The sequence below is a fragment of the Streptomyces sp. NPDC048389 genome (assembly GCF_040706335.1).
Lineage (GTDB): Bacteria > Actinomycetota > Actinomycetes > Streptomycetales > Streptomycetaceae > Streptomyces.
Genome location: NZ_JBEZKP010000006.1, coordinates 56020 through 113690, shown reverse-complemented (window position 1 = coordinate 113690; position 57671 = coordinate 56020). Strand labels below are relative to the sequence as shown.

50 protein-coding genes and 3 pseudogenes (2 of these 53 only partly in view) are annotated in these 57671 nt (G+C 71.5%); 29 read left to right on the top strand and 24 right to left on the bottom strand.

Annotated features, from left to right (window positions below):
* From AB0903_RS07010 to AB0903_RS07000, 3 genes are all read right to left on the bottom strand, one after another.
* Nucleotides 1-926 carry the 5' portion of a hypothetical protein gene (locus tag AB0903_RS07010; RefSeq protein ID WP_366699765.1) on the bottom strand. The gene continues 163 nt to the left of window position 1, outside the view, so only the first 926 of its 1089 coding nucleotides appear in the window; the start codon lies at nt 924-926; its stop codon lies off the left edge, out of view.
* 50 nt (nt 927-976) lie between these two features.
* Nucleotides 977-2608, bottom strand: coding sequence for an AbfB domain-containing protein (locus AB0903_RS07005; RefSeq protein WP_366699763.1), 1632 nt, complete (start codon nt 2606-2608; stop codon nt 977-979).
* Between the two features lie 669 nt (nt 2609-3277).
* A complete protein-coding gene (locus AB0903_RS07000; RefSeq protein WP_366699761.1) occupies nt 3278-3625 on the bottom strand; it encodes a hypothetical protein in 348 nt (115 codons plus the stop codon).
* A 164-nt stretch (nt 3626-3789) separates the two neighbouring features.
* On the opposite strand from AB0903_RS07000, the gene AB0903_RS06995 reads away from it, so the two are divergent.
* The 3 genes from AB0903_RS06995 (at nt 3790) to AB0903_RS06985 (ending at nt 5777) form a co-directional block, all read left to right on the top strand.
* On the top strand, nt 3790-4530 hold the full coding sequence (locus AB0903_RS06995) for a hypothetical protein (protein WP_366699759.1): 741 nt from the start codon (nt 3790-3792) through the stop codon (nt 4528-4530).
* A gap of 80 nt (nt 4531-4610) precedes the next feature.
* A complete protein-coding gene (locus AB0903_RS06990; RefSeq protein WP_366699757.1) occupies nt 4611-5207 on the top strand; it encodes an NAD(P)H-dependent oxidoreductase in 597 nt (198 codons plus the stop codon).
* A gap of 309 nt (nt 5208-5516) precedes the next feature.
* Nucleotides 5517-5777 (top strand): hypothetical protein, encoded by a 261-nt coding sequence (locus tag AB0903_RS06985; protein WP_366699755.1) that lies wholly within the window; start codon nt 5517-5519, stop codon nt 5775-5777.
* 20 nt (nt 5778-5797) lie between these two features.
* On the opposite strand, the gene AB0903_RS06980 is transcribed toward AB0903_RS06985, so the two are convergent.
* Nucleotides 5798-7948 (bottom strand): hypothetical protein, encoded by a 2151-nt coding sequence (locus AB0903_RS06980; protein ID WP_366699753.1) that lies wholly within the window; start codon nt 7946-7948, stop codon nt 5798-5800.
* A gap of 445 nt (nt 7949-8393) precedes the next feature.
* On the opposite strand from AB0903_RS06980, the gene AB0903_RS06975 reads away from it, so the two are divergent.
* From AB0903_RS06975 to AB0903_RS06965, 3 genes and pseudogenes are all read left to right on the top strand, one after another.
* Nucleotides 8394-8996, top strand: coding sequence for a TIGR03086 family metal-binding protein (locus AB0903_RS06975; protein ID WP_366699904.1), 603 nt, complete (start codon nt 8394-8396; stop codon nt 8994-8996).
* A gap of 147 nt (nt 8997-9143) precedes the next feature.
* A complete protein-coding gene (locus AB0903_RS06970) occupies nt 9144-9740 on the top strand; it encodes an exonuclease (RefSeq protein WP_366699751.1) in 597 nt (198 codons plus the stop codon).
* Between the two features lie 143 nt (nt 9741-9883).
* Nucleotides 9884-10057 (top strand): annotated as a pseudogene (locus AB0903_RS06965) (lysozyme); the annotation flags it as partial.
* Between the two features lie 77 nt (nt 10058-10134).
* Here the strand turns inward: AB0903_RS06965 and AB0903_RS06960 are convergent.
* The 5 genes from AB0903_RS06960 to uraD all read right to left on the bottom strand — a co-directional run bounded on the left by AB0903_RS06960 (nt 10135) and on the right by uraD (nt 15370).
* On the bottom strand, nt 10135-11550 hold the full coding sequence (locus AB0903_RS06960; protein WP_366699749.1) for a nucleobase:cation symporter-2 family protein: 1416 nt from the start codon (nt 11548-11550) through the stop codon (nt 10135-10137).
* Between the two features lie 258 nt (nt 11551-11808).
* A complete protein-coding gene (locus tag AB0903_RS06955) occupies nt 11809-13209 on the bottom strand; it encodes an 8-oxoguanine deaminase (RefSeq protein WP_366699747.1) in 1401 nt (466 codons plus the stop codon).
* A 306-nt stretch (nt 13210-13515) separates the two neighbouring features.
* Nucleotides 13516-14439 (bottom strand): factor-independent urate hydroxylase, encoded by a 924-nt coding sequence (gene pucL, locus AB0903_RS06950; protein ID WP_366699745.1) that lies wholly within the window; start codon nt 14437-14439, stop codon nt 13516-13518.
* Between the two features lie 5 nt (nt 14440-14444).
* The gene (uraH, locus tag AB0903_RS06945; RefSeq protein ID WP_366699743.1) at nt 14445-14858 is read right to left on the bottom strand and encodes a hydroxyisourate hydrolase; all 414 of its coding nucleotides are present in this window, start codon (nt 14856-14858) and stop codon (nt 14445-14447) included.
* Complete coding sequence (gene uraD / locus AB0903_RS06940) at nt 14855-15370, bottom strand: 2-oxo-4-hydroxy-4-carboxy-5-ureidoimidazoline decarboxylase (RefSeq protein ID WP_366699741.1); 516 nt, start codon at nt 15368-15370, stop codon at nt 14855-14857. Before uraD ends, uraH begins: the two co-directional genes overlap by 4 nt.
* Nucleotides 15371-15667: 297 nt before the next feature.
* On the opposite strand from uraD, the gene AB0903_RS06935 reads away from it, so the two are divergent.
* Nucleotides 15668-16345 (top strand): hypothetical protein, encoded by a 678-nt coding sequence (locus AB0903_RS06935; RefSeq protein ID WP_366699739.1) that lies wholly within the window; start codon nt 15668-15670, stop codon nt 16343-16345.
* Between the two features lie 84 nt (nt 16346-16429).
* On the opposite strand, the gene AB0903_RS06930 is transcribed toward AB0903_RS06935, so the two are convergent.
* Together AB0903_RS06930 and AB0903_RS06925 are read right to left on the bottom strand one after the other, a co-directional pair.
* Entirely contained in the window at nt 16430-16804 is a 375-nt protein-coding gene (locus tag AB0903_RS06930; protein WP_366699737.1) for a helix-turn-helix domain-containing protein, read from the bottom strand.
* Entirely contained in the window at nt 16801-17049 is a 249-nt protein-coding gene (locus AB0903_RS06925) for a hypothetical protein (protein WP_366699903.1), read from the bottom strand. The genes AB0903_RS06930 and AB0903_RS06925 overlap by 4 nt, the downstream gene beginning before the upstream one ends.
* 180 nt (nt 17050-17229) lie before the next feature.
* On the opposite strand from AB0903_RS06925, the gene AB0903_RS06920 reads away from it, so the two are divergent.
* The 16 genes from AB0903_RS06920 (at nt 17230) to AB0903_RS06845 (ending at nt 34726) form a co-directional block, all read left to right on the top strand.
* Entirely contained in the window at nt 17230-18309 is a 1080-nt protein-coding gene (locus AB0903_RS06920) for a lytic murein transglycosylase (protein WP_366699735.1), read from the top strand.
* Between the two features lie 58 nt (nt 18310-18367).
* Entirely contained in the window at nt 18368-19420 is a 1053-nt protein-coding gene (locus AB0903_RS06915; RefSeq protein WP_366699733.1) for a sigma-70 family RNA polymerase sigma factor, read from the top strand.
* 342 nt (nt 19421-19762) lie between these two features.
* Nucleotides 19763-20707, top strand: coding sequence for an ABC transporter ATP-binding protein (locus AB0903_RS06910; RefSeq protein WP_366699731.1), 945 nt, complete (start codon nt 19763-19765; stop codon nt 20705-20707).
* Nucleotides 20704-21474, top strand: coding sequence for an ABC transporter permease (locus tag AB0903_RS06905; protein WP_366699729.1), 771 nt, complete (start codon nt 20704-20706; stop codon nt 21472-21474). The genes AB0903_RS06910 and AB0903_RS06905 overlap by 4 nt, the downstream gene beginning before the upstream one ends.
* Nucleotides 21475-21478: 4 nt before the next feature.
* Nucleotides 21479-22297: an ABC transporter permease gene (locus tag AB0903_RS06900; protein ID WP_366699727.1), complete on the top strand. Its 819-nt coding sequence runs from the start codon at nt 21479-21481 to the stop codon at nt 22295-22297.
* 5 nt (nt 22298-22302) lie between these two features.
* Entirely contained in the window at nt 22303-23571 is a 1269-nt protein-coding gene (locus AB0903_RS06895; RefSeq protein ID WP_366699725.1) for an MCE family protein, read from the top strand.
* The gene (locus AB0903_RS06890) at nt 23568-24605 is read left to right on the top strand and encodes an MlaD family protein (RefSeq protein ID WP_366699723.1); all 1038 of its coding nucleotides are present in this window, start codon (nt 23568-23570) and stop codon (nt 24603-24605) included. Before AB0903_RS06895 ends, AB0903_RS06890 begins: the two co-directional genes overlap by 4 nt.
* A 29-nt stretch (nt 24606-24634) precedes the next feature.
* Complete coding sequence (locus AB0903_RS06885) at nt 24635-25615, top strand: MCE family protein (protein WP_366699902.1); 981 nt, start codon at nt 24635-24637, stop codon at nt 25613-25615.
* Nucleotides 25612-26799 carry an MCE family protein gene (locus AB0903_RS06880; protein ID WP_366699721.1) on the top strand — a complete coding sequence of 396 codons (1188 nt, stop codon included), beginning with the start codon at nt 25612-25614 and terminating at the stop codon, nt 26797-26799. Before AB0903_RS06885 ends, AB0903_RS06880 begins: the two co-directional genes overlap by 4 nt.
* A complete protein-coding gene (locus AB0903_RS06875) occupies nt 26796-28091 on the top strand; it encodes an MCE family protein (protein WP_366699719.1) in 1296 nt (431 codons plus the stop codon). Before AB0903_RS06880 ends, AB0903_RS06875 begins: the two co-directional genes overlap by 4 nt.
* Nucleotides 28088-29362 (top strand): MlaD family protein, encoded by a 1275-nt coding sequence (locus AB0903_RS06870; protein ID WP_366699717.1) that lies wholly within the window; start codon nt 28088-28090, stop codon nt 29360-29362. The genes AB0903_RS06875 and AB0903_RS06870 overlap by 4 nt, the downstream gene beginning before the upstream one ends.
* Before the next feature lie 179 nt (nt 29363-29541).
* On the top strand, nt 29542-30006 hold the full coding sequence (locus AB0903_RS06865) for a hypothetical protein (RefSeq protein WP_366699900.1): 465 nt from the start codon (nt 29542-29544) through the stop codon (nt 30004-30006).
* Nucleotides 30007-30057: 51 nt separating this feature from the next.
* Nucleotides 30058-30828 (top strand): hypothetical protein, encoded by a 771-nt coding sequence (locus tag AB0903_RS06860; RefSeq protein WP_366699715.1) that lies wholly within the window; start codon nt 30058-30060, stop codon nt 30826-30828.
* A 200-nt stretch (nt 30829-31028) separates the two neighbouring features.
* Nucleotides 31029-31868, top strand: coding sequence for a TIM barrel protein (locus tag AB0903_RS06855; protein WP_366699713.1), 840 nt, complete (start codon nt 31029-31031; stop codon nt 31866-31868).
* A gap of 34 nt (nt 31869-31902) precedes the next feature.
* Nucleotides 31903-32820 (top strand): 2-hydroxy-3-oxopropionate reductase, encoded by a 918-nt coding sequence (locus tag AB0903_RS06850; protein WP_366699711.1) that lies wholly within the window; start codon nt 31903-31905, stop codon nt 32818-32820.
* Between the two features lie 439 nt (nt 32821-33259).
* Nucleotides 33260-34726 (top strand): catalase, encoded by a 1467-nt coding sequence (locus AB0903_RS06845; protein ID WP_366699709.1) that lies wholly within the window; start codon nt 33260-33262, stop codon nt 34724-34726.
* 1184 nt (nt 34727-35910) lie between these two features.
* Here AB0903_RS06845 and gcl read toward each other — a convergent pair.
* Nucleotides 35911-37698: a glyoxylate carboligase gene (gene gcl / locus AB0903_RS06840; RefSeq protein WP_366699707.1), complete on the bottom strand. Its 1788-nt coding sequence runs from the start codon at nt 37696-37698 to the stop codon at nt 35911-35913.
* Nucleotides 37699-37938: 240 nt separating this feature from the next.
* On the opposite strand from gcl, the gene AB0903_RS06835 reads away from it, so the two are divergent.
* From AB0903_RS06835 to AB0903_RS06825, 3 genes are all read left to right on the top strand, one after another.
* A complete protein-coding gene (locus tag AB0903_RS06835) occupies nt 37939-38670 on the top strand; it encodes a hypothetical protein (RefSeq protein WP_366699705.1) in 732 nt (243 codons plus the stop codon).
* A gap of 169 nt (nt 38671-38839) precedes the next feature.
* Nucleotides 38840-39616, top strand: a complete 777-nt coding sequence (locus AB0903_RS06830) for a TIGR04222 domain-containing membrane protein (protein ID WP_366699703.1) — start codon at nt 38840-38842, stop codon at nt 39614-39616.
* Between the two features lie 42 nt (nt 39617-39658).
* Nucleotides 39659-40165, top strand: coding sequence for a GNAT family N-acetyltransferase (locus AB0903_RS06825; RefSeq protein WP_366699701.1), 507 nt, complete (start codon nt 39659-39661; stop codon nt 40163-40165).
* Nucleotides 40166-40308: 143 nt separating this feature from the next.
* Here the strand turns inward: AB0903_RS06825 and AB0903_RS06820 are convergent.
* A pseudogene (locus AB0903_RS06820) lies at nt 40309-40554 on the bottom strand (AMP-binding protein); the annotation flags it as partial.
* Nucleotides 40551-42227, bottom strand: coding sequence for an AMP-binding protein (locus tag AB0903_RS06815; protein WP_366699699.1), 1677 nt, complete (start codon nt 42225-42227; stop codon nt 40551-40553). The gene AB0903_RS06815 and the pseudogene AB0903_RS06820, both read right to left, overlap by 4 nt.
* A gap of 86 nt (nt 42228-42313) precedes the next feature.
* On the opposite strand from AB0903_RS06815, the pseudogene AB0903_RS06810 reads away from it, so the two are divergent.
* Nucleotides 42314-42397: pseudogene (locus AB0903_RS06810) on the top strand (helix-turn-helix transcriptional regulator); the annotation flags it as partial.
* A gap of 122 nt (nt 42398-42519) precedes the next feature.
* On the opposite strand, the gene AB0903_RS06805 reads toward AB0903_RS06810, so the two are convergent.
* Nucleotides 42520-43650: a winged helix DNA-binding domain-containing protein gene (locus AB0903_RS06805; protein ID WP_366699697.1), complete on the bottom strand. Its 1131-nt coding sequence runs from the start codon at nt 43648-43650 to the stop codon at nt 42520-42522.
* Nucleotides 43651-43761: 111 nt separating this feature from the next.
* Here AB0903_RS06805 and ppk2 point away from each other — a divergent pair, with 111 nt between their 5' ends.
* Entirely contained in the window at nt 43762-44781 is a 1020-nt protein-coding gene (gene ppk2 / locus AB0903_RS06800) for a polyphosphate kinase 2 (protein WP_366699695.1), read from the top strand.
* Between the two features lie 157 nt (nt 44782-44938).
* Here ppk2 and AB0903_RS06795 read toward each other — a convergent pair whose 3' ends face one another.
* The 9 genes from AB0903_RS06795 to AB0903_RS06755 form a co-directional block, all read right to left on the bottom strand.
* Nucleotides 44939-46462, bottom strand: a complete 1524-nt coding sequence (locus AB0903_RS06795) for an aminotransferase class I/II-fold pyridoxal phosphate-dependent enzyme (RefSeq protein ID WP_366699693.1) — start codon at nt 46460-46462, stop codon at nt 44939-44941.
* 353 nt (nt 46463-46815) lie between these two features.
* Nucleotides 46816-48753: an ABC transporter permease gene (locus AB0903_RS06790; RefSeq protein ID WP_366699898.1), complete on the bottom strand. Its 1938-nt coding sequence runs from the start codon at nt 48751-48753 to the stop codon at nt 46816-46818.
* A gap of 69 nt (nt 48754-48822) precedes the next feature.
* Nucleotides 48823-49611 carry a molybdate ABC transporter substrate-binding protein gene (modA, locus tag AB0903_RS06785; RefSeq protein WP_366699691.1) on the bottom strand — a complete coding sequence of 263 codons (789 nt, stop codon included), beginning with the start codon at nt 49609-49611 and terminating at the stop codon, nt 48823-48825.
* Between the two features lie 13 nt (nt 49612-49624).
* On the bottom strand, nt 49625-50020 hold the full coding sequence (locus AB0903_RS06780) for a helix-turn-helix transcriptional regulator (RefSeq protein ID WP_366699689.1): 396 nt from the start codon (nt 50018-50020) through the stop codon (nt 49625-49627).
* Between the two features lie 237 nt (nt 50021-50257).
* Complete coding sequence (locus AB0903_RS06775) at nt 50258-51412, bottom strand: XdhC/CoxI family protein (protein ID WP_366699687.1); 1155 nt, start codon at nt 51410-51412, stop codon at nt 50258-50260.
* 33 nt (nt 51413-51445) lie between these two features.
* Nucleotides 51446-52924: an NCS2 family permease gene (locus AB0903_RS06770; protein WP_366699685.1), complete on the bottom strand. Its 1479-nt coding sequence runs from the start codon at nt 52922-52924 to the stop codon at nt 51446-51448.
* A gap of 234 nt (nt 52925-53158) precedes the next feature.
* A complete protein-coding gene (locus AB0903_RS06765; RefSeq protein ID WP_366699683.1) occupies nt 53159-55534 on the bottom strand; it encodes a molybdopterin cofactor-binding domain-containing protein in 2376 nt (791 codons plus the stop codon).
* A gap of 1 nt (nt 55535) precedes the next feature.
* Nucleotides 55536-56141 (bottom strand): (2Fe-2S)-binding protein, encoded by a 606-nt coding sequence (locus AB0903_RS06760; protein ID WP_366699896.1) that lies wholly within the window; start codon nt 56139-56141, stop codon nt 55536-55538.
* Between the two features lie 2 nt (nt 56142-56143).
* On the bottom strand, nt 56144-57034 hold the full coding sequence (locus tag AB0903_RS06755; RefSeq protein ID WP_366699681.1) for an FAD binding domain-containing protein: 891 nt from the start codon (nt 57032-57034) through the stop codon (nt 56144-56146).
* A gap of 312 nt (nt 57035-57346) precedes the next feature.
* Between AB0903_RS06755 and AB0903_RS06750 the strand changes: the two genes are divergently transcribed.
* Nucleotides 57347-57671 carry the 5' portion of a PucR family transcriptional regulator ligand-binding domain-containing protein gene (locus tag AB0903_RS06750; protein WP_366699679.1) on the top strand. 1364 nt of this gene lie beyond the right edge of the window, so 325 of the gene's 1689 nt are visible here — the first part of the coding sequence; its start codon is at nt 57347-57349; its stop codon lies off the right edge, out of view.

Below are 57671 nucleotides of genomic sequence, written 5' to 3'. Positions count from 1 at the left end.
AGCCGGGCGATGTTCTGCCAGCTCTCGGTCTGCGCCCTGGCCGACTCCTGCTCGGCCAGCCAGGCTCTGTGGGCGCCGTCCGCCTGCTCGGCCACGGCCTGCCAGGCATGTTCGGCCTCGGCGCGCGCCTTCGCCGCGTCCGCCGACGACGTCAACGCCTCCTCGGCGGCGACCGCCTTCGCGATGAGCTGCGTCAGCACGTGGTGGCGGCGCACCTCCGTGTCCGCCACGCGCAGCCGGTACGCCTCCACGTCCAGTGCCGCGCCGGTGGCCCAGCCGTAGCCGAAGAACTCCGTCACGTCCGCGTCCGTGGAGCCGGGCCGCAGCGCCCACCGGGCGGCCGCCCGCACCTGCTCGCCCGGGTCGCCGTCGGCGAGGGCCCGGACGAAAGCACGATCGCGCTCGGCGACTTCCAGCCTGTGCTGCGTATCGGCCTCCCGCCTCGTGCGGTCACGCTGCTGCGCCTGGGCGTAGCCGGTCCTCACGAACGCGGCCCGGTCGGTGTCGGTGCCCTTCAGCGCCCGCTCGGCCGCCGACCGCACCTCGGGGGAGAACTCCGCCGGATGCGTGCGCACCACCCGCTCGCAGAACGCCCGGTTACGCGACCGCGCGTCGCGCAGGCGCTGCTTCGCCGCGTCATAGCCACCCCCGGGGGCCAGCCAGTCGGCGATCGCGGCGTCGCCCCGCGAGCTGCGCAGCGCGTTCCACGCCGACGTACGGATCTCCGCGGGCAGCCCCGACTTGGCCAGCCGCAGCACGCGCGCACGTGCCTCGGCCGCCGCTGCGGCCGCCACCGGAGATGCCTGATCGGTCGACGGGACAGTCACCGCCGCGTGCGCCCGCGGGGTCGCCGGGTCGGCTGTCGCGCCGCCGACGGCCAGCACGCCGACTGCCAGCCCTGACGCGACCCATCTACGGTGCCGCACGGCGGCACCTGCGAATTCTGCACTCACTCCTGCACTCACCGTCGCTCGTCTCAGGGCGCCAGTGGCGCGGAGATACGCCAGACCGCCGGAAGGACCGGCTTGGCCTCTCCGGGCTTGCCGCCAGGCAGGGGGAAGGTGAAGTCGTCACGGGCGTAGACGGCGGACGTCGTGGGCGCGAGCCAGTTCGTACCGCTTCCGGCGGGCTGCGTGAAGGACGCGGAGACGCCGAACCGGTCCGGGAACTTCAGGGCCTTGCGGTAGCACCACGTGGCGCTGTTGCGGAACTTGGAGCTCCGGTCGTCGGCGGCAACCTCCACGCGCAGGCCGTCCTTCTCGGCCTTGCCGCTCCGGAGGTAGTGGCCGGGCTTGCGCACCGACTCGAAGGAGTAGCAGCCGGGCCGGCCGGCCAGGGACGGCACGACGACCCAGGTTGCTTCCTCGCGGTCGCTGAGGGCGCTCTTGGAGTTGATCGACGTGCTGAGGAGTACCTTCCCGCGGTCCGCGCTCGACTGGTGGGCGATGCCGCTCTTGCCCCACACCTGCAGGGTCTGGCGCTTGAGCCGGTGCTGGGTGTCGGCCTTCAGGAAGTGGGCGACGGCCTCGTCAGTGCCGGCCAGCGCCTTCTTGGCGGCGGCGACGAGGTGGGGGTTGACCCCGCCGTTCTCCGCTGCGGCCTGGATCTGCAGGGCGAGCTTGCGGTTCGCCTCCGCCAGCTTCTTGCGCCGGTTCTCGTCGTCGCGCTTGTACGCGGCGTCGGCACCGGTGTGGATGTACACCTTCCATACGGCCGGGTCGGAGCTGAGGGTGGCGCGCTGCGCCTCGGCGTAGAGCTCGGAGCCCCGCAGGTCGGCGGGGGCCTGACGCAGGAGCTCGCGGATGAAGTTGTCGTCGCTCAGGGCAAGCATGGCCGGAGAGGGCGTGATACGGAACAGGGCGGCGGCGCTCTTGCGGGCCGCCTCCTCATTCCGGCGCTCGGCCTCCTTCCGGTTCTTCTCCTCCAGTTCCTTCAGCTCGTTGGCGACGTCCCGCTTGTGGGCCTCGCGGGCGCCGTTGACGATGAACTCGCGCCAGTCCTCCGGCTCGCCGAGCAGCGCGTTCAGCGCGGCCGACCGCACTTCGGGGCCGGACGCCTCGTGCTTGGCGACGGTCCGGATGAAGTTGTCGTCGCTCAGGGCGAGAAGCTCGGGGCTGCTGGGGATGCCGATGACGAGCAGGACCTGGGACCTGGCCAGCCGGTTCGCCCGCTCCTCCTCGGCCTTCTCCCGTTCGCGCTGCTGGTCGAGCCTGTACGCCTCGTGGATACCGGACGCGATGAACCGCACATGGTCGTCCTCGACCGTGCTGGCCATCGCCTGCTCGGCGGCCGTACGGACGGCGTCGAGCTTCTCGCCCGCGTCGCTGGCCTTCTGCCACAGGGCGTGGATGAAGTCGTAGTCGCTGAGCAGGAGAACGTCGGCGGTCGGGTCGAGCCGGACCACGGCGGCGGCCTCGACGCGCTGGTCGTCGGTCGTGCCGATACCGCCCGCCGCCCGGGCGGCGATGTCTGCCGCCACGGGGGCGCCGCCGTCGGCGACGGCCGACGGCACGACGGCACCGGTTACGGCGGCGAGAGCGGTGGCGGTGACGATGCCGCGCGTCACGATCCGTCGTCTGCGCGCGGAGGCAGTGTGGTTGGTCTGCATGATGGTGTGAAATCCCCCTTCGCCGCCGGCGAACCGACGGCTTGGCATGAGCAGGGTGGCGGCGGACGGCAGCCACGTGAAGCAGGTGTCGGACGGGTGGGCACCACGTTGGTCGTCGCGGTGCACGGCACGTCCGCATGCCGACCGCCGCGGCCGGACACCGGTGGGCTGGACACCCGTGGGCACCGGGACGCGCAGTCGGCGGTCGCTCACGGCATGGTGAGCGAGGAAACTGCAGAGAGATGGCAGAAAGACGAACGGGTAGAACGCCCGAGGTTCAGCGGAGAGAGGCGGGAAGGGCAGGAAAGACGCCTACGGCTCTCGCACAGCCGGGAGATCCGTTCGACAGCTCGGCAGCAGCACAGACGCCGGCCTCCGGCAAGACTGCATGCAGAAAACAACGCCCCACAATTCCCCCTGCAATACGCAGCAAACACCTGGGCGCCCCGGCCACCGAAGCACCACGGCCCCGCTGATCCCCTCCGGCACGCCGTCCGGTCAAGTTGGTCAACAGGACCCTAACCCGCGCGTGTCGGGCCGCGCAAAGATCTTTCTGGCGCAGTGACACGTCTCGCATTCGGTGGATGCAGTTCCGCTTCAACGAGGCCAGACGACCTGCGCACTACCCGCGCCCTGGGTGTGCGCCATATGGCGTGCGAGCGACGACGATCAGCACGCGACGGTGGTGTGCGGCGCCTTCCACCAGCGCCAGTGCACGCCGTGCCACTGGTGGACCCACGGCATCAGCTCCTGGATGCCGGCGATGAGCGGCGTGAGGCGCGGAGTGTCCCAACCGGTTTGCTCGGTACGGTCATTGATCACGTCGACCAGCGCCCGCACCTGGTCCTTGTGATCCCAGTCGGCCCAGCCCAGAAGCGTCCGGTCGGAGTCGGGTGACGCGTCGGGGCAGGAGATGAACCGCTCTTTGGGGACGTCGGGCTTCCCGCGATGCGACCAGTAGGACGTCTTGAGGAAGTCGGCCGACGGAACAAGGACGGGCATACGGGCTGCGTCCACGAAGGGCGCCCCTGTGCCGGTGCCATGTGCGGGGCAGTCGAAGCGTTCCCGGGGGCGACTCCGACGGCCCGTGCGCACCGCTGACCAGGACGGACTCGGCGAGGGGTGCGGGGTGTCCCCGCCGGTCGCTGGCGCGCCTGGTCCTGTCCGACCATGCGGCCGGTGTGTCCGACGCCGCCGACTCCCTGGTGATCACCCGGTACGACGTGTACGCCGGGCCGGGCGGACGGGTCAGTGAGGCGCACACGCTGACGCGACTCGCGGCGAGGGTGCTGGCGGACGCCGTGGTCTACGAGCGCGAACGTGGCAGCTCGCGGGAGGACATCGGCCAGTATCTCGGCGTCGGCGCGACCGCCGCGGAGCAGCGATTCACTCCTGATCTCGACCGCTGGGCCTCGGCACTTGAGTCCCCGTACCGCCTGGACGAGTCGGGACGCAAACGCGTCCTGCGACTACCCTCCGCGGCACACGACCCTGACTACGCCTGCCGTCGGCTCGACCTGCGGGCCAGGCTGCGCCTGGGCGTGTGGGAGGACGACCGGGCCGTCAGCGCCGCCCTGTTCGCGAACGACGCATCGGACGCGATCGCCGGTCCCGAGGTCCACGAGATGAGCGGCAGCATCCGGCAGCGCAACCTCGAGCCCTTCCTGGAATTGCTGACCAGGTACATCCGGAATGACGACCTCGACCGGAACTCCGTCGCGCGGGGACTCGAAGGCACCGACGGCCAAGCACCGGACAGCTGGTACTCGTATGCTCTGGAGGGGTTGATCCACACTGTGAACGTGCGCATGGCGCGGGCCATCGGCGAGGACAAACTCTCGATCGTCATCGCCGGTGCCGTCTCCGCGGAGGTGCGACTCAGGATCGACACCCTCATGGACGCCTTCTCCGCAGGCGACTGACCATCTCAAGTCCGACGGCCGGGCGGACGGCCCTGGGGACGGGCCGCCCGGCCGGTAGCGATTCCGGGGAGCTGACACACATGCGCATCGGCGTCTACGTCGCGCATCCGCGACACGGCAGTTTCAACCACGCGCTCTTCGACGCCGTCGTCGACGAGCTGCGGCAGCGCGGCTGCGAGGTGTTCGCGCACGATCTGTGTGCCGAGGGGTTCTCGCCGGTACTGACCGCCGAGGAGACGGAGACCGTCCAGGCGGCGGAACGCTCCGATGACGCCCAACTCGCCCTGCACCGGGGCGAGGTGGCCACGCTCGACGGTCTCGTCTTCGTCCATCCCAACTGGTGGGGCATGCCGCCGGCCGTACTCGCCGGGTGGGTGCAGCGGGTGTTCGCGCCCGGTGTGGCGTACAAGCTGGGCACCGCGGACGGTGAGCCGGTCGGGCTGCTCAGGGCCGGGCGGGCGCTCGTGCTGAACACCTCGGACACGCCTGCCGAGCGGGAGCACGGCGAGTTCGGCGACCCGCTGCAGCGCATCTGGGCGGCGTGCGTGCTGCCGTACGTCGGGATCGCGGACGTCCGCCGGGTCGTCTTCCGGACGGTCGGCGACTCGACCGCTGAGCAGCGCGCCGACTGGCTCCGCCGGGCCCGTGAGCAGGCCGCGGCCCTGCTGGACCGCTGACCGGGCCGACCGGGCCGACCCGGCCCGTTGGCCGTGGCCTACGATCGGCTGCCATGGTCACAGTGATCGTGACCGTCGCGCTGGCATTCGTCGGCTGTCCGGCGACCTACCTCAACGGACTGTGGCTGGCGCGGGCCACCTCCGACTGAGCGAGTTCTACGGGCCGTTGTTCGCCCTGATGGAGGCCGACGGCCGGGTCTACGACACCTTCGCGGCCACGTACACCCGCCCGGACGGCCGTGATCCGTTCCACCACGACACGCCTCCCACCGACGAGGAGCCGGCCGGTGGCGGACCGGGGCCACGACGGTGTTCATCCCCAACATCCGGGCGATGCGGGGCGTGGTGGTCACCAAAGCCGATCTGCTCATCGAGGAGGAGACGCCTCCGGTCCTCCTCGAACTGTGCGCCCATGTCTCCGGTTACGAGATAGCGGCGGCCCGCTGGGCCGAGGGCGACCTCAAGGAGCACCTGCCGGTGATCCGCTTTCCCGGCCGGGAGCTGCGGGAGTACACCCGGGACCGCTTCGCCCGACTGAAGGGCGAGCAGGCCCGGCTGCTCGGCCGCTGACGCCGGACCACCCCCGGACGTCAGTCGCGCCGCCGGGACAGGGCCCGCCGCGCCTGCTTCTTGGCGTGCGCCGCCGCGTCCGCGACCGTGCGGTCCGGGTGGTGGGCGTGCAGGGTGCCCAGGATGCGGTACGAGGTGCCGGGGTCGGCCTCCGCGAGGGCGTCGACGAGGGCGCCGGCGCCCCCCGGCCACGCGGCGGCCGCCGTGTCGAAGGCGGGGAGCAGGGTCGTCGGCACGATGTCGTCCGGCCGGGGGATGCCGGTGTCGCCCGCGTCCTCTCGGCGCTTCACATGGCTGAGCATGTCGTCGATCCAGCATCCGTCCAGCTCCTCGACGAGCACCGTGGCGCGTGCGGTGAGCGGAACCGCGTCCTCGGGGACCGACTCCCCACGGGCCACGAGCAGCCTGCGGGCGGCGGCGCCGGTCACCGGGTCGGTGAGGGCCGCGCGGAGCGCCGCGCCGGGGACCGCCGCGAGGTCGAGGCGGGCGAACGACTCGGACGTACGTGCGGCGTTGACGTCGTCCGCCTTGGCCGCGGAGACCGCGGCGAGCAGCTCGGCCCAGGCCGCGTCCGTGGAGCCGCGGCGCGCAGCCCAGGCGGCGAGCGCGGCGGCGGCGAGACGGGTGGGCCAGTGGCGGGTCGCGGCGACGGTCCGGGCCGCGTCCCAACTGGTGACGGTGGCCTGGTCGGGCGCGGCCACATGACCGGCGGTGAACACATGGCGCATGGCGGCGGCGCCGAGCGGCGTGAGTCCGTAGGTGTCGCCGGTGCGGAACAGGCATCCGGTGGCGGCCAGTTGATCGATGAGTGCCGCCAGGCCGCGGGCGGGGGCGTCGAGTTCGGCACGGTCGGCCTCCGTACGGCCGGGCATCCCGAGCAGGACGGACAGCTCCTCCGGCGACGGGGTCTCGTAGGCGGCCGGGGCGCTGTCGGGGACCGGGGTGGGTGCGTCCTCCAGTTCGGGCGGTACGCCGCCGTCCTTCGCGTCGGCGACCTTGCGGGCGACGGAGTCGGGGGTGCCGCCGCGTTCGTAGAGCGAGTAGAGGATGTGCGCGGCGTCGAACGAGTACGCCTCCTCGGGACCGCTGACCAGGGGCAGCCGTTCCGCCTGCGCCGCGAGGATGTCGGCCGCCAGTTCGAGGAGTTCCTGTGTGGTGCCGTCGGTCCACACGGCGGTGGCCGGGCCGGGCAGCCCGCAGCGTTCCGCGACTTCGCGCAGTTCGTCGTCGAAGGTCCCGGCCGCCAGTGCCGCGGGCAGCGGGGCGGCGTGCAGCAGGCCCCGGATCTCGTCCGGCGCCGGGACGGCGGGCGGGGGCGGCAGCGGGACCGAGGAGTCGCCGTAGTAGTCGAGGTGCTCGTCGAGCATGCGGTCGGCGAGCGCGACGTGCGGCATCGCCTCCGGCCCGGGGGCGAGCGCGGTGTGCCGTGTGGCGAACGCCTCCGCGAGACCGGCGGCAGTCCACCGGTCGGTCAACCCGTCGGCGATGGAGTCCAGTTCTCCGGCGAGCGCGTCGTCGGGGCGGTCGGCGTCCAGCGGGGGTGTCGGCAGCAGCGGGCCGGCCGGGGACGCCTCGCTGGTGTCGCGGGCGAAGGCGGCGAGCAGCGCTTCGTCGAGGCGGGTCCGCACGGTGAACGTCCGCTCGGCCAGGTCGGAGCGGTGCAGCGGCTCGGGCAGGGCCGGCCGGTCGGCGTGCGGCGTGCTCTCGTGGGCGGCGAGCCAGGCGCGTACGGCGGCGGCGTCGTCCGCGTCGACGCCGTCGGCGATCAGCAGCGACGCGTACCAGCGGTGCCAGGTCAGGTTCTCCGGGTCGGCCATGGCGCGGCGGAAGCCGGGGAGGGTGTCCTCGACGGCGGCGAGCAGCCGCGCGTGGCGCTTGGCGTTGAGGCGGCCCGCGGCCCGGACGCGGTCGGCGAGCGCGGTGAGCACGTCCGGTACGGCGTCCAGCTCGCCGTCCCCGGCGCACAGCAACTGCGGGAGGTCCTCGTGCAGGACCTGGTGCAGCAGCCGGGGCGACGGTTCAGGCACACCGGCCCTGCGGTCGGCGCCGCGCAGCGCGAGCATCGTCAGCACCGCGTCGGTGAGGCGCGCGGGCAGTTCGACGCCTCTTTCCCGCCTCGCCCAGGCGAGGAAGTCGTCGCGGCCGGTGTTCAGGGCGTTGGTACGAGTCACCTGTGGAGCGTATGAGGGCGGACGGCGCCGGTGATCCTTCCGTGCCCCGGGTTAGCCCGATCGGGCGAGCGACGAGTCGGAGAAGGCCCGTGTGACCGGGAGCGGGGGTCCGAGCCGACGGCGGTCGGGGGTCTCGGGAGGGCAGGGCGGGAGGGCAGGCGGGTGTGCCGGGCAGGCGGTGTGTCCTCGCCGGGGGCGGTCCCGGCGTTCGCCGCCGCCGACCACGTGAAGTCGGAGCAGCCCACCCTGTACGCGGTGGCCCTCCGAGCACCCCTCGGTCGGTCACGGCAGTCCCGTCCGGCGGGGAGATCCCACGGCGCTTACGAGTTCCGACGCGGCGCCGGGTGCCGACACGGCGATGAGCTTCGGCGCGGCGATGAGCTTCAGTACGGCAATGAGTTTCAGTGCGGCGATGAATTTCGGTGCGGCGGCCGGTCACGACTGCATGGACACTTCCGACAGCACACCCCAGCCCGACCTCACACCCGCCGCCCGTGCCGTGACCCGGCTCGTCGGCGCCGTCCGCGACGAGCAGCTGGGCGATCCGACGCCCTGCCCGAAGTACGCCGTCAGGGAGCTGCTGGCCCACATCGACGGGCTGTCCCTCGCCTTCCGGGATGCGGCCCGCAAGGACCTCGGGCAGACGACCGACACCAGTCCGGACACGGCGCTCCCGGTCCTGGACGACGCCTGGCGCACCACGCTCCCGGTGCGGCTGGACGAGCTCGCCGAGGCATGGCGCCGGCCGGAGGCGTGGGAGGGCATGGCCCGGGCCGGCGGCGTGGACCTGCCCGCCTCGGTCGCGGGCAGCGTCGCGCTCAACGAACTCGTGATCCACGGCTGGGACCTGGCGCGGGCGACGGGGCAGGAGTACGACCCCGGTGAGGCGAGCGCGGCGGTGTCGTACGAGATCGTCCGGACGACGGACGACGACTCGCTGCGCGAGGGGATCTTCGGTCCGCCGGTGGCCGTGCCGGACGACGCGACGCTGCTGGACCGGGTGGTCGGCCTCAGCGGTCGGCGTCCGGACTGGCGGCCCGGCGACTGAGGGCCGCGCCCGGCGGCCCGGCGGCGGACGGAGCGCGACTCCTCCCGGCGCGGCCCGGCGACTGACGCACCGCGCCCGGCGGCGGACGAGGCACGCGCCCGGAAATGCGAGTGAGTCCGGGCAGGTACTGCTGCGAAGCTTCTGGCCATGACACACCGTATGAAGCCCAGTCTCTACATCTCCGTCGACATCGAGGCCGACGGGCCGGTCCCCGGTCCGTACTCGATGCTCAGTTTCGGTGCGGCGGTGGCGGGCCGCCAGGACGGTGCGGGATACGAGCCATGCGACCCGGAGAAGCACACGTTCTACCGCGAACTGCGACCCGTCTCCGAGGAGTTCGACCCGAAGGCGCTCGCGGTGAGTGGTCTCGACCGCGAGCGCCTGGCGGCCGAGGGGTGCGATCCGGCCCTCGCCATGGCGGAGTTCGGCGCCTGGGTGGAGGGGCTGCGAGAGGTGCACGGGGGCGCGCAGCCGGTGATGTGCGGCTATCCGGCGCCGTACGACTGGATGTTCCTGTACTGGTACCTGGTGCGGTTCACCGGCTCGAGTCCGTTCGGGCACTCGGGCTGCCTGGACATGAAGACGCTGTTCGCGACGAAGGCGCGGCTGCCGCTGCGCGCGGTGTCGAAGGGGGCGATGCCGCGGGAGCTGCTCTCTGCGCGGCGGCACACGCACCATGCCCTGGACGACGCGATCGAGCAGGCGGAGCTTTTCAGCAATCTGATGGCGTGGCCGGGTCGGTGACCGCGGCACGGGGAGCCGCTCCGGGGCTACGCGAGTAGAAAGTACGGGGCGGCACGCCTGAAAGTTGCCGTGCGCTCCGCGCGTTTCCGCAGCTCCGCAACGTCGCCACAGGTCTGGTCCTCAGGGACTTCCGGCCACCCCTGTGGATCGCCCACCGGGGCGTCGGCAGCCCCACCGTCCCCAGCGGCTTCCCCACCTGGACCTTCTGGCAGTACACCGCGACCGGCCGGGTCAGCGGCGTCTCGGGGGACGTGGACCGCAACAAGTTCAACGGCACCATGACCAGGCTGATGGCACTGGCCAACAACACCGCCTGAGCGGCGTGCGCCCGGGTGGGGCCGTCCTTGTGACGGCCCCACCCGGGCGCGGTCGTTCACGTGTGCGCCCACCGGGCTCAGTGCACGACGGCGGCCGGCGCCGGGGCCGTGGAACCGGCCCCGTCCCCCGTGGGCTGCTCCCGCGCGCCCCTCTTCCCGCCGAAGTGGTTGAAGGCGAGGTTCAACAGGATCGCCACGATGCAGCCGGTCGAGATGCCCGAGTCGAGGACGACGAGCAGGTCCTCGGGGAAGGCATGGTAGAACTGCGGCGCGGCGATCGGGATCAGGCCGATGCCGACGGCGGCGGCGACGATCAGCGCGTTCTCGCCCTTCTCCAGCGCGGCCGTGGCCAGGGTCTGGATGCCGCTCGCGGCGACCGTGCCGAACAGGACGATGCCCGCGCCGCCGAGGACCGGAAGGGGTACGAGCGCGATCACGGACGCCGCCACCGGGCACAGGCCGAGCAGGATCAGGATGCCGCCGCCCGCGGCGACGACGAAGCGGCTGCGCACCTTCGTCATCGCCACCAGGCCGATGTTCTGGGCGAAGGCACTGCACATGAAACCGTTGAACAGCGGGCTGATGGCGCTTCCGAGGGTGTCGGCACGCAGGCCGCCCTCGATGACCCGCTCGTCCGCCGGGCGGTCGACGATCCGGCCGAGGGCGAGCATGTCGGCGGTGGACTCCGTCATACAGACCAGCATCACGATGCACATCGAGATGATGGCGGCGATCTCGAACTGCGGTGCGCCGAAGTGGAACGGCGTGGGGAAGCCGACGATCCCGGCGTCCGACATCGCGTCCATGCTGGTCATGCCCAGCGGGACGGCGACGACCGTGCCGATGACCAGGCCGAGCAGGATGGCGATCTGCTGGAGGAAGCCCCGCAGCAGTTTGCGCAGGGCCAGCACGATCGCGAACGTCAGCGCCGCCATGCCGATGTTCTGCATGGACCCGTAGTCGTCGGCGGTGGAGTTGCCGCCCTGCGACCAGTTGAAGGCGACCGGCAGCAGGGACACGCCGATGAGGGTGATGACCGTGCCGGTGACGACGGGCGGGAAGAAGCGGACCAGTTTGGAGAAGTACGGGGTGAGTACGAAACCCAGCACACTGGCGACGATGATCGCGCCGAAGATGACGGCGATGCCGTCGTAGCCGCGGTCCCTGCCGATGGCGACCATCGGGGTGACACCGGCGAACGAGACGCCGTTGACGAACGGCAGCCGGGCGCCGACGCGCCAGAAGCCGATCGTCTGGAGCAGGGTGGCTATACCCGCGGTGAACAGGCTGGCGCCCATCAGGAACGCGGTGTCCTTGGCGTCGAGGCCGACGGCGGGCCCCACGATCATCGGCGGGGCCACCACACCCGCGTACATGGCGGCCACATGCTGCAGGCCGCTGGTGAACATCTTGACGGGCGGGAGTTTCTCGTCGACCGGGTGCTTGCGGTCGGGTTCTTCAGGTGCATCGGCGGTCGGTGATTGCGCGGCCACGGCGGTGCCTCCGGTCGGGTAACACGTCGTCGGGGACATGTGGTGTCAAGGAGGTGGTGCAGGTGGTGCAGATGCACATACCGGATCGCCCGAACCGGTGGTGCGGGTGGTGCCGTGTGCCGGGTGGGCACGTGTCACCACCACCGGGAGGTGCGTACGTGCTCCGCACGCACCTCCCGGCGACGGCTGCCGTGGGCCCCGCTCGGGTCCACGGCCGCCGGTCGAGGGCCGTCCCCCTCGACCGGACTACCTTGGGGGTCAGTCCTGGGCGGCGATCCGCGCCAGGCGCTGCGCCTCGTCCCGCGTGGAGCGGGCGATGGCGTCCTCGTCCACCGTGGTGAGGTGGCCCGCCTCGACGACGGGGGTGCCGTCGACGAGGGAGAGTGAGACCGGGGCCGCCGCGCCGAAGACGAGGGCGACCACGGGGTCGGCGATGGAGGAATGAGCAAGCGTGTCGAGCTTCCACAGCACCAGGTCCGCGAGCTTGCCGGGCTCGAGGGATCCGATCTGGTCGGCACGTCCGAGGACCTGCGCACCGCCGTAGGTGCCGAGCCGCAGCGCCTGGCGGGCGTTCAGGGCCGCCTCGCGGTGGGCGCCGAGCCGGTTGATCAGCAGGGCGTTGCGCAGCTCGGTGTGCAGCTCGCCGGACTCGTTGGACGCGGTGCCGTCGACGCCGAGACCCACCGGTACGCCGGCCTTCAGCATGTCGGGCACGCGGGCGATGCCGGCGGCCAGACGCGCGTTGGAGGAGGGGCAGTGCGCGACGCCGGTGCCGGTACGGGCGAAGGCGGCGATGTCCGAGTCGTTCATGTGGACGCAGTGCGCCATCCACACGTCGGAGCCCAGCCAGCCCGTCGACTCGAAGTAGTCGGTCGGCCCCATCCCGAAGAGCTCCTTGCAGAACTCCTCCTCCTCGACGGTCTCCGAGCCGTGGGTGTGCAGCCGCACGCCCTTGCGCCGGGCCAGCTCCGCGCCCCGGCGCATCAGTTCGGTGCTGACGGAGAACGGGGAGCAGGGGGCGACCGCGATCTGGGTCATGGCGTCGAAGGAGGAGTCGTGGTGCGTGTCGATCGTCGCCTCGGTGCCGGCGAGCGCGCCGTCGAGGGACTCGACCGCGAAGTCCGGCGGCAGACCGCCGTCCGACGTGCCGCGGTCCATGGAACCGCGGGCGAGGGTGAACCGCACGCCCATCTCGCGGGCGGCGCCGATGATCGCGCCGGACAGGTCGCCGGAGCCCTGCGGGAAGACGTAGTGGTGGTCCATGGCGGTGGTGACACCACCGCGCGCCATCATCGCGAGCGAGCCCTGCGCCGCGGCGCGGACCATCGGCTCGTCGATGCGGGCCCAGGTCGGGTAGAGCGCCACCAGCCAGTTGAAGAGGTTGTGGTCGGTGGCGAGACCGCGGGTGATCCACTGGTAGAAGTGGTGGTGGGTGTTGACCAGGCCGGGGGTGACGAGGTGGCCGGTGCCGTCGATGCGGCGAGCTACGCCTTCCAGGCCGTCCGGTGCCTTGCCCGCGCCGACGGACTCGATCCGGTTGCCGGCGACGACGACGTGCCCGAAGGCGTATTCGGTGTCGTCGGCGTCGACGGTGGCGATCGCGCAGTTCTCGATGACGATGCGCTCGGGAGCGCCGTCGTGGGCTGCCGAAGGTGCCATGGTGCTTCCTTCTTCTGTGAGCGGCGATGTGGGCACGGCAGGACCCTAGGAGCATTTGAGTGCTGCGGCCGTGCGGCTGCGGGTGCCGAGGGGGTGGAGGAACAGGTCGGGCGTCACCACGACGGGCGCTCCGGCACTGATTTCGGGGCCCGGCTCGGTCTGGGCCCGGGTGGGAGAACCCGTCTGAGGCCGGGCGCGGCGAGCCGAACGGTGCCCGCACCGGCGGGTACGAGCCGCTGTGCCATGAAAGTCCTCCGGTCCGGCCCGCCCCCGCCCGGCTGCGGGCGGGGGTGGGCCGTTACCGCGTCAGAGGTTGGTCATGTCCACCGGGATCTTCGGCTCGACACCGTCCCGCAGGACGGTGGCCTCGATCAGGCCGTACGGGCGGTCCGCCGCGAAGTAGACCTCGTTGTCGTTCTTGAGGCCGAACGGCTCCAGATCCACCAGGAAGTGGTGCTTGTTCGGCAGCGAGAAGCGGATCTCGTCGATCTCGCTCCGGCTGTTGATGATGCGCGAACCCATCTGGTACAAGGTCTGCTGCAGCGACAGGGAGTACGTCTCCGCGAATGCCTCGAGCATGTGCTTCTTGGCCTGGGTGTAGGACTTGTCCCAGTTGGGCATCCGGTCCTCGTCAGAGGTCCAGTTGTAGCGCCACTGGGCGGCGACCTGGGTGGCCAGGATGCGGTCGTACGCCTCCTTGAGGGTCGTGTACCGGTCCTTGACGTAGCCCCAGAACTCGGAGTTGGTCGAGTTCATCACGGTCAGGTCCTTCAGACCGGAGACGACCTCCCACTGCTCACCGTCGAAGGTGATCTGGGTGGTGCGGGTCTCCTGGCCCTTGCGGACGAAGGAATGCTTGACCTCGTCGGCCCCGATGAACTTCGAGTTGCCGTCGGAGGTCTCGATGCGCTCCCAGGCGTACTCCTCGATGCGGATGCGCGCCCGGTGGATCGGCTCCTGGCTCGTCACGAAGTGACGGGCGAGGTGGATGCCGAACTGCTCGGCGGACTCTATGCCGTACTCCTTGGCGAACGCGTACACCGTGTTCTTGGTGGTGTCGGTCGGCAGGCAATTGGCGTTGGAGCCGGAGTAGTGCACGTCGTCCATGTCGCCGGAGAGGGCGACGGAGACGTTCAGGTCCTTGATGTGGTGGGTGTCGCCGTCCCGCGTGATCTTGACGACTCGGTTCTCTGCTTTGCCGTACTGGTTCTGGCCGAGAATCGTGGGCATGTCTGCTAGCTCCCTCGGTAAACGGAGTAGCCGAACGGGTTGAGCAGCAGCGGTACGTGGTAGTGCTCGCCCGGCACGACGGCGAAGGTGATCGCCACCTCCGGGAAGAACACACCGGATGCACCGCTGTCCCGATTCGCGGGGGCGTCCTGCTGCGCATCGGCTTGCTTCACTGTGGTGATTGAACGCGTGAAGTACGCCTCGGTCTCGAAGTCGAGACGTACGTGTGTCGTGCCTTCCGGCAGCGCCGGAAGGTCCTTGCACCGCCCGTCCGCGTCGGTGGCGGAGCCGCCGAGCGGCACCCACCGCGCCTTGTGGCCGCTGCGGGCCGACAGCGATACGGCGACGCCTTCCGCGGGGCGGCCGACGCTGGTGTCCAGGATGTGCGTGGACACCGAGGCGGTGGTTGCCGTGCTCATGCGGTCATCTCCTGCTCTACGAGACGGTTCAGACGGATTCGGTTGATCTTGCCCAGTTCGGTGCGGACGATCTCCCGCTCCCGGTCGGGCGAGTTGTCGATCCGCTCGCGGAGGGCGTCCCGCATCTGCTCCCCGGTGCGGCCGGTGGCGCAGATCAGGAAGACATGGCCGAACTTGTCCTGGTAGGCAAGGTTCAGCTCGAGCATTTCGGCCTTGAGCGCTTCGGAGGCGTCGGCCATCCCGCTCTGTTCGCGGGAGGAGGTCGGGTCTCCGGGCTTGGGCCGGCCGATCGGCGGGTGACCGGCCATCGCCTCGGCCAGATCCTCCGCGGTCAGCTCCGCCATGGCGGCGTCGCCGGCCCGGAGGAGGGCCTCGGTGTCGGCGTACGGTCGCTGGGCGAGCAGTTTGCTCCCCCATGCCGAACTGGCACAGACCTCATGCAGGGCGGCCAGGGCCACACTGTCCTCGGAGGCGTTGAACCGGGCGAGGCCCGGGTTCGGAAGTGACGTCACGGGAGCCTCCGTGGCTTGTTCATCGCGGTGCGTCGGACGGGCTGCGGATAGCTAACGCCCTTCGGCAACGCGACGTCAACACTTTGTTGAAAACTTGGGGTCACAAATAGCACCGGCGGAAGGCGCGACCGCGCCGATCGCAGGCGCGCCCGGCCGGACCATTGCCACCGTTGCAGCATCACACCGGGCCGCACCGTCCCGCCGCGCCTAGTGTCTGAAAAGTCCCCATTCGACTGGAGGGTTGCCTCCGGCGCCCCGTACCACCGACAACGATGTCGGATTTGCAGGAGCATGCACATGAAAAGCGTTCGCCGCTTCGCCGCCTGTACGGCAGCAAGCACCCTTCTCGGCCTCGGCGCCGTCGCCCTCGCCACCCCCGCACAGGCCGCCTCCGCCGCACAGGCCGCCTCCGCCGCACAGGCCGCCTCCGCCACGCAGGCCCTCCCCGCCGCACAGGCCGGCACCCTTCAGGTGTCGGCCGCCGCAGCGAGCGACCCCCTCGCCGACCTCACCACAGCACTCAACAACCTGCTGGCGAGCCTCCTCGGCACGGTCAACGGCACCCTCGGCACAGTGACCGGCATCCTCGACGGCATCATCGGCAGTCTGCCCGGCCTCGGCGACCTGCCCACGACGCCCCTTCCGGCGACGGGAGAGCTGCCGACGACGGGTGACGTTCCCTCGCCGGGCGAGCTACCGGCTACCGGAGGACTCCCCGCGGTGCAGGCTCCGGCGGCAGGCGAGCTGCCCGGCCTCGGCGGCCTGCCCGGGGTGGCCGACATCCCGGCGACGGACGACCTGCCCGGACTGGCCGACATCCCGGCGACGGACGACCTGCCCGGACTGGCCGACATCCCGGCGACGGGCGACCTGCCCACCGCCGACCTGCCGACGACGGGTGAGCTGGCCGCCGCCGACCTGCCGACGACGGGTGAGCTGGCCGCCGCCGAGGCGCCCGCACCCGGCGTTTCCTGATCGCGCCGAGCGCACGTCAGGCGCCGGCCCCGGCATCCGTCTGGGTCGGCGCCTTGTGCCGCGAGGGCGGAGCCGACCCGGGCGTCAGCCCTCCGACGGGCTCTTCTCCCGGTTCAGGTAGTTGTAGACGGTGAAGCGGCTGACGCCGAGAGCGCCCGCCACCGTCTCCACGCCGTGCCGCACGGAGAACGCGCCCCGCGACTCCAGCGTCCTGACGATCGACTGCTTGGTCCGGCGGTCGAGTTCCGCCAGCGGCCTCCCGTGCCGCCGCTCCAAGGCCGCGAGGATGTGATCCAGGGAGTCCGCGAGCTGCGGAAGACGCACGGCGAGGACCTCTTCGCCCTCCCAGCTCAGTACGACGTCGTCCTCCGCCGCCTCGCCGGGCTCGATCAGCACACCGCCCATGGCGTCGACAAGCGGCTTCACGGCCTGGGCGAGGGCGTGGTCCAGGGCCGTCATCCCTCGCCCTCCACCACGTTGACCTGCAGGGAGACCCGGGTCGCCCCGTTCTCCAGCGCCTTGCGCAGCAGCGCGTCCACCGTGCCGAGGACCTGCTCGGCGCCTCCCTCCGCCGTGTTGCCGAACGGCCCGACGTCCACCGCGTCCAGATCCGCCCCCTGCACGACCTCGCGCACCGCCACGGCGTGCGGCGGCGGCTCGTCCAGATCGAACGGCTCGGTCGTGAACTCCACTCTCAGTCGCACCATGCCTCCACGTTAGGGCTTGTCCCGTAGACCTCGCCCCGTGCCCTGTGCCACCGGTCCGGACGAAGACGCACGTCATGACGCGACGGATCCGCCGTGGTGCCGCGTAGAGCAGACGACGGACGCCGCACCGGCCCCTCGTTCCGTCAGGGCGGGCGGCCACAGGGAGGGGACTGCATCATGACAGCAGGTACGCGCAGAGGGGTCAGGGCGACCGCGGTCGTCACCGCTGCCATGGCGGCGCTCACCGCCTCGCAGGCGCCGGGGGCCACCGTCGCCACGGCGGGGCAGCAGCCGCCGCCACTGCCGGCGGGGCCGAGCGTCTCCGGCGACAGCCCGTACCGCACCGAACTCCCGCCGCTGCGGACGTCGCCCGGGGTGGCCGCCGGAGTGGTCGAGGCGGCATCCGGCGGAGCGGCAGGGGCGGTTCCGACGACGGTGTTCGCCGCGTACCGGGCTGCCGAGACGGCACTCGCGGGCAGCGCCCCCGGGTGCGGTCTGCGCCGGGAACTGCTCGCCGCGATCGGGCAGGTCGAGTCCGGGCAGGCCCGCGGCGGCCGGGTCACCGCCGACGGCACCGCCCGCCCGCCGATACTCGGCCCGCGGCTCGACGGCGACGGCTTCGCGCTCATACGGGACAGCGACGGCGGGGTGCACGACGGGGACACGGGCTACGACCGGGCCGTCGGACCGATGCAGTTCATCCCCGCCACCTGGGCGGCTTGGGGCGCCGACGGCAACGGCGACGGGCGGGCCGATCCGCAGAACGTCTTCGACGCGGCCCTCGCCGCCGGACGCTATCTGTGCGCGGGCGGGCGGAACCTGGCGGAGCCGGGGGACCTGGAGCGGGCGGTCCTCGGCTACAACCACTCCACCGCGTATCTGCGGACGGTACTGGCCTGGTACGCGTACTACCTCGGCGGGCACCGGGTGGTCCCCGACCAGGGCGGTTCGTACGCACGGACACCCGCGGCCGCGCCCGCCGCGACGGTCGCGCCCGAGCCAGGGCCCGCGCGTACGGCGAGGCCCCGGCCCGCTCCCCCGACCGCCCCGGCCCCGTCGCCGGCCGCCTCTCCGTCCGCGTCGGCCCGGCCGACCGGTGCGCCGGCCGACGAGCCTGGGCCGGCGGAGGCGGGGCTGCCCTCCGTGCCCTCCGTGCCGCTCCCGGACGTGGAATTGCCCGGCTCCGGCGGACTGACCAGCAACGGAACGGACTCGATGGCCGCAGCCCCCTCCACAAGCCCGGATACCGGGCGGTAATGTCGCCACCCGCCGGACAGGGACGTCAGCCGGCGGGTGCGCGAGCGAGGGGGCCCTCATGGCTACGGAGATGCAGCCTGCCCAGCCCGGTGGGCGGCCGGGGCAGGAGTCCCAGGAACGCTGGCAGCGTGCCTGGAGCCACCGGGAGGACCTGCTCAAGGTGGCCCGCCGCCGCTCGATGACCCCCGAGGACGCCGAGGACGCCGTGCACGAGGCGATGCTGCGCGCCGCGGAGCACCCCCACCTCGACGACGACCGGCTCGGCGCGTGGCTGACGACCGTGACGATGCGGCTGTGCGTGGACCGCCACCGCCAGGTCAACCGGGAGGCCCAGGTCCGCACCAGCCCCCGGCTGCATCCCCCGGGGCCGGTCCCCGTGGACGAGGCCGTCTGCGACCGGGCGGAGGCGCGGTGGCTCGCCGTGCGCAGCTCGGAGCTGCCCGCCCGGCAGGCGGAGGCCCTGTGGCTGAAGTCCGAGGACCTGGACGTCGGGCAGGTCGCCTCGAAGATGGGCCTGAGCTACCGCACCGTCGAGTCCCTGCTCGCCCGCGCCCGCCGCACGCTGCGCAACTCGCTCGCCGCGACGCTGGGTCTCGTGCTGTGGCTCTGCGGCCGTGGCCGGCCGGGCGGCGGCAACGCGCAGGCGGTCGCGCTCGCGTCGACGGCGGCGACGCTGGCGGTGGCCGGCTTCGTCCTGCCGTACGCGCACGACGGCGACAAGCCGACGACGCGGCCGTCGCCGGCCGTCACGGAGGCGGGCGAGTCGCCCACGTCGGCGGAGGGCCGTGGTCCGGTGCCCGAGGCCGTGGCCGACCCGTCCTCCGGATCCACGCGCGACGACGGACGGGGCGCGGTCCGCCCGGCCGGCCGTCGGGGCCTTCCGCTGCCGGAGTTGCCGGACGTGCCGCTGCCGTCGCTGCCGCTGTCCACGCCGGGGGTCGCGCGGCTGCCGGTGGGTGACGTGGCGGACCACCTGGTGCCCATGCTGCCGGCGCCGTCGCTCCCGCCGCTGCCGGCGCCGTCGGTTCCGTCCGGGTCGGTGCCCGGTGCGTCCGCCGTGCCGCCGTCCGTGCTGCGGGTCGGTTCTGCGAGTACGCCACCGTTGCCGTAGGCGGGCGGGGCGAAGCGGGAGGCGTGGCCGCTGCTCGGGGCCGTCTCCCCGCCCCTTCCCGAAACCAGGGCCGGCCCCGGGCCCCGTAACACCCTCAGGGCACCGCCCGGACCCCGTGCCCTCTCAGCGGGCCTACCGGGCTCCGCCCCGACCGTCCGCAGGGCTTCCGTCCGCAGGGCTTCGCCCCTGCCCGCCACCGCCACCGCCACCGCCACCGCCACCGCCACCGCCACCGCCACCGCAAAAAACTTCGTTCCGCCGCGACGGACCGTCCACCCCTCCCCGTAGAGCAGATGTCGGACCGATCCACGGACCACGGACCACGGACGAAGGGTGTACCGGATGGGTGTCGAGATCTGTGTGGAAGGGCTTACCAAGTCCTTCGGGCACCAGGTCATCTGGCAGGACGTGTCCCTGACCCTGCCCGCCGGTGAGGTGTCCGTCATGCTCGGGCCGTCCGGCACCGGGAAGTCCGTGTTCCTGAAGACGCTCGTGGGCCTGCTGCGGCCAGAGCGCGGGTCGATACGGATTGCGGGCCAGGACATCACCTCCCTCCGCGAGCACGAGCTCTACGACGTGCGGAAGCTCTTCGGCGTGCTGTTCCAGGACGGCGCGCTGTTCGGGTCGATGAACCTCTACGACAACATCGCCTTTCCGCTGCGCGAACACACCCGCAAACCGGAGAGCGAAGTCCGGCGGATCGTGCTCGAGAAGATGGACATGGTCGGGCTGATCGGTGCGGAGGACAAGCTGCCCGGTGAGATATCCGGCGGTATGCGTAAGCGCGCCGGGCTCGCCCGCGCGCTCGTGCTCGACCCGGAGATCATCCTCTTCGACGAGCCGGACTCGGGCCTCGACCCGGTCCGGGTGGCGTATCTGAACCAGCTGATCGTCGACCTCAACGCGCAGATCGACGCCACGTTCCTGATCGTCACGCACGACATCGCCTCCGCCCGGCAGGTCCCGGACAACATCGGGCTGCTGTTCCGGCGGGAGCTGGTGATGTTCGGGCCGCGGGAGCAGCTGCTGACCAGCGAGGAGCCGGTGGTGCGGCAGTTCCTGAACGGACGGATGCAGGGGCCGATCGGGATGGCGGAGGAGAAGGACGCCGCGCAGATCGAGCAGGAGCTGGAGCAGCTGGGGGCGGGGGGTGAAACGGCTTCTGCGGTGACGGAGCTGACGCCGCGGCTGCTGCCGACCAAGGGCATAGAACGGCCGCCCCGCTGGGAGGCGATCGCCGACCGCGAGAGGCTGCGGCGGGTACGCGGAAAGGTGGGCGGCGCATGAGCCTGTCACCGACCGGGGCGCTGCGGCATTCGGGCAGCCTGTTCGCCATGGGGCTGGACGTGCTGCGCACCATCCCCAAGCGGCCTTTCCAGTTGCGGGAGTTCATCCAGCAGGCGTGGTTCGTCGCGAGTGTGACGATCCTGCCGACGGCGCTGGTGTCGATCCCGTTCGGAGCGGTGATCGCGTTGCAGATCGGCAGTCTCACCCGGCAGTTGGGCGCGCAGTCGTTCTCGGGTGCGGCGTCGGTGCTCGCGGTGCTGCGGGAGGCGTCGCCGATCGTGACGGCGCTGCTGATCGCGGGTGCGGGCGGTACGGCGATCTGCGCGGATCTCGGCGCGCGCAAGATCCGTGAGGAGATCGACGCGATGCAGGTGCTGGGCATCGACCCGATCCACCGGCTCGTCGTGCCGCGGGTGCTGGCCACGATGCTGGTGGCGGTGCTGCTCAACGGCCTGGTCTCGGTCGTCGGCGTGGCGGGCGGCTACTTCTTCAACGTGGTGCTGCAGGACGGCACCCCCGGCGCCTATCTCGCCTCGTTCACCACGCTCGCCCAGCTCTCCGACCTGTGGGCGGCGGAGCTGAAGGCCCTGGTGTTCGGCGCGATCGCCGCGATCGTCGCCTCGTACAAGGGGCTGACCGCGAAGGGCGGTCCGAAGGGGGTCGGCGACGCGGTGAACCAGTCGGTGGTCATCACCTTCATGTTGCTGTTCGTGACGAACTTCGTGATGACCGCCGTGTACTTCCAGATCGTTCCGCAGAGGGGCTGAGCGCATGCCGCTGATGAACCGTCTGCTGCCTCCGCAACTGGAGGAGCCGGGCAGGCAGCTGGTCTTCTACGGCCGTTCGCTGGCCTGGACCGGCCGTACGCTGCGCCGCTACAAGAAGGAGACCCTGCGCCTGCTGGCCGAGGTGAGTTTCGGCCGGGGCGCGCTGGCCGTCGTCGGCGGCACCGTCGGGGTGATCGCGTTCCTGTCGTTCTTCACCGGCACCGAGGTCGGTCTGCAGGGGTACGCGGCGCTCAACCAGCTCGGCACGTCGAACTTCGTGGCCTTCCTGTCCGCGTACTTCAACACCCGTGAGATCGCGCCGCTGGTGGCGGGGCTCGCTTTGTCCGCGACGGTGGGTGCCGGGTTCACCGCGCAGCTCGGGGCCATGCGGATCAGCGAGGAGACCGACGCCCTGGAGGTGATGGGTGTCCCGTCGCTGCCGTTCCTGGTGACGACGCGGATGATCGCCGGGTTCGTCGCCGTGATCCCGCTGTACGTGGTGGGCCTGCTGTCCTCGTACTTCGCCGCTCGCACGATCACCACGGCCTACTACGGGCAGTCGGCCGGCACCTACGACCACTACTTCCAGCAGTATCTGCCGCCGGTGGACGTGCTGTGGTCCTTCGGCAAGGTGATCGTCTTCGCCGTCGTGATCATCCTGGTGCACTGCTACTACGGCTACTACGCGAGCGGAGGCCCCGCCGGTGTCGGTGTCGCCGTGGGCCGCGCCGTGCGCACCTCGATCGTGGCGATCAACATTCTCGACTTCTTCCTCAGCCTGGCGATCTGGGGCGCCAACACGACCGTACGGATAGCGGGGTAGGGGCCATGGGCAAGCAAGGAAGTGCCGCGGCACACACCGGCCGGCTGCGGTTGTACGGGCTGGTGTTCCTCGTCGTCATCGGCCTGCTGCTGTCGCTGTCGGTGGCCGTGTACCAGCAGGTGTTCACCTCGGTGGTGCGCATCACGCTGGAGGCGGACACCCTGGGCAACCAGCTCGATCCGCGGGCCGACGTCAAACTGCGCGGACTGCTCGTCGGCGAGGTGCGCGAGGTGCGGGCCGACGGGGAGAAGGCGACGCTGGACATCGCGCTGAAGCCGGAGCATGTGCCGAGCATCCCGGCCGATGTGCACGCCCGGCTGCTTCCCAAGACGCTGTTCGGCGAGAAGTTCGTCGACCTGGTGGTGCCCGGCAGGTCCTCCGGCCGGCACATCCGGGCCGGGGACGTCATCACACAGGACCGCACCCGGGCCGGCATCGAGGTGCAGCATCTGATGAACGACCTGCTGCCGCTGCTGCGGACCGTGCGGCCCGCGGACCTCAACGCGACGCTCCACGCGTTCTCCACCGCCCTGGAGGGACGCGGTGACCGTATCGGCGACAACCTCGTACGGCTGGAGCACTATCTGAGCAGGCTGAATCCGCACATGCCGTCGCTCCAGGAGGACATCTCGCGGTTCGCGGACGTGGCAGAGGTGTACGGCGACGCGGCCCCGGACCTGATGCGGATCCTGCGCAACTCGATCACCACCAGCCGCACCGTGGTGGAGAAGCGGGAGCAGATCGCCGCGGCCCTGACCGGGACGGCGAAGGTCGCGGGGACGGCGGAGAAGTTCTTCGACGACAACGGGGAGCGGCTGATCACCCTGGGCCGGGTCTCCCGCCCGACCCTCGACCTCTTCGCCCGTTACTCGCCCGAGTACCCGTGTCTCCTGAAGGGCCTCGAGCGTCAGAGCAGGGAGTCGGAGAAGGCGTTCCGGGGCGGCGAGATGCGCATCACCCTCGAATTCGTCCGTCCGCGACCCGCGTACCGACCCGGTGAGGAACCGCGTTATGCCGAGCGCTCAGGCCCCGACTGCAGAGGCGTGCCCAGCCCTTCCGTGCCGGCCGGACACACCAAGCTCGACGACGGTACGAAGGACGTCGCTGCCGGCGGCCCGCCCTCGGGCGGTTCGGTCTCCGCGACGGCGGCCGAGCAACGGGCCGTCGGCTCGCTGGTCGCGCCGGTCCTCGGGGTGCCCGCCGACCGGGTGCCCGCGGTGGCGACACTGCTCTTCGGGCCCATGGCACGCGGGACGGCGGTGAGCGTGGCATGAGGGCTTCACGAGCCACCCGGGTCACCGGCCCGCTGGTCAAGTTCCTGCTGTTCGCCGTGGTGACGATCCTGGCGACGACGCTGCTCGCGGCGACGATCGTCAACATCTCCTTCACTCCCGAGCACACCTACCGCGCGGTGTTCAGCGATGTCACCAGCCTGGAGGAGGGCGACGACATCCGCGTCGCGGGAGTGCGCGTCGGTGAGGTCGAGGCCATAAGGATCAAGGACCGGACGCTGGCCGAGGTGACGTTCTCCGTCACCCGTGACCGGCCGCTGCTGACCGGCACCGGGGCGGTCATCCGCTACCGGAGCCTGGTGGGACAGCGCTACGTCGCCCTCACCGAGGGCGCGGGCGACGGGACCCGGCTGAAGCCGGGTGCGACGATCCCGCTGACCCGGACGCAGCCGGCGCTCGACCTGAACGCGCTGCTGGGCGGTTTCAAGCCGCTGTTCGCCGCGCTCAGCCCCAAGGACGTCAACCAGCTCGCCGGCAACATCATCAAGACGCTTCAGGGCGAGGGCGGCACGGTCAACAGCCTGCTGGCGCACACCGCGTCCCTGACGACGACCCTCGCCGACCGCGACGAGCTGATCGGGTCGGTGATCGACAACCTCAACACCACGCTGCAGACCCTCGACAAGCGCGGCGCCCGGTTCTCCGCGCTGCTCAAACAGTTGCAGCGGCTGATCTCCGGACTGTCCGCCGACCGCAAGCCGATCGGCTCCTCCCTGGAGAACATCGGCGCGCTGACCGAGGCGACCTCCGGTCTGCTGGAGGACGCCCGGCCGCCGCTGAAGGGCGACATCGCCGAGCTGACCGACCTGACCAAGACGCTGAACGACAACGAGAGGACCGTGGAGGGCGTGCTGAAGCGGCTGCCGAACAAGCTCGACAAGCTGACGGGGACCGCCTCTTACGGTTCCTGGTTCAACTTCTACCTCTGTGACTTCGACGGCCGGATCGTGCTGCCGAAGACCCGAGAGGTGATCACTCCGGAGCTGCACGTGGCACGGGCGAGGTGCGGCGGATGAGGCGACGTCTGTTCTCCCGCAGAAGGCCGATGACGCCGTTCCGTGAGAGGAACCCGGTGGTGATCGGCGCGGCCGGCATCACCGTGCTCGCGCTGCTGACGACCGCCGCGTTCAACGCCGACAGCCTGCCGGTGATCGGCGGCGGGGAGACCTACGGCGCGGCCTTCTCGGAGGCCGGCGGGCTCAAGCCGGGTGACGAGGTGCGGATCGCGGGGGTGAAGGTCGGCAAGGTCGACGAGGTCGATCTCGCCGGCGACCATGTGAAGGTCACCTTCAAGATCAAGGGCGAGCCGGAGTTCGGCACGAGGACCGGCGCGGCCATCCGGATCAAGACGATCCTGGGCGCGAAGTACCTGGCCCTGCAGCCGAAGGGGTCCGGACGGCTGCCGCCCGGCAGCGAGATCCCGCTGGAGCGCACCACCCCGGCGTACGACGTCGTCCAGGCGTTCGGCGATCTGACGACCACCAGCGAGAAGGTCGACACGGAGCAGTTGTCGAAGGCCCTGGACACCATCTCGACGACCTTCGAGGACTCGCCGGAGGAGGTACGCGCCTCGATCAAGGGTCTGTCGAAGATCTCGAAGACGGTGGCCTCGCGCGACGAGGACCTCCGCGAGCTGCTGAAGCACGCCGACTCGGTCACCAAGGTGCTCGCCGATCGCTCCGGTGAGTTCACCACCCTGGTCAAGGACGGCGATGCGCTGTTCAAGGAGATCTCACGACGCCGGGCGGCGATCCACGCGCTGCTCAAGAGCTCGGCCGCGCTCGGTGTCCAGCTCTCCGGTCTGGTCGCGGACAACGAAAAGGAGATCGGCCCGGCACTGGAGGGGCTGAACCAGGTGGTGCGGATGCTGGAGCGCAACCAGGCGAGCCTCGACCGGAGCGTCGCGCTGCTCGCCCCCTACGTGCGGGTCTTCACCAACACCCTCGGCAACGGCCGCTGGTTCGACAGCTACATCCAGAACATGGTCGCCGCTCCGGTGGTCCCCCGGACAGGAGGCTCGCGATGAAGGGCCGCATCCGTTTCAACGCGACCCGCTTCAGCCGCATCCGCTTCAACCCGAAGGGCCGTACGGCGCGGCTGACGGCAGCCGCCGTCGCCGCGGTGCTGCTGGTCTGCGCCGCGGTCGCGCTGTGGCCGCGCGAGGAACCGGTACGTGTCACCGTGTACTTCCCGCGCACGGTGGGCATCTACCCGGGCTCCGATGTGCGGGTGCTCGGTGTACGCGTCGGTGAGGTCACCGAGATCGTGCCGGAGGGCGGCCGGGTGCGCGTGCAGCTCGAGTACGAGCCCGGGCGCAGGATACCCGCCGACGCCGGGGCCGCCATCATCAACTCCTCGGTGGTCAGCGACCGTTACGTACAGATGCTGCCGGTGTACCGGGACGGGCCCGTGATGCGCGACGGCGCGGTGATCCCCGAGAGCCGCACGGCGGTGCCGGTCGAGTTGGACCGGGTCTTCGACAGCCTGCACACGACGGCCGAGGCGCTCGGCCCGAAGGGCGCCAACAAGGACGGCTCGCTCTCCCGCCTGCTGGGGGTGAGCGCCGAAAACCTCGACGGACAGGGCGAACAGATCCACCGGACGGTGGAGGACCTGTCCCTCGCGGTGACCACGCTGTCCGACGGCCGGGAGGACCTGTTCGGCACCGTGCGCAATCTGCAGGTGTTCACCGCGGCACTCGCCGCCGACGACAAGAGCGTGCGGTCGTTCAACGACAGTCTCGCCGCTGTCGCCGATCAACTGGCCGGGGAGCGCAAGGACCTCGCGGCGGCCCTCAAGCACCTGGGGGCGGCGCTCGGCGACGTCTCGAGGTTCGTGAAGAACAACAAGAAGGCACTGACCGACGACGTGAAGGGGCTCAGCAAGGTCACCAAGGTGCTGGTCACCCAGCGGGCGGCGCTGGCGGAGCTGCTGGAGGTCGCGCCCACCGGCCTGTCGAACCTCCAGAACGCCTACAACCCCTCCTCCGGCACCCTCGACACCCGCAACAACCCGGACCACCCCCAGGACCCGGCGGCACTGCTGTGTTCGCTGCTGAAGACCACCGGCGACGCGGGGGGCGAGACCCCGGACTGCGCGGAGCTGGAGAAGTTGTTCGACTCACTGCCGAAGGTGCCGCACGCCGGCCCGGCACCGGGCACCGGGCAGGTCGACCGGACGCTCGGCGGAATACTGGAGGCACGCGCATGAGTGCACCCCGCAGACACCGGGCCGTCGCCCTGGTCACCGCCATGGGCTCCGTACTGCTCACCGGCTGCGAGTTCAACGGCCTGTACGGCATCGACCTGCCCGGCGGCGCGGCCGCCGACGGCAACGCCTACCACGTGACGGCCGACTTCGGGGACGTCCTCGACCTGGTGCCGCAGTCGGCGGTGAAGGTCAACAACGTCACCGTGGGCGCGGTCGAGAAAGTGGAGCTGGTCGGCTGGCACGCCCGGGTGCGTCTGCGTATCGCGGACCATGTGAAGCTGCCCGGCAACGCCGTCGCCGATCTGCGGCAGACCAGCATGCTCGGTGAGAAGTACGTGGCCCTGTCCCCGCCGGCCGGCATCCAGGCCGAGGGACGGCTCACCGACGGTGCGCGTATCCCGCTGTCGCGCACCGGGCGCAACCCCGAGATCGAGGAAGTGCTCTCCGCCCTTTCCGCGCTGCTGAACGGCGGCGGTGTGGCGCAGCTCAAGACGATCACCGTGGAGCTGAACAAGGCGCTGGAGGGCCGGGAGAACCGGGTCAAGGACCTGCTCGGCGAGTTGGACACGTTCATCGGCGGGCTCGACGAGCAGCGCAAGGAGATCGTGCGGGCGCTGGCGGGCATCGACCGGCTGGCGAAGCGGCTCGCCGCGGAGAAGGAGACGATCGCGCAGGCGGTGGACACGATTCCCGGCGCGCTGAAGGTCCTTGCCGACCAGCGCCGCAACCTGACGGCGATGCTGACCTCGCTCGCGGATCTCGGGAAGACGGGAACCCGGGTGATCGATGCCTCGCACGCGGACACGGTGGCCAACCTCAAGAGCCTGCGGCCGATCCTCCAGCAGCTGAACAAGGCCGGCAACGACCTCCCCGACTCGCTGGAGCTTCTGACGACCTATCCGTTCCCCCGGAATGTGACAGGCGCCATCAAGGGCGACTACGTCAACCTCAAGATCACCGCGGATCTGGACCTCGCGAGCGTCTACGGCAACCTCGCGGAGGGACCGGCCGGGCCCGGCGGCCCGGAGGAACCCGAACTGCCGGAGGTCCCCCGCACGCCCGGCCTGCCCGCGGTGCCCGGCCTGCCGGAAGCACCTCTGCCGACCGCGCCGCCCGCAGTCCCCGGCGCACCGACGCCGGACACGCCCCCGCCCCCCGGCGGCGACGGACCGCTGTGCCCGCCGGTGTGCACGGGCAGCCAGGTCGCCTACGGAGGCGGCGACGGACGCCGGCTGCCCGGGGGAATCGATCTCGCACTGGCCGAGCTGATGCTGAAGGGGATGCAGCCGTGATCACACGTATGGTCAGGGCCCAGCTGATCGCCTTCGCCGCGGTCACCGCCGTGGGATGTTCGTACGTCGGCGCCCGCTACACCGGCCTCGTCGACGCCCTGCTGGACCGCGGCTACACGGTGCGGGCCGACTTCGCGGCGTCGGGCGGCATCTTCGAGGGCGCCGAGGTCACCTACCGGGGCGTTCCGGTGGGCCGGGTCGGTGAGTTGCGGCTCAGCGACGCGGACGGTGTCTCGGTGGCGCTGGACATCGAGGACGGGACCCGGATACCGGCGGACACGCTGGCCGTGGTGGCGAATCGTTCCGCCGTCGGCGAGCAGTACGTCGACCTCCAGCCGCGCCGCTCCGACGGCCCGTATCTGCGCGAGGGCAGCGAGATCCCGCGCGCCGACACCCGTGTCCCGCTGCCCACGACGGCGCTCGTCCTCAGCCTGGACCGGCTGGTGAACTCGGTCGGCAAGGACGATCTGCGGGTCACGGTCGACGAACTCGGCAAGGCGTTCGCGGGCACCGGGCCGCATCTGAGCAAGCTGGTGGACTCCGGAAACCTGCTGGTCGAGTCGGCCTCCGAGCACCTTCCCGAGACGATCTCCCTCATCGAGGACTCGCGGGTGGTCCTGAAGACCCAGAGCGACAAGGGGTCGGCGATCACATCGTTCTCCCGCGACCTGGCCGCGCTGACCGCGGAACTCAAGGCACGTGACGGCGATCTGAGGCGACTGATCGGCAACACCGCCCCGGCCGCCCAGGAGGTCGACTCGCTGCTGAAGTCCAACGAGACGCACCTGCCGGTACTGCTCTCCAACCTGATCAGCGGCGGCCAGGTCACCGTGGCCCGGCTGCCCGGCGTGGAGCAGGCGCTGGTGACCTTCCCGGTGATCGTCGCCGGCAGCTACACCGTGATCCCGGGCGACGGCACGACCCACTTCGGCATGGTCGTGAACGCCGACGACCCGCCGCCGTGCCGCCAGGGCTACGGCACCTCGCGGCGCGACCCGGCGGACACCTCGGAGCGGCCCGCCAACACCGGGGCGCGCTGCACCGAGCCGCGCGGCAGCAACACCTCGGTGCGCGGCGCCCAGAACGCGCCGGGCCCCTCGGGATCCGGCGGCGGCGCACGTCCGGCGGCGCACGTCACCCCGTACGACCCGGAGACCGGCACGCTCGCCGGGCCGGGCGGCACGCTCGTCGAGATCGGCTCGACGGGCGGTCAACAGAGCACGTTCGGAAAGGACTCGTGGCAATGGCTGCTCGTGGGACCGATGGCATGAGCGCGGACGAGGTACGCGAGGACGCGCCCCAAGACCCTGCACAGATGGACGACGCGCCCGAAGGCCCGGCGCCCGCCGACGACACGCCTACGGACGACGCACCCGCCGACGACACGCGCGCCGGCCGCGCACGGCGGCTCGGCGACCGGCTGGCCACCGCGGCGCGCCGGGGCGCGGCGCTGCCGGCGACGCTCGCCGTGGCGACCGTCGCGACGACGGCGCTCAGCGGCTGGCTGTGCGTCGAGGTGTACGAGCAGCGCGCGGCGGCCGACCGGCGCCAGGACGTGCTGGCCGCCGCCCGCCAGTCGGCGCTGAACTTCACCTCGCTGGACTACCGGCACTACGACCGGGACAGCAGGAACGTGCTCAAGAGTGCCACCGGCGACTTCAGGAAGCAGTTCGCCGCGCAGACCGGTGAGTTGACCAAGCTCGTCGCCGCCAACAAGTCGGTGTCGCAGGGCCAGGTGCTCGAGGCGGGCATCGTCAGGTCCGACGAGAAGTCGGCGCGGGTACTGGTCGTCGCCGACAGCAAGGTGACCAACACGGCCGCGCCCGAGGGGCAGGCCCGCACCTACCGGCTCCAGCTCGACCTGGTGCTCGAGCGGGGCCGCTGGCTGACGTCCGATGTCGAGTTCGTCGGCTGACCCGGCGGCCGCCCGAGCACACCTGTACGAGAAGCAGTGAGGAGCAAGACCGTGGCGAAGGCGACCATCCGGGGCCGTGGCTCCACCCCTCAGGGCAGCCGTTCCATGACGGCGGCCGCCCGCGCGGCGGCGAAGCGGTCAGAGCGTGTCCGGCCCGGCCCCGGCGGGGACGTACCGGACACGCCGCGCGCGCCCGCGCGCGGGCGCGTGACGGCCCCGGACGACGCGTCGCAGGCCCGCAGGGACGAGAACCAGCATGTCGGGCCCGTCGTGGTGGCCGAGGAGCCCGAGGCGGAGACGCCCTCCTCGTCGCGCGGGCGACGGCGGGGGCGGCTCTGCGCGCTGCTCGCCGTACTGGTGGTCCTCGCCGTGGCCACGGCCGGTGTGCTGGCGTGGGAGTACGCCGAGGGGCGGCGTACCGACGCTGCGCGGGCGGAGGCGGTGGACGCCGCGCGGAAGGCGGCGCCCGTGGTGCTGTCGTACGACTACCGCAGCCTGGACAAGGACTTCGCCGCGGCACGCGGGCATCTGACCGGCGCCTTCAAGGACGAGTACGGCAGGACCACCGGCAAGGTCGTGGCACCCACGGCGAAGAAGTACCACGGGGTCGTCAGGGCGAGCGTGGTGAAACCGCCGGACGGCCACGCTCCGGCGGCCTCCGTGGTGTCCGCGTCGCCGGACCGTGCCGTGGTGCTGCTGTTCGTCAACCAGGTCACCACCAGCACGCAGGTCACCGGTGAACGGGTCGACCTGAACCGGGTCCGGATGACCATGACGCGTACGCCGGGCGGCTGGAAGGTGAGCGCTGTCGACGCGCTCTGAGGAGCCACCTGGACGCGGGGGACGCCCCCGATCCCCCGCACGCCTCCCGAGCAGGGACGGAAGAAGGCCCGACCGGCCTTCCGACGACCCGCTCGGGAGGCGCTTTTTTTGGGCCGCTCTTGACAGTCGTCACCTCGTCCGGAGATTATTCCGTCAGACAGAAAGAGACTTCCGCTATACGGAAGGGGCGCACAAACCCCATGGGATACAGCGACCACCGCTACGACGTGAACCTCTCGATCCTCTTCGCGGAACTCCCGCTGCTGGAGCGCCCCGCGGCCGCCGCCGCGGCCGGCTTCACCGCGGTCGAGCTGTGGTGGCCGTGGATCGAGACCCCCACCCCGCCGCAGGCAGAGCTCGACGCGCTGAAGAAGGCGCTCGACGACGCCGGCACCCGGCTGGTGGGCCTGAACTTCTACGCCGGGCAGCTGCCCGGACCCGACCGCGGCGCGCTCTCCGTGCCGGGCGACGAGTCCGACCGCTTCCGCGCCAACATCGAGGTCGCGGCCGACTTCGCCGCGTCGGTCGGCTGCAAGGCGCTCAACGCCCTGTACGGCAACCGTGTCGAGGGCGCCGACCCGCAGGTCCAGGACGCCCTCGCCCTGGAGAACCTGGTGCTCGCGGCCCGCGCCGCCGACCGCGTCGGCGCCATCCTGCTGGTCGAGGCCCTGAACAAGCCGGAGTCGCCGCTGTACCCGCTGGTCAGCGCCCCGGCGGCGATCGAGGTCGTCGACAAGGTCAACGCCGCGACCGGCCTCGGCAACGCGAAGTTCCTGCTGGACGTCTACCACCTGTCGATGAACGGCGAGGACGTCTCGCAGGTCATCGCGGCGTACGCCGACAGGACCGGCCACGTCCAGATCGCCGACAACCCGGGCCGTGGCGCGCCGGGCACCGGCTCCCTCCCGCTGGAGCAACTCCTCGACGAGCTGAAGAAGACCGGCTACGAGGGGTGGGTCGGCCTCGAGTACAAGGCCGGCGACCGCCCGAGCGCCGAGTCCTTCGGCTGGCTGCCGGCCGGGGCGCGCGCCGCCCGCTGACGTCCCTTACACGCTTTTCAGAGAGGTACCCCCGATGAGCACCCTCACAGATTCCTCCCGCCCCAACCGCCCGGCGATTGCATGGATCGGCCTCGGCATCATGGGCTCCCCCATGTCCGAGAACCTGCTGAAGGCGGGCTACTCCGTCACCGGCTTCACCCTCGAGCAGGACAAGCTGGACCGCCTCTCGGCGGCCGGCGGCACCGCGGCCGGCTCGATCGCCGAGGCCGTCAAGGACGCCGACGTGGTCATCACGATGGTCCCGGCCTCCCCGCAGGTCGAGGCCATCGCCTACGGCCCCGACGGCATCCTGGCGAACGCCAGGCAGGGCGCGCTGCTGATCGACATGTCCTCGATCACCCCGCAGACCTCCGTCGACCTGGCCAAGAACGCGGCCGAGAAGGGCATCCGCGTCCTCGACGCCCCGGTCTCCGGCGGCGAGGCGGGTGCGATCGAGGCCGTGCTGTCCATCATGGTCGGCGGCGAGCAGGCCGACTTCGACACCGCCAAGCCGATCCTCGATGCCCTCGGCAAGACCATCGTGCTCTGCGGCCCGCACGGCTCCGGCCAGACGGTGAAGGCCGCCAACCAGCTGATCGTCGCCGTCAACATCCAGGCGTGCGCGGAGGCCGTGGTCTTCCTGGAGAAGTCCGGGGTGAACCTGCAGGCCGCGCTCGACGTCCTGAACGGCGGCCTGGCCGGCTCGACCGTGCTGACCCGCAAGAAGGACAACTTCCTGAACCGGGACTTCAAGCCCGGCTTCCGGATCGACCTCCACCACAAGGACATGGGCATCGTCACCGACGCCGCCCGCAACGTCGGTGCCGCGCTCCCCGTCGGCGCGGTCGTCGCCCAGCTGGTCGCCTCCCTGCGCGCCCAGGGCGACGGCGGCCTGGACCACTCGGCCCTGCTGCGCGCCGTCGAGCGCCTCTCGGGCAACCAGCCCGCCTGACCTCCGGCCACCCCGGGGCGGGCGGCGGAACCCGCCGCCCGCTCACCCCGGCCCCGCACGTGCGGCCCACGGCAAAGACCCCTCCCCGGCCACACCACGGCCCGCGAAGCGGCCTCTCGCCGTGCTGCTCAGCCTCGTACGGCTCCAGCCGGCCAACCCCGGGCGGCGGCCCGCCCCGTGCTCAGCCACGTCCGGAGAGCGATCACCGGGCCCCGCCCGGGCTACCTGCGGCCCGGGCCGCGGGAGGCCCTTTCCCAGGCCGAGTACGGCCCCACATACCCCGGTCGGCGTCGGCGCTGACACCTGTCCTGTCGCGCCCAGGCGCCGGCGCCGGCCGGAACACTCTCCTCCATTTTCAACAAACTGTTGACGTTTCGTTCGGCTCGTATCTACGCTCCTCGAACCGTCACCCAGTGCAGCTCCCGTACGGAAGGTCACGATGTCGAAGCGCGTGCTTACGACCGAGTCCGGCGCCCCCGTCGCCGACAACCAGAACTCCGCCACCGCCGGCGTCGGTGGCCCCATCCTCCTCCAGGACCAGCACCTGCTGGAGAAGCTCGCGCGCTTCAACCGTGAGCGCATCCCGGAGCGCGTGGTGCACGCCCGCGGCTCGGGCGCGTACGGGTACTTCGAGGTGACCGACGACGTCACCGGCTTCACGAAGGCCGCCTTCCTCTCCGAGGTCGGCAAGCGCACCGAGACCTTCATCCGCTTCTCCACCGTCGCCGACTCGCTCGGTGGCGCGGACGCGGTGCGCGACCCGCGCGGCTTCGCTCTGAAGTTCTACACCGAGGAGGGCAACTACGACCTCGTCGGCAACAACACCCCGGTGTTCTTCATCAAGGACCCGATCAAGTTCCCCGACTTCATCCACTCCCAGAAGCGCGACCCGTTCACGGGCAAGCAGGAGCCGGACAACGTCTGGGACTTCTGGGCGCACTCCCCCGAGGCGACGCACCAGATCACCTGGCTGATGGGCGACCGCGGCATCCCCGCCTCGTACCGCCACATGAACGGCTACGGCTCGCACACCTACCAGTGGACCAACGAGGCGGGCGAAGCCTTCTTCGTGAAGTACCACTTCAAGACCAACCAGGGCGTGCGCTCGCTCTCGTCCGAGCAGGCCGCGGAACTCGTCGGTCAGGACGCCAACTCCCACCAGACGGACCTGCTCCAGGCCATCGAGCGGGGCGTGAACCCGTCCTGGACCCTGTACGTGCAGATCATGCCGGCGGCGGAGGCGGCCGACTACCGCTTCAACCCGTTCGATCTGACCAAGGTGTGGCCGCACGCCGACTACCCGCTCCAGCGGGTGGGACGCCTGGTCCTCGACCGCAACCCGGACAACGTCTTCGCCGAGGTCGAGCAGGCCGCGTTCTCGCCGAACAACTTCGTTCCCGGCATCGGCCCTTCGCCGGACAAGATGCTCCAGGGCCGGCTGTTCGCCTACGCCGACGCCCACCGCTACCGCCTCGGCGTCAACCACACGCAGCTGCCGGTGAACGCGCCGAAGGCTGTTCACGGGGGGACCGCCGACAACTACGGCCGGGACGGCGTGATGGCCACCCGCCACGGCTCGCGCCACGACAAGAACTACGAGCCCAACTCCTACGCGGGTCCCGCCCAGACGGACGCCGCGCTGTCGGCTCCGCTGGCGGTCAGCGGCTGGACCGGCACCCACGCCGCTCCGGCACACGTCAAGGACGACGACTTCTTCCAGGCAGGCGAGCTCTACCGGCTGATGTCGCAGGAGGAGAAGGCCCGCCTGGTCGCCAACATCGCCGGCGGCCTCTCCCAGGTCACCCGCGACGACGTGATCGAGAAGAACCTGGCCCACTTCCACGCCGCCGACGCCGACTACGGCAAGCGCGTGGAGGAGGCGGTCCGCGCACTGCGCGAGGACTGACGGCGAGACTGCGCCCCGGGGCTGACGGGAGGTCACCTGGGGGCGTGAGCCCGCGACGCGGACCCGGATGAGGGGTGGTCCGCCGGCGGGCTGAAGCGAGGACCGCGGTGGTCGTGCGATGCCAGTGCGGTGGTGAAGACCTGACGGGACGTGTTCTGACCTGAAGAGCCCGCCCCGTCAGGCCAATCGCCCCACCGCGGTCCCAGCTCCACCCCCAGTACCTCTCCCTCCTCCCCCGGAGCCCTTGGCCCCGCCCGGCCCTCGCGGCTTCGGCCCCGGCTGTGCCGGACTCCGTCCGGCGACGCCACCAGGACCCCGCCCGGCGGCGCGAACGTCCTGTCGCGCCAGCCTCGCACCGTCGGGCGGCATCAACTGCACAGACAGAGCGCGTGATCCGGTACGGTCCCGGGCCACGCGTTCGACGATCAGGGTCCGGCCTTCGCACAGAAGCCGGGCCCTGACGCGCGTTCCCGTTCAGCGCGCCTTTCCCGCCGGAGGCCGGGGTGGCGACCGCGCTGCCGCGCACAGGGCCTCACGGGTGCGGCCGGTGCGGGCCTTCCGCAGGCAGAGGACGACCTGGTACCGATCCGTATTGCCGAGGCCCGCGCCCCCTGGCGCGGGGGTTCATGGGGAGGGCGGCCGCCACGGTCCGCCGGCACCTCCGCGTCGCCGCTGCGAGGCGTACGCGGCCTCCCGGCGGGCCTTCCGGCGGACTCCGGCCGGACTCAAGTCGGAATCCGTCAGCCTTCCGCCGACCTTCCGCCGGGCCGCGGCGACCTCCGCGAGCCCCGGCTCGCGCGTCGGGCCGGCGGCTGAACGCCGCGCGAGCCCATCGGCGTTCACCTGCGACCAGGTGCTCCGCGGCCGGCGCGGGGTGCTTGTGCAGGTGTACGGACGTCGTCGCGCGTGCCGCAGACCGGTGATCCAGTCGAGCGCCGAGGCGGAGCCCGCGTCGTCGACGGCGCCCGCGCTCGGCGCGAGCACAGGGCGAGCAGCGGCAGTACGGCCGGGCCCCGCATCCGCCCCACACCGGCCCGAGGCACGCGGCAGGGCCCGGTCCAGCGCCTCGAAGAACCTCACCTTCAAGCCCTCAAAATCCACGATCCCCGCAACTCCCTGAAGATCAGGGTGTTGCGGGGATCGCTAGAACCCGCCCGGACCGGGCCCTGTGGATGTGGCGGAGGTCAGACCTTCAGCGGCTTGACCGCGGTCGGGGCGTGGCCCGGTTCCGTGGCGATCTCCTCGAACTCGGAGATGTCGCTGATGTCCATGGTCTTGCTCATCGAGATGTTGGTGACCCGCTCCAGGATCGCCTCGACGACGACCGGGACGCGGTACTCGGCGGCGAGCTTCTTGGCCTCCTCGAAGGCGGGCAGCAGCTGGTCGGGCTCGGTGACGCGGATGGCCTTGCAGCCGAGGCCCTCGGCGACCTTGACGTGGTCGACGCCGTAGACGCCCAGCTCCGGAGAGTTCTGGTTCTCGAACTCCAGGTTGACCTGGAAGTTGATGTCCAGGTTGATCTGCGCCTGACGAATCAGGCCCAGGTAGGCGTTGTTCACGAGGACGTGGACGTACGGGATGCGGTGCTGCGCACCGACCGCCAGCTCCTCGATCATGAACTGGAAGTCGTAGTCGCCGGAGAGCGCGACGACCTGGGCCTGAGGGTCGGCGGTGGCGACGCCCAGTGCGGCCGGGATGGTCCAGCCGAGGGGGCCGGCCTGGCCGCAGTTGATCCAGTGGCGCGGCTTGTAGACGTGCAGCATCTGCGCGCCCGCGATCTGGGAGAGGCCGATGGTGGTGACGTAGCGCGTCTCCGGGCCGAAGGCCCTGTTCATCTCCTCGTACACGCGCTGCGGCTTCATCGGCACGTTGTCGAAGTGCGTACGGCGCTGCAGGGTGGCCTTGCGCTCCTGTGTGGAGGCGACCCACTCGGATCGGTCCGGCAGCCTGCCGGCGGCCTTGAGCTCCTTCGCCACCTCGAGGAAGAGCTCCAGCGCGGCCTTGGCGTCGGACGCGATGCCGTAGTGCGGGGCGAAGATCTTGCCGATCTGGGTGGGCTCGATGTCCACGTGGACGAATGTGCGGCCCTTGGTGTAGACGTCCAGCTTGTAGCCGGTGTGGCGGTTGGCCCAGCGGTTGCCGATACCGAGGACGAAGTCCGACTCCAGGAAGTTGGCGTTGCCGTAGCGGTGCGAGGTCTGGACTCCGACCATGCCCGCGTTCAGCTCGTGATCGTCCGGCAGGGTGCCCCAGCCCATCAGGGTCGGGATGACCGGCGTGTCGGTCAGCTCGGCGAACTCGACGAGCAGGTCGGACGCGTCGGCGCTGATGATGCCGCCGCCGGCGACGATCACCGGGCGCTCCGACTCCAGCAGGAAGCCGATCGCCTTCTCGATCTGGGCGCGGGTCGCGGCCGGCTTGTAGACAGGCAGCGGCTCGTACGTCTCCGGGTCGAAGTCGATCTCGGTCAGCTGGACATCGATCGGCAGGTCGATCAGGACCGGTCCGGGACGGCCCGAGCGCATGAGGTGGAATGCCTGCTGGAAGACGCCGGGGACCTGCGCGGCCTCGAGGACGGTGGTCGCGGCCTTGGTGACGGGCCCCGCGATGGAGGCGATGTCGACCGCCTGGAAGTCCTCCTTGTGCAGCACGGAGGTCGGCGCCTGGCCGGTGATGCACAGAATCGGGATCGAGTCGCCGATCGCCGAGTACAGGCCGGTGATCATGTCCGTACCCGCCGGGCCTGACGTGCCGATGCAGACACCGATGTTGCCGGGGTTGGTGCGGGTGTAGCCCTCGGCCATGTGGGACGCGCCCTCGACATGGCGGGCGAGCGTGTGGTCGATGCCGCCGCCGGTCTGGAGGGCCTTGTAGAACGGGTTGATCGCTGCGCCCGGCACACCGAACGCGTGGGTGACGCCTTCACGCTTGAGGATCTCAACTGCCGCACGGGCGGCGGTCATTCGAGGCATGGGGTGCTCCTGCTTCGGCCTGTCGGATCTGGTCGGAACGTCGGAACGGGCTCTGTCGCGCCACCTGAGAGCATCTATTCCGTATTGTGGAAGTTCAGTTTTGCTATACGGAAGCAATGTAGGACGCGGCCGGAGGCACGTCAAGAGACGTCCACAACGACGGACTGGCCGAAGTACCTCGCAAACTCGGCGCACGTGATGGACGATGGAGACGGCCGACACGGACAGAGGGGGGCCGCGATGACCGAGAGCATGCCGGTGCGCTGCCCGCTCTGCCGCCGCGACCATCTCTACGCGCCGCCCGTCTACCCGTGCGCGTGCGGCGCCCCGATCGCGCCACCCCTGCTACGCGCCGCCCGGCCGGAGCCGATCTCCCACCGGACCTGGACGGACGACTGGGTCACCGTCCGCTGCCCCGCATGCGAACGGCATGGCCAGTGGCCCCAGCCCGAGCTGGGCTGCCCCTGCGGCACGGTGCTGCGCATCCCGGTCCGGCCGGTCAGCTCACCGGCCCCCCCGGCCTCCGGCGAGACCCGGCCGGCGGTCCGGCCCCCCTCGCACCGGCCGCTGCCGCGCACCGCCGTCGCCTCCCGGCCCACCTTCCGGCCGGTGACGATCCGCACCGCCCGGGACGCGGTCACCGCGGCCGCGCTCTACCTGAGGTGGCTCGGCTTCCGCGAGGTGCTCCAGCCGGAGGTGCGACCGGTGTCCGGCATCGACCTGAGGGGCCCGAAGGTGGTCGCCCAGGTCGACCCCACCACCAGACCGTCGACGCTGCGCGCCGTCGAGTGCCTGTGGCTGAACGGCCTGTCCTCCTCGGCCGTGAGCGTCTTCTTCTCCCTCGCGGGCTACGCGGACGACGCCCGCGCCCGCGCGGACCAGCTCGGCGTCCCGCTCTTCGTCATGGACCTCACGGGCAGCCCTCAGCCGGTCAACGCCGCCGCGGACGACCTGATCGCGACCGGCGCGTAACCGTCACCCGCTCACCCCGGCCCGCCCTCGCCTCGCCCGGCCCTCGCCCCCGCGAAGAGCCCCGTACCTCAAAAGATGCTCAGAAGCCGTCGCCCCAGGCTTCGGACCACGGTACGGACGGGAACAATCCCGGCACAGCCGTACGAACGGCTCGGGAGAGGTGGGCGCGATGCCCCTCGGCATGTGGTGGTTCATCGGCATCTGCGCGGTCTGGCTCGTCGCCGCCGCGCTGCTGCTGCGGTCCCGGGAGCCGGCTCCGGGCGACACCCCGGACGCACAGACCGTCGCCCTGCTGCGCGGTGGCCCCGAGGCCGCCGTGACGGTCGCCCTCGTCGCCCTTCAGCAGCACGGCGTCGTCACCGACGGGCGGCCGGGGACCGTACGGACCAACGGCTGGGCCACCGCGATCCGTGAGCCGCTCCAGCTCGCCGTCCACACCACGCTGCGCCGCCCCGCCGCCCCGCGGACGCTGACCACCGTGCCACGGGTCCGCAGGGCGCTGGCCGCGCTGCACGACCGCTGCGCGAGGTCGGGCCTGCTGCGCACGCCCTTCCGCTGGCGCACCGCGCGCACACTGCTGTACGCCGTGCCGGTGACGATCGCGGTGGGGTACGTGGCGGCCCCGGTGACCGCGGCGCAGGTCGCGGCCTCCGCTGTCCCGGTCGCCGCCGCGGCGGTTCTGTGGTTCGTACCGCGGCGGACACGGGCAGGCCGGCGCCTGCTCGCCACGCTGTACGAGACCCACCCACTGGAAGACCACCGGACCGTCGGCCCGCGCGTCGTGATGTCCGTGGCCCTGCACGGTGACCGGGCCCTGGCCCTGCATCTCCCCCACTTCGCCCGGGGCAGCGGCCTGCTTCGGGCCGGCCGCAAGGACCGCGGCTTCCCGATCGATGAACGCGCCTCCGGCGGCGGCTTCGGCACCTTCGGCGGTGCGGACACCTGAACCGGCCGCCGGGGCGGAGCCCGGTACGGCCATACTCGGACCATGCGGATCAGACCGGCCGAGGAAGCCGAACTCCCCCTGCTCCAGGACATCGAACGGGCGGCCGGAGAACCGTTCCGGGCCCTGGGCATGGCGGCGATCGCGGACGACGAGCCGCCGTCCCTCGCGGAGCTGGACCGCCACCGCCGCGACGGCCACGCATGGGTCGCGACCGACGATGCGGCCCGGATCGCCGCCTACCTGATCTGCGACGCCGTCGACGGCGCGGCCCACGTCGAACAGGTCTCGGTCCACCCGTGCGCCGCCCGTCGGGGCGTGGGCCGCGCACTGATCGGCCATCTCGCGCAGCGTGCTCCGGCGGAGGGTCTGACGGCTCTGACGCTGACCACGTTCAGCGAGGTGCCGTGGAACGCCCCCTACTACGCCCGGCTGGGCTTCCATGTCCTCGCGGAGAGCGAACTGACCCCCGGACTCCGCGGGATCCGGCGTGCGGAGGCGCGCCACGGCCTCGACCGATGGCCGCGGGTGTGCATGCGGCGCGAGCTCTGACCGGGCGGGCCGGGCCCGGCGCTTCGGAGCCCGCCCGCCAGCGTGTCCCGTACCGCCCCCGCAGCTCCACCGTGCGGACCTTGCCGCCGTCCTCTCCGGTTGGTCCCAGTAGCCGAGCATCACGCTGTATCCGCGGGTGCACGGCTCACCGCCCAGATCCCGACGCCGTCTCCCGCGGCCACCCCGGAGCCGAGCAGGCCGCGCGCCGGCTGGTCGACGGCCGCGTCGAGTCCCGCGCACGTCCAGCGGGTGCCTGCCGCGACGTCGACCAGGGCTTCGCGGTCCGCGTGGGCGGCCGCGGTGCGCCTGAGGTCGGCGCCGATGGTGTCGCCGAGCAACTCCGTGCCGCTCGTGCCGTGCGCGTACGAGAGTGTCGTCGCAGGTGTCATCGCAGGCCCTCCTCCGTGTACTCGGCGGCCGAGCCCTCGGCCGTACGTTCGCGCAGCTCGATCCGGCGGATCTTCCCGGACACGGTCTTCGGCAGCTCGGCGAACTCCAGCCGGCGGATGCGCTTGTACGGGGCGAGGACGGCGCGCGAGTGCCCGAAGAGCAGCTTCGCCGTGTCCGGCCCCGGCTCCCACCCGTCGGCCAGGACGACGTACGCCTTGGGCACGGCGAGCCGCAGCGGGTCGGGGGCGGGGACGACCGCGGCCTCCGCGACCGCCTCGTGCTCCAGCAGCGCGCTCTCCAGCTCGAACGGGCTGATCTTGTAGTCACTGGCCTTGAAGACGTCGTCGCTGCGGCCCACGTACGTGATGTACCCGTCGTCGTCGCGGGCACCGATGTCGCCGGTGCGGTAGAAGCCGCCGGCCATCGCCTCGGCGGTGCGCTCCTCGTCCCCGTGGTAGCCGGTCATCAGACCCACCGGACGGACCGAGAGGTCCAGCGCGATCTCCCCTTCGGCCGCGCCCGGTTCGCCGGTGACCGGATCGAGCAGCTCGACGCGGTAGCCGGGACCGGGGCGGCCCATCGATCCCGCCTTGAGTCGCTGGCCGGGGCTGTTGGAAACCTGGACCGCCGTCTCCGTCTGACCGAAGCCGTCCCTGACGGTCACGCCCCACTCACGCCGCACGGTCTCGATGACCTCGGGGTTGAGCGGCTCACCGGCGGCGACGACCTCCCGCGGGGGCCGTTGGAGCCGGCTCAGATCGGCCTGGATCAGCATCCGCCAGACCGTCGGCGGAGCGCAGAAGCCGGTGATCCCCTCACGGTCCATCTCGGCCATCAGCCGGCTCGCGTCGAACCGGGTGTAGTTGTGGATGAAGACCGTCGCCTCGGCGTTCCACGGCGCGAAGAGGTTGGACCAGGCGTGCTTGGCCCAGCCGGGCGACGAGATGTTCAGATGCACGTCACCGGGCATCAGTCCGATCCAGTACATGGTCGCGAGGTGGCCGACCGGGTACGACACATGGGTGTGCTCGACGAGCTTCGGCCGCGCGGTCGTGCCGGAGGTGAAGTACAGCATCAGCGTCTCGTCGGCGCGGGTCGGGCCGTCGGGCTCGAAGGTGCGGGGGCTCGCGTGCGCCTCCCCGTACGACAGCCAGCCGGCGCGCTCGCCGCCGACCGCGATCCGGGTCCAGCCGCCGGGGACGTCGTCGAACTTTCCGGTGTCCTCTGCCCGTACGAGGACGTGCCGCACCCGGCCGCGCTCGATACGGTCGCGCAGATCGGCAGGACCCAGGAGCGGGGTCGCCGGAATCATCACGGCGCGCAGCTTCATCGCGGCGAGCGCGGTCTCCCACAGCTCGACCTGGTTGCCCAGCATGACGAGAACCCGGTCCCCGGCCCGCACGCCCTGCGCGCGCAGCCAGTTCGCCGCCCGGTCCGACCGTACGGACATCTCGGCGAACGAGACCCGTGTGCTGTCTCCGTCCTCCTCGACGATCCGCAGGGCGGTCGCGTCGTTGCCGTCGGCGATGACGTCGAACCAGTCGAGCGCCCAGTTGAAGTGCTCGAACCGGGGCCACTCGAAGCCCTCGTAGGCGCGTCGGTAGTCCTCCCGGTGCTGCAGCAGGAAGTCCCGGGCCGCCCGGAACCTCTCCGTGGCGCTGCCAGACGTCATGTGTCCATACCTTTCTTCGTGGGTTCGTTCCGGTCATTCGTAGGATCGGGAAGCCCAGGGGTCCTGGGTATGGCTGTCATGTGTCCCTGCGGTCGGCGATGCGGAAGCTGGGGGCGCGGACGCGGCTGGAGGCGGTGGTGTCGGCGCGACGTGCGGGCCTGCTGCCGTGACGGCCGCTGCGCGCCGGCTTGCTCCCCTGCCCGCCCCTTCCCGCACCCGGAGCCCGCCCCCGGACCCTCGCGCCGCGCGGAGCGCGGTACAGGGGTCCGCGGTCCGGTGCGGGGAGGGGCGGCTACGCCGCGTCGCGGACCGCGCCGAAGCGGACCTCCGGCGTCAGTCCCGGCCGCATACGGGCCAGTGTCCGCCCCGCCTCCTCCGCCAGCTCCGCCCGCCTCCCCCTCGTGAGCGGGCCGAACGGCTCCAACGTCAGCGTCGCCGTCTCCGCGCTCTCCGCCACGCGCCAGATCCCGGCGAGGAACCCGTCCAGGAGGAACGTGCGGTACGCCTGGTTGCCCTTCCAGGTGAGCGCCTTGTGTTCGGCGGACACCACCCGGCTGCGGTCCGCGTGCGAGAGCAGCAGATTGTCGAACTCGGGCAGGAGACGCGCCGGCGCCGGGACGTCCGCGTCGGGGCGGGGCGCTTCCGGGAGGTCGAAGAGTTCCACGCCCCGCTCGTCCCGGAAGACGGCCAGCCCCGGCCGCAGCCGTTCGAAGACCTCGCGCGTCCGGGTCAGCCCGGAGCAGGTCTGGAAGTCCTTGACGGAGGCGGGGCCGAAGGCTGCGAGGTAGCGCCGCACGGTGTCGTCGGCCGCCGGGGCGGGTTCGGCGGGGCGGCCGAACCAGGTCTCCGCGGTGGTGAGCCGGACCTGGCCGCTCCTGCCCCACACGCCCCGCGGCGTGACCTGCACCAGCGGCAGGGAGCAGCGGGCGGCCACGGACAGCGAGAAGGGGTCGGCGTCCGGCCAGTGCCCGGCGAGCGCCTCCCGCAGCTCCTTCATGGTCCGCGGCTCCTCCTCGACGAGTCCCCGCGCGACCTCGGCCAGCCTCCGGAGGTCCACGCCGGCCAGTCCGTGCCTGAACTGGGCCAGTTCCCGGTCCCGCGCGGCCTGGACGAGCGGCCGCAGCCGCATGCAGTCGTCGGCGGTGTGGGTGTGGATGGTGGACCGCATGGTCACGAGCCGCCCGACCGCCCGGGACTCCATCAGCGTGGCGAGTTCTTCGGGGCGGAAGTCCGCCAGGCGCGCGGCGAGCGCGTAGTAGGGCGGCTGCACGTTCTGCGCCTGGAGTCCGAGCAGGTGCGCGACCGCGCCCTCGACGGGCAGTTCCGCCCGCGGCACGCGGCGCAGCAGGAGCTGCCGCGCGAGGGTCGCCCGGTTCAGTGCGCGGGTGTCGAGAACGGGATGCGCCGTGGTCTTCGAGGCCATGGCGAAGACGCTACCGACCCTTGCGGACATTCTCTGTCCGCAACCGGAGCGGATGCCGGGTGGGATCATGAGGGATACGTGACCGGCGGCCGGACGGGGCAGGTGGCAGGTATGAGCGAGGCGACGGAGTGGGGCGCGCAGGACGGACAGGAGCTGCTCGACGGCATGACGGTCGACGCACGCCGGCCGGAGCGCCCGGTGCTCTTGGACGAGGACGGCCGCCCGATCAAGACCTGGCGGCAGAACTACCCGTACGAACGCAAGGTCCCGAGGGCCGAGTACGAGCAGCGGAAGCGTGTGCTGCAGATCGAGATGCTGAAACTGCAACGCTGGGTCAAGGAAACCGGTCAGCGGCTCATCGTGATCTGCGAGGGACGCGACGCGGCGGGGAAGGGCGGCACCATCCAGCGGTTCACGGAGCGGCTGAACCCTCGCGGCGCGCGCGTGGTGGCACTGGAGAAGCCGACCGAACGCGAGGCGACGCAGTGGTACTTCCAGCGTTACGCGGCCCATCTGCCGTCCGCGGGCGAGATCGTGTTCTTCGACCGCTCCTGGTACAACCGGGCCGGGGTGGAACGGGTCATGGGGTTCTGCACCAAGGCGCAGTACGACCAGTTCCTGCACCAGTGCCCGCAGTTCGAGCGGATACTGGTCGAGGACGGGATCATCCTCGTCAAGTTCTGGTTCTCGGTCTCACGTGCGGAGCAGCGCACCCGCTTCGCGATCCGGCAGGTCGATCCGGTGCGCCAGTGGAAGCTGTCCCCCACGGACGTGGCGTCGCTGGACCTGTGGGACGAGTACACCGCCGCCAAGGTGGACATGTTCCGCGCCACCGACACCGAGCACTCCCCGTGGACGGTGGTCAAGAGCAACGACAAGCGCCGTGGCCGTCTGGAGGCGATGCGCAGTCTGCTGTGGCGGGTGGACTACGGCAGCAAGGACACCAAGGCCATCGGTCGGCCGGACCCGCTGATCGTCGGGGCGGCCGACACACTCCTGGAGCCGGGTGAGGAGAACGCCTCGCTGTCCCCGACCCCGCTCGCCGGGCATGCGGAGGGGCCCGGCGAGCACCCCGGTGAAGAGCCCCGAGGACGGTCCGCCGGGCATCCGGGTGAGCGTCCGGGCCCGTGACGCGCCCGGGCGCCGGCCTGCGGGGCCGGTCTCTCCCGCTCCGTACGGCCGACCGGCACCTGAGAGCGCGCATCCTCGCTCCGTCGTTGCACTGAGGCGAAACAGCCCTTCGGTGTGTGCCGGGAGCGGGGACGAAGGTTGCAGGGGCGGCCCGGCGCTACGCCTGGGCGATCAGGCGGTCCACCGCCGCCGTGCCCGAGGTGTAGCCGGCGGCCATCGCCCTGGCCGCGACACCGGGGCGGGAGGCTTGGGCGGGTGCGAGGCCCCGGGCGGAGAGCGGCTGCTGGGCGGAGGGCTCGTGGGCCAGGGCGAGTGGAGTGTTCTCCCGGGGCAGCGGCTGCGGCTGGGCCGTGCTCCGGGCGGCGCCCTGGGCCGGGACGTGGGCCAGCATGGGAGCGGGCTGCGGTGCCTGGGCGTGGGGCTGCGCGACGGGGTGGGGCTGGGATCGGGGTGCCGACCGGACAGGGGACGGGGCCGGTACCTGGGCCAGCATCGGCTGCGGCGGTTCCGGCGCGGGAGCGGGGGCCGGCGCGGTACGGACAGGGCCCCCGTACAGCACGTGTTCCATCGCGGTGACGAGGCGGACCACGTCGTGCTCGGGACGGACCACGCACCGTACGAAACGGCTGGAACTGCCGATCTTGTTGCCGCACTCCCGTACCAGAACGCCGTGTTCGGCGAGCAGCCGGTCGCGGAGGATCGAGCCGTCGGCCCCTTCCGGGAGGCGTACGTACACGAAGTTGCCCTGGGACGGATAGACCGTGAGGCCGGGCAGCCGGGAGAGTTGCCCGATCATGTCCTGGCGGTCGCGGCCCACCCACAGCAGGCTCTCCGCGTACTCCTGTCGGTGTTCCTTCAGCATGAACACCACTGTCTCCGCGAAGGAGTTCAGGTTCCACTTCGGCAGCGCGGCCCGCACCTTCTGGGCGAGGCCGGGGTTGGCGACGAGGTAGCCGAAGCGCACCCCGTGCAGACCGAAGTTCTTGCCGAGGCTGCGCAGCACGATCACGTTGGTGCGCAGCACGGCCTCGGCCGCGACGCTGGTCTCCCGCCCCTCGTCGGCGAATTCGAGGAAGGACTCGTCGACGACGACCAGGTCGAGGTCCTGCAACTGGTCGAGCAGCGAGAGGACCTGCTGCTTGGGCAGCAGGCCGCCGTCGGGGTTGTTCGGGTTGCAGACGACCGCGACACGCGAGCCTCTGGACCGTACGAACTGCACGAAGGAGGCCGGGTCGAGGGCGAAACCGCGCGCTTCGGGGAGCAGCAGCATGTCGACCCGTTTGCCGGTCTCCATCGGCTGGTCGGTCCAGCGGCCGAAGGTGGGGACGGGGACGGCCAGCGACTCACGGACCAGCAGATGGTCGATCCAGGTGATGAGTTCGGTCGAACCGTTGCCCATGGCCACGGTCTGCGGGTTGAGGCCGAGCAGCCGGCAGAGCTCGGCGCTGATCGTGTCCGCGTCGCTCGGGTAGTAGGTCAGGATCTCCCTGATCCTGCTGCCGAGCCGGTCGAACATGGCCGGGGTGGGGAAGTACGGATTGCACGGGATGCAGAAGTCGACGATCTCGCCGGCGGCGCCGCCGCCCGCCCGGTTCAGCGTGAAGTACGACGGGCTGTGCGCGGTGGACGCGCGGAAGAGCGCGGTGACATTGCTGCCGTTGCTGACATCGCTGCCGGCCAAGACGTGCCTCCCCTGCGAGCTGGCGGCCCGTGCGGATCCGCGCGGGCCGCCCACAGGTACGGACGCCGTCCGCCCGTTGTTCAAGGCGGCCGGCCGGGAAGGAGACGGCAGAAGCAGTGACCGACTCGCCGGGACCGTCCTCGAACCGCTTGACGACCGTGCCGAGCGGATTCCACACCCGCCCGTCGGGCATCCGGACCCCGACGGGCTGCCCGAACATCTCCCGCTGCCCGTCGTCGAGGTCCACCCGCGCCGCCCCGGCCCCGCGGAAGTGAACGGTTTCACGAGCAGCGGCACAGCGTGTGCCGTGTCCCCGTGAGGCAGCCGCGCGGTACTGACGCCGCTCCGCGCCACTACGGGTTGACGACGGTGACCTCGGTCGCCTTCACTCCGGTCCAGACCGACACCCCTTCCGACAGGCCCAGTTCGGTGGCCGCCTGCGGGGTGATCTCCGCGACGAGATCCGGCGCGTCGGTGGAGGTCACCAGCACCCGCAGCCGGCTCCCGACGGCCGTGAGCTCGCGTACGGTACCGGGCCAGACGTTGCGGGGGCTGCCGCCGGGGCGCTCCCGGTGCACGGAGACGGCCTCCGGGGCGATGATCGCGAGGACCTCGGCGCCCGGCGTCAGCGGGTCGGCGACGACCAGCCGCCCGCCGCCGGACAGTTCGACGCCGTCGGCCGCCGCCGTGCCGGGCCAGGCGTTGCGGCCCAGCATCCGTGCGACCCACGGGGACCGGGGATGGCGGGTGACCTCCGCGGGCGGTGCGTCCTGGACGGCGCGACCGTCGTCGAGGACGAGCACCCGGTCGGCCAGCGACACGGCCTCGACCGGGTCGTGGGTGACGACAAGGCACACGCCGCCGAACCCGTCGAGATGCCCGCGCAGCGTGTGGCGCACCTGCGCGCGGGTGGTCTGGTCGAGCGCGGCGAGCGGTTCGTCGAGGAGCAGCAGCCGTGGCCCGGCGGCCAGGGCGCGGGCGAGGGCGACGCGCTGCGCCTGGCCGCCGGAGAGCTGGGCGGGCCTGCGGGAGGCGAGATGGCCGACGCCCAGCCGGTCGAGCCACTGCTCGGCGGTGCGGCGGGCCTCGGCGCGCGCCGTGCCACGGGCGCGCAGCCCGTAGGCGGTGTTGCCGAGCGCGCTCAGGTGCGGGAAGAGCGCGCCGTCCTGGGGGACCCAGGCGACGCCGCGGCGGTGCGGCGGCAGCGCGGACACGTCGACGCCGCCGAGGGTGAGAGCGGCGTGGGCGCGCGGGGTGAGCCCGAGGAGTGCGCGCAGCAGGGTCGTCTTGCCGGCGCCGTTGGGGCCGACGACCGCGATGGTGGTACCCGGTGCGGCGTCGAGGGTCAGTTCGTCGAAGCCGGTGACCTCGGCGTGCAGCGCCCAGCGTCCGTCCGTGGCGGGCGGTGCGGGCTCGGGGCCCGTACGGGGCGGGGCGGGGTGCGCAGGCTCTTCGGCCACGGGCGCCGGCCGGCGGACGACGGGTGCGCCGCCCGTCCAGCGGCCGCGCAGGGCGACCAGCACCGCCATGGCGACGGCGAGCAGCAGGAGCGACAGGGACGTCGCCGCCTCCGGTTCCTCCTGGAGCAGCAGATACACCTGGAGGGGCAGTGTCTGTGTGGTGCCCGGCAGGTTGCCCGCGAAGGTGATGGTCGCGCCGAACTCGCCGAGCGCGCGGGCCCAGGTGAGCGCCGCCCCGGCGACCAGGCCGGGCAGCACCATCGGCAGGGTGACGGTGAAGAAGACCCGTACCGGCGAGGCGCCGAGGGAGGCCGCCGTCTCCTCGTAGCCGGGGCGCAGACCGGCGAGGGCGCCCTCGAGGCTGATGACCAGGAACGGCATGGCGACGAAGGTGGCGGCGACGACGGCACCGGAGGTGTGGAACGGCAGCGTGACGCCGAAGGCGTCCTCCAGCCAGGGCCCGAGCAGCCCGCGCCGCCCGAAGCCGAGCAGCAGCGCCACGCCTCCGACGGTCGGCGGCAGCACCATCGGCAGCAGGACGAGCGAGCGTACGAGGGCCTTGCCGGGGAAGTCGGCGCGGGCCAGCACCCAGGCGAGGGGCACGCCGAGCAGCAGTGAGAGCCCGAGTGCCCAGAAGGAGACGACCAGAGAGAGGCGCAGCGCCTCGGTGACGCCGGGGGTGGTCAGGTGGGTGCCGATGTCCGTCCAGGCGGTCCTGCCGAGGATGCCGGCCAGGGGCAGCAGCAGGAAGGCGACGGCGAGGAGCGCCGGCACCGCGAGCACGGCGGGCGTACGGGTGCCGAAGGCCGCCGCCGCACGTGGTGAGCGCAGGCGGGGGGCGCGGCGGGCGGTGTCACGTGGACGCTTCACGATGGGTTCCTGTGCTGCTCGGCCGCGGGGCTACGGCTGCTGGAAGCCGGCGTCCCGCAGGATCTTCTGCGCCTCGGGGCCGCCCAGCCACGTGACGAACGCCGCTGCGGCGTCGGGGTTGCCGGATGCCTTCAGGGGTGCGGCCGGGTACGAGGCGACCGCGTTCTGCTCGTCGGGGATGTCCACGGCGTCGGTCGTGCCGGCGGCGGTGGTGGCGTCGGTGCGGTAGACGAGTCCGGCGTCCGCCTCGCCCAGTTCCACCTTGCTGAGCACGGCCCGCACGTTGGGCTCCTGGGAGACCGGCCGCACCTCGACGCCCTGGGCGTCGAGGATCTGCCTGCTGTAGCGGCCGACGGGCACCTGGGGTGCGGCGAGGACGACCTTGAGCTTGTCGTCGGCGAGGTCCGCGAGCGAGTCGATCCGGTGCGGATTGCCCTCCTCGGTGGCGATCACCAGCCGGTTCCCGGCGATGACGACCGCCTCGCCGGTGTCGGCGGCGAGGCCGTCCATGGTCCTGGTGTCGGCGGTGACGAGCGCGTCGGCCGGAGCGCCCTGGCGGACCTGGGCGGCGAGCTCCTGGGAGCCGGCGAAGGAGAAGGCGACCTCGGTGCCGGGGTGCGACTTCTCGTAGGCGGCCCCGGCGGTCCTGAAGACGTCGGTGAGCGAGGACGCGGCGAGCACGGTCAGCCGGACGCCGGCTGCGCCACCGGTGTCACCGGCGCTGCCGTCGCCGCTGTCGCAGGCGGCGAGCGGTGCGAGCAGCGCGGCGGCCAGGACCGCGGCCGCGGCGCGGCGGTGTCCGGTACGGGTGGGGAGCACGGGCGGACACCTCTCAGGCACGGTCGATGTGCACGTTGGTCGACTTCACCCGGGCGGTGGCCCGCATGCCGACCTCCAGCCCCAGTTCCTCGACGGCCTCGCGGGTGAGCAGCGAGACCAGCCGGTGCGGTCCGGCCTGGATCTCCACCTGCGCGGCGACGTCGCCGAGCTTGACGGCGGTGACGATGCCCGGGAACGCGTTGCGTGCCGAGGTGTACGGGACGCCTTCCTCGCCGGCACCGCCCTGGGCGACCTCGACGGAGAACGCGGCCAGGTCCCGGCCGTCGATGAGACGCCGGCCGCTGTCGTCGCGATGGGTCGCGACCCGGCCGGCGTCGGCCCAGCGTCGCGCGGTGTCGGCGCTGACGCCGAGCAGCCGCGCGGCCTGACCGATGGTGTAGGACTGCATATGCGCCACGATAGGCGACATTGGCTTGCAGGTACAGCTGCTTCAGCGCAACACACATGGCAGTTGCGACCCGTCTGGATGAAGCCACGGCGGCCTGGGGAACCGGCCGGCGGCCGCGGGGCATGGGCAACCCCCGCGCCGATGGCCGCGGGGGTGTGGCGGGGCGTGACAGGGCGTGGGCGTGACAGGGCTGCCCGAGGCCGGCACACGGCGGGCGGAAGCTCCGGGCGGCGGTCCCTAGGCGACCGACGACCCGATGCGGCCCGCCGGCGCGTCCGGGCCGTCGTGGTGGATCGGGGTGTGCGCGCCGGTCAGGGAGACTCCGCTGCCGCCGCGGCGGTGCGCGACGATCTCGGCGCCGATGGACAGGGCCGTCTCCTCCGGCGTGCGGGCGCCGAGGTCCAGGCCGATGGGCGAGCGCAGCCGGGCCAGTTCGAGTTCGGTGACGCCGGCGTCCCGCAGCCTCCTGTTGCGGTCCTCGTGGGTGCGGCGCGATCCCATCGCGCCCACGTAGGCGACCGGCAGTTTGAGCGCAAGTTCCAGCAGCGGCACGTCGAACTTGGCGTCGTGGGTCAGTACGCACAGCACCGTGCGGCCGTCGACCTCGGTCGACTCCAGATAGCGGTGCGGCCACTCGACGACGACCTCGTCCGCGTCCGGGAAACGGCTCGCGGTCGCGAAGACCGGACGCGCGTCGCAGACAGTGACGTGGTGGCCGAGGAACTTGCCGACGCGGACCAGCGCGGCGGCGAAGTCGACGGCACCGAAGACGATCATGCGTGGTGCGGGGACGCTCGACTCGACGAGCAGGGTCAGCGGCCGGCCGCAGCGCGAGCCGTCCTCGCCGATGACGACGGTGCCGGTGCGTCCGGCGTCCAGCATGGCCGCGGCCTCGGAGGCCGCCGTACGATCCAGCTCACGAGGGCCGCCGAGGCCGCCCTCGTACGTGCCGCCCGGCCGTACCAGCAGGGCACGGCCGGCCAGTTCGGCGGGCCCCTCCGTGATCCTGGCGACCGCCGCCGCCTCCCCTCGGGAGGCCGCGGCCAGCGCGGCGGCGAACACCTCCCTCGCGGGGCCGTCGGCATGGACCGGGGTGACGAGGATGTCGATGACTCCGCCGCAGGTCAGGCCCACGGCGAAGGCGTCCTCGTCGCTGTAGCCGAAGCTCTCCAGGACGCTGGTGCGGTCTTCGAGGGCCTGCCGGCACAGCTCGTAGACGGCGCCCTCCACGCACCCTCCGGAGACCGAGCCGATCGCCGCGCCGTCGCTGTCGACGGCGAGCGCGGCGCCCGGCAGCCGTGGGGCGCTGCCGCCGACGGCCACCACGGTGGCGACGGCGAAGCTGCGGCCCTGCTCGACCCACCGGTTCAGCTCTTCGGCGATGTCCAGCATGTCGGTCTCCTTCGGGTGTCGTGCGGGGCGGGGCTACTTGACTCCGAGCAAGCCCTCGATCGGGTGCAGCGCGAAGTAGGCGAGGAAGACGACGGACAGGACCCACATCAGCCAGCCCACCTCGCGCGCCTTGCCCTGGACCGCCTTGATCAGCACGTGGGTGACGACTCCGGCCGCGATACCGGCGGTGATCGAGTAGGTGAAGGGCATCAGCACGGTGGTCAGGAAGACCGGGATGGCAGTCGCCGAGTCGTTCCAGTCGATGTGCTTGGCGTTGCTCATCATCATCGCGCCGATGACGACGAGCGCGGCGGCCGCGACCTGGGTCGGGATGACCTGGGCGAGCGGGGTGAAGAACAGGCACAGCGTGAACGCGAGGCCGGTGACGACGGAGGCGAGACCGGTACGCGCGCCGTCACCGACGCCCGCGGTCGACTCGACGAAGACGGTCTGGCCGGAGGCGCCTGCCACACCGCCCATCACACCGCCCGCGCCGTCGATGGCGAGGGCCCGGTTGAGGCCGGGCATCTTGCCCTTGTCGTCGGCCAGGTCGGCCTGCTGGCCGATGCCGATGATGGTTCCCATGGCGTCGAAGAAGCCGGCCAGCACCAGGGTGAAGACGATGACTCCGACGGTGATGCCGCCGACGCTGCCGATCCCGTCGAAGGAGACGGCACCGAAGAGTCCGAAGTCCGGGCTGGAGACGATGGAGCCGGTGATCTCGGGCGCGTTCAGTCCGCCCCAGGCCGCCTTGTCGAGGCCGGCGAACTGGTGGACGACCGCGGCGAAGAGCGTGCCGCCGACGATGCCGATCAGGATCGCGCCGGGGATCTTGCGGACCTGGAGCAGGAAGATCAGCAGCACGGTGACGGCGAAGCAGAGCACCGGCCAGCCGGTCAGCATGTCCCTGGTGCCGAGCTGGATCGGCTTGGCGCCGGCGATGCCGCCCTCTCCGGGCATGGAGGTCACGAATCCGGCCTGGACCAGGCCGATGAGACAGACGAACAGGCCGATCCCCATGGTGATGGCGTGCTTCAACGCCAGCGGGATCGCGTTCATGATCAGTTCACGGAGACCGGTGACGACGAGCAGGATGATCACGGCGCCGTAGATGACGCACATGCCCATCGCGTTTTCCCAGGTCATCGTGGGCGCGACCTGGAAGGCCACGACGGCGGAGACGCTGAGGCCCGCGGCCAGGGCGAGCGGCACATTGCCGAGAAGGCCCATCACGATGGTCGTCGCGGCGGCGGCGAACACGGTCGCGGTGGTCAGCTGATCACCGTCGAGCCTGTTCCCGGCCGCGTCGGGCACCGAGAGGATCACCGGGTTGAGGAGGATGATGTACGCCATCGCCATGAAGGTGGTGATGCCGCCGCGCACCTCCCGCCCGACGGTCGAGCCTCTCTTCGTAATGTGGAAATACCGGTCGAGCCGGGAGCGGTCGGCGGGCGGGCGCTTACTCGCGCCGGCGTCCTCCGCCGTCCTCGGCTCAGTGGACTGCTGGGTCATGGTGCCTACTTCCCAAGGTTCACAGGGGCACCCGCCGAAGGGATTGGGGATGGCGGGATTTGGGATGCTGCTTGGCTGCACGACCCGGGGGACGGCCCGAGACTTGCGCTGCGGTGGTGCGGTGGTGCCGGGTACTGCGTGGTGCGGTGGTGCTCTCTCCTGGCGGCGCGGACCTGCAAGGGAACGGGACGTTCCTCGGAGGCATGGCGCGCACCGCCCGGAGAAGTGGGGGGATCAGGTGCCGGTGAGGTGCTCGGGGCGCACCGGCGTCCTGTCGAGCTCCAGCCCCGTCGCGTTCCGGATCGCCGCGAGGACGGCCGGGGTGGACGACAGGGTCGGGGCCTCGCCGATGCCGCGCAGCCCGTAGGGCGCGTGGTCGTCGGCGAGTTCGAGCACGTCGACCGGGATGGTCGGCGTGTCGAGGATCGTGGGGATCAGGTAGTCCGTGAACGACGGGTTCCTGACCTTCGCGGTCTTCGGGTCGACGATGATCTCCTCCATGACCGCCACGCCCAGGCCCTGGATGGTGCCACCCTGGATCTGGCCGATGACGGACAGCGGGTTGAGGGCCTTGCCGACGTCCTGGGCGCAGGACAACTCGATCACCTTCACGAGCCCCAGCTCGGTGTCGACCTCGACGACCGCGCGGTGGGCGGCGAACGAGTACTGGACGTGACCGTTGCCCTGGCCCGTACGGAGGTCGAACGCCTCCGTCGGGCGGTGGCGCCACTCGGCCTCGATCTCGACGGCCTCGTCCTCCAGCACGTCCACCAGGTCGGCCAGGACCTCGCCGCCGTCGGTGACGACCTTGCCGCCCTCGAGCAGCAGCTCGGCGGTGGCCCAGGCCGGGTGGTACGTGCCGAACTTGCGCCGCCCGATCTCGAGGACCTTCTCGCGGACCAGCTCGCAGGAGTTCTTCACGGCGCCGCCGGTGACGTACGTCTGCCGGGAGGCGGACGTGGAGCCGGCGGAGCCGACCCGGGTGTCGGCCGGGCTGATGGTGACCTGGCTGACGCCCAGCTCCGTTCGGGCGATCTGGGCGTGGACGGTGACACCGCCCTGGCCGACCTCCGCCATCGCGGTGTGCACGGTGGCGACCGGCTCGCCGCCGACGACCTCCATGCGGACCTTGGCGGTGGAGTAGTCGTCGAAGCCCTCGGAGAAGCCGACGTTCTTGATGCCGACCGCGTAGCCCACACCGCGCACGACGCCTTCGCCGTGGGTGGTGTTGGACAGACCGCCGGGCAGCGCGCGGACGTCCGCGCCCTCGGTGGACTCCCACTGGCGCTCGGGCGGCAGCGGGCGGGCCTTGACCCGGCGCAGCAGCTCGGCGACCGGCGCCGGCGAGTCGACCGGCTGGCCGGTCGGCAGCAGCGTGCCCTGCTCCATGGCGTTGAGCTGCCTCAGTTCGACGGGGTCCATGTCGAGGGCCTTGGCCAGCTTGTCCATCTGCGCCTCGTAGGCGAAGCACGCCTGGACCGCGCCGAAGCCGCGCATGGCGCCGCAGGGCGGGTTGTTGGTGTAGAGGGCGATGGCCTCGATGTCGACGTCGTCGATGACGTACGGGCCGACGGAGAGGGAGGAGGCGTTGCCGACGACCGCCGGGGAGGCGGAGGCGTAGGCGCCGCCGTCCAGCACGATCCGGCACTTCATGTGCGTGATCCTGCCGTCGCGGGTGGCGCCGTGCTCGTACCAGAGCTTCGCGGGGTGGCGGTGGACATGGCCGAAGAAGGACTCGAACCGGTTGTAGACGATCTTGACCGGCTTGCCGGTGCGCAGCGCCAGCAGGCAGGCGTGGATCTGCATCGACAGGTCCTCGCGGCCGCCGAACGCGCCGCCGACGCCGGACAGCGTCATCCGGACCTTGTCCTCCGGCAGGCCGAGGACGGGCGCGATCTGGCGCAGGTCCGAGTGGAGCCACTGGGTGGCGACGTACAGGTCGACGCCGCCGTCCTCGGACGGTACGGCCAGACCGGATTCCGGACCCAGGAACGCCTGGTCCTGCATGCCGAAGGTGTACTCGCCGGAGACGATCACATCGGCCCGCTCGGCGGCCTTGTCCGCGTCGCCGCGGATGATGGGCTGGCGGTGCACGATGTTCGGGTGCGGGACGTGACCGGCGTGGTGGTCGTCGCGGCCCGGGTGCAGCAGCGGCGCGTCCGGGGCGGTCGCGGAGACCTCGTCGGTGACGACGGGCAGCTCCTTGTACTCGACCTTGATCTTGGCGGCGGCACGGCGCGCGGTCTCCGGGTGGTCGGCGGCGACTACGGCCACGGGCTCGCCGTGGTGGCGTACGACGCCGTTGGCCAGGACCGGGGTGTCCTGGATCTCCAGCCCGTAGTTCTTCACCTCGGTCGGCAGGTCCTCGTAGGTGAGCACGGCGTGGACGCCGGCCTGGGCGAGGGCCTCCGAGGTGTCGATGGACACGATCTCGGCGTGCGCGACCGTGGAGCGCAGGATCTGGCCCCAGAGCATGTCCTCGTGCCACATGTCGGAGGAGTACGCGAACTCACCGGTGACCTTGAGGGTGCCGTCGGGGCGGAGCGTGGACTCGCCGATGCCACCCGTCGTCTTCTGGGTGAGGTTGGTGGGGGTGCCGGTGGTCGCCATGTCAGACCGTCGCTTCCTGGTTTCCCTGACGGGCGGCCGCGAGGCGGACGGCGTCCAGGATCTTCTCGTATCCGGTGCAGCGGCAGAGGTTGCCGGAGAGCGCCTCGCGGATGTCCTCGTCCGAAGGGGACGGGGTGCGCTCCAGCATCTCGTCGGCGGCGACCAGCAGACCCGGAGTGCAGAAGCCGCACTGCACGGCGCCCGCGTCGATGAACGCCTGCTGGATCGGGGAGAGCTCGGTGCCCTCGCCGGTCTGCGAGTCGGTTCCCTTCGCGCTCCACAGCCGGGCGTTCTGGAGGGAGGTGCCCTGGTCGCCGCAGGCGCCCGTGCCGCACGCCTGTTCACGCTGCTCACGCTGCTTGGCGAACTCCGCGAGGCCCTCGACGGTGACGACCTCGCGGCCCTCGACCTGGCCGGCGGCGACCAGGCAGGAACAGACCGGCACCCCGTCGAGTCTGACCGTGCAGGAACCGCATTCGCCCTGCTCACAGGCGTTCTTCGAGCCGGGCAGGCCGAGGCGCTCACGCAGCACGTACAGCAGGCTCTCGCCCTCCCAGACGTCGTCCGCTTCCTGACGGCGTCCGTTGACCGTGAAATTGACGCGCATCGTCATGCAGCTCCTTCAAGCGGGCGGGGGGTGCCGCGGTACTGCTCCCAGGTCCAGCCGAGCGTGCGGCGGGCCATGATGCCGACCGCGTGGCGGCGGTACTTCGCCGTAGCGCGCACATCGTCGATCGGGTTGCAGGCGCCGGAGGCGAGCTGGGCGAACTGCTTGGCGATCGACGGGGTGATGATGTCCCCGCTCTCCCAGAATCCGCCCTCTTCCAGCGCGGCGTTCAGGAAGTCCTCCGCGGCCTCGGCCCGTACCGGGGTGGGCGCGGCGGAACCGATGCCCGTGCGCACGGTGCGGGTCTCGGGGTGCAGGGCGAGGCCGAAGGCGCATACGGCGATGACCATGGCGTTGCGGGTACCCACCTTCGAGTACTGCTGCGGCCCGTCCGCCTTCTTGATGTGCACGGCCCGGATGAGCTCGTCGGCGGCGAGCGCGTTGCGCTTGACGCCGGTGTAGAAGTCGTCGATGGGGATCATGCGGGAGCCGCGTACCGACTCCACCTCGACCTCGGCGCCCGCGGCGAGCAGCGCCGGGTGGGCGTCACCGGCCGGGGACGCGGTGCCGAGGTTGCCGCCGACGCCGCCGCGGTTGCGGATCTGCGGGGAGGCGACCGTGTGGGAGGCGAGCGCCAGACCGGGCAGCTCCGCGCGCAGGTTCTCCATGATCGCGGTGTACGGCACGGAGGCCCCCAGCCGGACGTTCTCGACGCCGACCTCCCACTCGGTGAGCTCACCGATGCGGTTGAGGTCCAGGAGGTACTCCGGACGCCGGTGGTCGAAGTTGATCTCGACCATCACGTCGGTGCCACCCGCGATGGGGACAGCGGTGGGGTGCTCTGCCTTGGCGGCGAGCGCCTCCTCCCAGCCGGCGGGGCGAAGGAAGTCCATGAGTGGCTCTCTTCTTCTCAATCGGGGGTCGTTCGTCGCAGGGGGCCCGGGACGGTCGGCCCTCGACTCGTTCGTCTGCCGTCGTTCGCCGGCATCGTTCACCCGCTGTTCACGCGATGTGGTCCAGTACACAAGGCCGGATCCGGCCGGTGCAGTCACCGAAACACCGAAGGAGTTGGCTGGTCGCCTCTCTCGTCTTGTAGATTCGAACGAAAGACGGAGATCAGCAACCTCACCGTTTCCCCCTGGAAACCTTGGCCAAAGGATCTCCGGCCAGGACCGGCAACAACGAGACAGATCGGCGGCGACGACATGCGGCTGCGCGCACTGCTGGACAACGACGCGCTGGGGCTGCGGCTGCTCGGCGGCGAGAACGAGCTCGACCGCGGGGTGCGGGGCGTGATGACCACGGACCTCCGCGATCCCAGCCGGTATCTCTCCGGCGGCGAGCTGGTGCTCACCGGTCTCGCCTGGCGGCGCACCGCGGAGGACTCCGAGCCGTTCGTCCGCCTGCTGGCGGGCGCCCAGGTCGCCGGGCTCGCGGCCGGCGAAGCGGAGCTCGGAGACATCCCCGACGATCTCGTCCAGGCATGTTTGCGCCACCGGCTCCCACTGTTTGCAGTGAACGAATCCGTTG

Excerpts from the sequence above, each read along its gene's own strand:
- ppk2 (WP_366699695.1), top strand. The coding sequence starts at position 43,762 with ATGAGCGAGGCGACGGAGTGGGGCGCGCAGGACGGACAGGAGCTGCTC.
- AB0903_RS06930 (WP_366699737.1), bottom strand. The coding sequence starts at position 16,804 with ATGACGGCCCTGGACCACGCCCTCGCCCAGGCCGTGAAGCCGCTTGTC.
- AB0903_RS06855 (WP_366699713.1), top strand. The coding sequence starts at position 31,029 with ATGGGATACAGCGACCACCGCTACGACGTGAACCTCTCGATCCTCTTC.
- AB0903_RS06815 (WP_366699699.1), bottom strand. The coding sequence starts at position 42,227 with ATGACGTCTGGCAGCGCCACGGAGAGGTTCCGGGCGGCCCGGGACTTC.
- AB0903_RS06890 (WP_366699723.1), top strand. The coding sequence starts at position 23,568 with ATGAGGGCTTCACGAGCCACCCGGGTCACCGGCCCGCTGGTCAAGTTC.
- AB0903_RS06915 (WP_366699733.1), top strand. The coding sequence starts at position 18,368 with ATGGCTACGGAGATGCAGCCTGCCCAGCCCGGTGGGCGGCCGGGGCAG.
- AB0903_RS06905 (WP_366699729.1), top strand. The coding sequence starts at position 20,704 with ATGAGCCTGTCACCGACCGGGGCGCTGCGGCATTCGGGCAGCCTGTTC.
- AB0903_RS06850 (WP_366699711.1), top strand. The coding sequence starts at position 31,903 with ATGAGCACCCTCACAGATTCCTCCCGCCCCAACCGCCCGGCGATTGCA.
- AB0903_RS06755 (WP_366699681.1), bottom strand. The coding sequence starts at position 57,034 with ATGGACTTCCTTCGCCCCGCCGGCTGGGAGGAGGCGCTCGCCGCCAAG.
- AB0903_RS06770 (WP_366699685.1), bottom strand. The coding sequence starts at position 52,924 with ATGACCCAGCAGTCCACTGAGCCGAGGACGGCGGAGGACGCCGGCGCG.
- AB0903_RS06970 (WP_366699751.1), top strand. The coding sequence starts at position 9,144 with ATGACACACCGTATGAAGCCCAGTCTCTACATCTCCGTCGACATCGAG.
- AB0903_RS06765 (WP_366699683.1), bottom strand. The coding sequence starts at position 55,534 with ATGGCGACCACCGGCACCCCCACCAACCTCACCCAGAAGACGACGGGT.
- AB0903_RS06990 (WP_366699757.1), top strand. The coding sequence starts at position 4,611 with ATGCGCATCGGCGTCTACGTCGCGCATCCGCGACACGGCAGTTTCAAC.
- AB0903_RS06760 (WP_366699896.1), bottom strand. The coding sequence starts at position 56,141 with ATGCGCGTCAATTTCACGGTCAACGGACGCCGTCAGGAAGCGGACGAC.
- AB0903_RS06875 (WP_366699719.1), top strand. The coding sequence starts at position 26,796 with ATGAGTGCACCCCGCAGACACCGGGCCGTCGCCCTGGTCACCGCCATG.
- AB0903_RS06775 (WP_366699687.1), bottom strand. The coding sequence starts at position 51,412 with ATGCTGGACATCGCCGAAGAGCTGAACCGGTGGGTCGAGCAGGGCCGC.
- AB0903_RS06975 (WP_366699904.1), top strand. The coding sequence starts at position 8,394 with ATGGACACTTCCGACAGCACACCCCAGCCCGACCTCACACCCGCCGCC.
- pucL (WP_366699745.1), bottom strand. The coding sequence starts at position 14,439 with ATGCCCACGATTCTCGGCCAGAACCAGTACGGCAAAGCAGAGAACCGA.
- AB0903_RS06880 (WP_366699721.1), top strand. The coding sequence starts at position 25,612 with ATGAAGGGCCGCATCCGTTTCAACGCGACCCGCTTCAGCCGCATCCGC.
- AB0903_RS06805 (WP_366699697.1), bottom strand. The coding sequence starts at position 43,650 with ATGGCCTCGAAGACCACGGCGCATCCCGTTCTCGACACCCGCGCACTG.
- uraH (WP_366699743.1), bottom strand. The coding sequence starts at position 14,858 with ATGAGCACGGCAACCACCGCCTCGGTGTCCACGCACATCCTGGACACC.
- AB0903_RS06780 (WP_366699689.1), bottom strand. The coding sequence starts at position 50,020 with ATGCAGTCCTACACCATCGGTCAGGCCGCGCGGCTGCTCGGCGTCAGC.
- AB0903_RS06830 (WP_366699703.1), top strand. The coding sequence starts at position 38,840 with ATGCCCCTCGGCATGTGGTGGTTCATCGGCATCTGCGCGGTCTGGCTC.
- AB0903_RS06935 (WP_366699739.1), top strand. The coding sequence starts at position 15,668 with ATGAAAAGCGTTCGCCGCTTCGCCGCCTGTACGGCAGCAAGCACCCTT.
- AB0903_RS06885 (WP_366699902.1), top strand. The coding sequence starts at position 24,635 with ATGACGCCGTTCCGTGAGAGGAACCCGGTGGTGATCGGCGCGGCCGGC.
- AB0903_RS06835 (WP_366699705.1), top strand. The coding sequence starts at position 37,939 with ATGACCGAGAGCATGCCGGTGCGCTGCCCGCTCTGCCGCCGCGACCAT.
- AB0903_RS06845 (WP_366699709.1), top strand. The coding sequence starts at position 33,260 with ATGTCGAAGCGCGTGCTTACGACCGAGTCCGGCGCCCCCGTCGCCGAC.
- AB0903_RS06955 (WP_366699747.1), bottom strand. The coding sequence starts at position 13,209 with ATGGCACCTTCGGCAGCCCACGACGGCGCTCCCGAGCGCATCGTCATC.
- gcl (WP_366699707.1), bottom strand. The coding sequence starts at position 37,698 with ATGCCTCGAATGACCGCCGCCCGTGCGGCAGTTGAGATCCTCAAGCGT.
- AB0903_RS06920 (WP_366699735.1), top strand. The coding sequence starts at position 17,230 with ATGACAGCAGGTACGCGCAGAGGGGTCAGGGCGACCGCGGTCGTCACC.
- AB0903_RS06910 (WP_366699731.1), top strand. The coding sequence starts at position 19,763 with ATGGGTGTCGAGATCTGTGTGGAAGGGCTTACCAAGTCCTTCGGGCAC.
- AB0903_RS06895 (WP_366699725.1), top strand. The coding sequence starts at position 22,303 with ATGGGCAAGCAAGGAAGTGCCGCGGCACACACCGGCCGGCTGCGGTTG.
- AB0903_RS06825 (WP_366699701.1), top strand. The coding sequence starts at position 39,659 with ATGCGGATCAGACCGGCCGAGGAAGCCGAACTCCCCCTGCTCCAGGAC.
- AB0903_RS06900 (WP_366699727.1), top strand. The coding sequence starts at position 21,479 with ATGCCGCTGATGAACCGTCTGCTGCCTCCGCAACTGGAGGAGCCGGGC.
- AB0903_RS07005 (WP_366699763.1), bottom strand. The coding sequence starts at position 2,608 with ATGCAGACCAACCACACTGCCTCCGCGCGCAGACGACGGATCGTGACG.